This window comes from Streptomyces sp. NPDC048516 (assembly GCF_043199875.1).
In the GTDB taxonomy this organism is placed as follows: domain Bacteria; phylum Actinomycetota; class Actinomycetes; order Streptomycetales; family Streptomycetaceae; genus Streptomyces.
On sequence record NZ_JBICWS010000002.1, the window covers coordinates 683,767 to 740,277 of the forward strand.

The following is a 56,511-nucleotide window of genomic DNA, read 5'->3' on the forward strand; positions in this document are numbered from 1 at the left end:
CACGGTCAACGCCATGTACCGGCTGGGTGAGGGCATGGTCGTACGGCTGCCGCTGGTGAAGGGCGGAGCCCGGGACATATCGATGGAGCAGGAGTGGCTGCCCCGCCTCGCGTCCCGGCTGCCCACGGCCATCCCCGAAGTACTCGGCGCCGGGGAGCCCGCCGAGGGGTATCCGTGGCCCTGGTCGGTGTACCGGTGGCGGGCGGGCGAGAACCCCGAGGCGGGGGCGCTGAGCGAGCCCGTGCCGCTGGCCGGGGATCTGGCCGGGTTCGTGACGGCGATGCGGAACATCACCCTGCCGCAGGCGCCGAGGGCCCACCGCGGCGGGCCGCTCGCCTCACTCGACGCATCGACCCGCGCGGCGATCGAGGAACTGCGCGGGATTCCGCAGGAGGCTGTCGACTGCGATGCCGTGGCCGCCGTTTGGGAGGACGCGCTGCGGACGCCGGACCGGGAAGGGCCGCCGGTGTGGCTGCACGCCGATCTGATGCCCGGCAATCTGCTGGTGGACGGCGGCAGGCTGACCTCGGTGATCGACTTCGGGTGTATGGGTCTGGGCGATCCGGCCTGCGACCTGTTCCCGGCATGGAACCTGCTGCCGGCCGACGCCAGGGAGGCCTTCCGCGAGGCGCTTGGCGTGGACGACGCGACCTGGCATCGCGGCCGTGGGCGGGCGCTCTCACAGGCGTTGATCGCGCTGCCGTATTACCGGACGACGAACCCGGCGATGGCGCACAACGCCCGGCACGTGATCCGCGCGGTACTGGGAGAAGGCTGAGCCCGGCACCGGGCGGAGGGCTGTGATGTCAGCCCTCCCGGCATCACGGCTCGCAACGACGGGCTCGGTGACCGCCGTAACTGCGGCCGTCCGAAGGCGTTTCGGGAAATCCCCTGACACATCAGCGGCACCGATCGATGAGAAGCGACGCGGGTGGTCCGGCGGACGCAGGACTGCCTCGGGCGGCACACGCCCGCACATACGCGAAGACCCCGGCCTCAGTGTTTCCACTGGTGACGGGGTCTTTGGGCACCTCATGAAGGGTGCCCCCGGCAGGATTCGAACCTGCGCACACGGCTCCGGAGGCCGTTGCTCTATCCCCTGAGCTACGGGGGCGTTGCCGCCTGTGTTCCTGTGGCGACGGGTAGAACCCTACCAGCTCTGATGGGGTGTTCATGAACAGGTTTCGCGGGTGGCGGGGGAGGGGGTCGGGAGGGGCTGGGGGACCTCGTGCCGGAGCTTGTAGCGCATCGCGGGGAGGTGGCGGTGGCGGTCGGGGAAAGGTCCCTCGCACGGGGGCGGAAGTGGGGAAAACCGGGACGCAGTCTCAGGCGGGGTCCTAGTCTCATGGTGTGCCTGGCTTGTCCGGTCGGATCCTCGTTGTCGACGACAACAAGGTGATCCGGCAGTTGATCAGGGTCAATCTCGAGCTGGAGGGCTTCGAGGTCGTGACCGCGGCTGATGGTGCCGAGTGTCTGGACGTGGTGCACCACGTGAGACCTGATGTCGTGACCCTTGATGTGGTGATGCCGCGGCTCAACGGGCTGCACACCGCGGCGCGGTTGCGTTCCGATCCGCGGACGTGGGACATCCCGATCGCCATCGTCAGCGCATGTACCCAGGGCGAGGTGGACAACGGCGAGTCGGTGGGGGTGGACGCGTTTCTTGCGAAGCCGTTCGAGCCGGCGGAGCTGGTGCGGACCGTGGGGATGCTGGTGCGTGAGAGGCGCCAGCGGGAACGTGGGCTCGGGGGCGGGGTCGAGGACGGGGACGGGGACGGGGAGAGCGACGGGGGCGGACGTGTGGCGGAGCGTGGCGCTTCGTCCGGTGGAGCCGCTTCGTCCGGCGGAGGCGCGGCGCCCGGTGGGGTCACGGCGTCCGGTGGAGTGCCGGCGTCCGGTGGGGTCGGCATGGTGGATGCGGGTGGGGAGTAGCGCGCTCCGCGTGCTGTGAGCCCGGGGTGTGGTGCTCAGATGTGTGCCGGAACCTTCCTGGGGCGTCGCGCGGAGTGTCCACAGGGCGAAACCGGGTCGCAGACCTACCCCCGGTCTCCCATACGCTTGTCCTGTGACCCCCGCTGAGCTCTCCCGCACCGTCCTGCGCTCCGTGCGTGGTGCGGTGGAGGAGCAGGAGCTCTCCGTGCCGGTGCCGGCGCGGATCGTCGTCGGGCCGCCGCCGCGGCCCGGGTGCGGGGACTACGCCTCCAACGTCGCGTTGCAGCTCGCCGGGCCGGCGGGAAGGCCGGCCCGCGAGGTCGCCGAGATCCTGCGGAAGCGGCTGGCCGGCAGCGCCGGGATCGCCCGGGTCGAGATCGCCGGGCCGGGTTTTTTGAACTTCACCCTGGGGGACGGGGCGCTGACCGCGCTCGTACGTCAGGTGCTGGCGCAGGGGGACGGCTACGGCGGGACGTGGGCGGAGCAGAGCCCTGATGTCTTCGGTGAGGTCGTCGACGGAGCGTTCCGTGCGGTGGCCGGTTGTGCGGCGGGCGGTGCCCGTGAGGCCGTTGTCGGCGAGGTGCTGGCGCGGATCGACGCGGCGGCCGGGACCGGTGGCCGCCGGGACGGTGGCCGCCCCGCTCTCGTGCCCGTTGCGTACGACCTCGCCACGCTCACCGCCCGGCTCGGCTCCGACGAGGCCCGCTGGGCGCTGTTGCGGCCGGCCGCGCACGATCCGGTGCGGGTGCCCGAGCGGCCCGTGCAGCGCGAGAGCAATCCGCGCTTCCGGGTGCAGTATGCCCACGCGAGGGTGCGGGCGCTGGTGCGGAACGCGGGTGAGCTGGGGTTTGTGAGCGAGCCGGGGGACGTGGGGCGACCGGCGGGGGCCGGCGGGCCCGCGCCCGCGGCCCGGCGTGCGCCGGAGCAAGCGCCACAGCGGTCCGCCCCCGAATCCGCACCTGCCGCCGCGGGGCCCTTCCCCTGTCTCCAAGCTCTGCAGACCCTGCTGGCCACCTACCCCTCCGTCATCGATGCCGCCGCGCGGCTGCGGGCACCGGACCGTGTGCTGCGGCATCTGGAGGCGACCGCGGACGCGTTCTTCCGGTGGCATGACGACTTCCCGCCGCTGCCCGTCGGGGAGCAGAAACCCTTGGCCGTGCATCGTGCCCGGCTGGCCCTTGCCGAGGCCGGCGGGACGGTGCTCGCCAACGGCCTGCGTCTGCTCGGCATCTCCGCTCCCGCCCACCTCTGAACGACTTCGAGGGGATCTCCACAGCCATGAGCCGCTCCGCGCACCCTGCAGGGCCCCGGCATGCTGACGTACTGCCCGAGGGGCACTACGCCGGGCCGCCCGCCGATCTCAATACCCTCGACCCGCGGGTCTGGTCCCGTACGGTCTCCCGCAACGCCGACGGTGTGGTCACCGTCGGCGGGCTGGACGTCGCCGCGCTCGCCGCGGAATTCGGCACTCCGGCGTACTTCCTGGACGAGGACGACTTCCGGGCCCGCTGCCGGGCGTGGAAGGACGCCTTCGGGCCGGGGGCGGATGTGTTCTACGCCGGGAAGGCCTTCCTGTCGCGGGCCATCGTCCGCTGGCTGAACGAGGAAGGGCTCAATCTCGACGTCTGCTCCGCCGGCGAACTGGCCACGGCGCTGGCGGCCGGAATGCCGGCCGAGCGGATCGCCCTGCACGGGAACAACAAGAGCACCGAGGAAATCACCCGCGCCGTGGAGGCGGGGGTCGGACGGATCGTGCTCGACTCGTTCCAGGAAATTGTGCGGGTCGCACATATCGCGCAGCGGCTGGGCAAGCGGCAGCGGGTGCAGATCCGCGTCACGGTCGGTGTCGAGGCGCATACGCATGAGTTCATCGCGACCGCCCACGAGGACCAGAAGTTCGGTATCGCGCTGGCGGACGGGCAGGCCGCGGAGGCCGTACGCCGTGCGCTGAAGCTGGACGGGCTGGAACTCATCGGGATTCACAGTCATATCGGGTCGCAGATTTTCGACATGGCGGGATTCGAGGTGTCCGCGCGTCGCGTGGTGCAGCTGCTGACCGAAGTGCGTGACGAGCACGGAATCGAGCTGCCCGAGATCGATCTGGGGGGCGGGCTCGGCATCGCGTACACCTCGGACGACGATCCGCGGGAGCCGCACGAGATCGCGTCGGCGCTGGGCGACATCGTGAGCAAGGAGTGCGCGGCGGCGGGACTGGGCGTGCCGCGGCTGTCGGTCGAGCCGGGACGGGCGATCGTGGGCCCCACGGCCTTCACGTTGTACGAGGTCGGCACGGTCAAGGAGCTGGAAGGCCTGCGGACGTACGTGTCCGTGGACGGCGGGATGTCGGACAACATCCGCACGGCGCTCTACGACGCGGAGTACAGCGTGGCGCTGGTGTCGCGCACCTCCGATGCCGCGCCGATGCTCTCGCGCGTGGTGGGCAAGCACTGTGAAAGCGGCGACATCGTCGTACGCGATGCCTTCCTGCCGGCCGATGTGGCGCCGGGGGATCTGCTCGCGGTGCCGGCCACCGGTGCGTACTGCCGTTCCATGGCGAGCAACTACAACCACTCGCTGCGGCCGCCCGTTGTCGCGGTAAAGAATGGTCAGGCCAGGGTGATCGTCCGGCGGGAGACGGAGGAAGATCTCCTGCGGTTGGATGTCGGGTAGAACCGGATCGCCGGGTCCCGGACCCGGATGAAATAAATGTCTCGGCATCTGGACGTGGGGCGGAAACCACCGTCCGGTGCGTGAGACTTGTGCATGAGCAAGCTGGAATTCGCTGATCGATGAGAAGCAGAGGTCAAATGATGCGTACGCGTCCGCTGAAAGTGGCGCTCCTGGGCTGTGGTGTTGTCGGCTCAGAGGTAACGCGCATCATGACGACGCACGCCGATGACCTCGCCGCCCGTATCGGTGCGCCGGTGGAGCTCGCCGGGATCGCCGTCCGCCGCCCCGACAAGGTGCGCGACGGCGTCCCGGCCGAGCTGGTCACCACCGACGCGACCGCGCTGGTCAAGCGGGGCGATATTGATGTCGTGATCGAGGTCATCGGCGGTATCGAGCCGGCCCGTACGCTGATCACCACCGCCTTCGAGCACGGTGCGAGTGTGGTCTCCGCCAACAAGGCGCTGGTCGCGGCGGACGGTGCGGCGCTGCATGCGGCGGCCGAGGCCAATGGCGCGGACCTCTACTACGAGGCCGCCGTCGCGGGCGCGATTCCGCTGGTACGGCCGCTGCGCGAGTCCCTGGCCGGCGACACGGTCAACCGGGTGCTCGGCATCGTCAACGGCACCACCAACTTCATCCTCGACAAGATGGACTCGACCGGCGCCGGCTACAGCGAGGCGCTGGACGAGGCGACCGCGCTCGGCTACGCCGAGGCCGACCCGACCGCCGACGTCGAGGGCTTCGACGCCGCCGCCAAGGCCGCGATCCTGGCCGGTATCGCCTTCCACACCCGCGTGACCATCGACGATGTGCACCGCGAGGGCCTGACGGAGGTCACCGCGGCCGATATCGCCTCCGCCAAGCGGATGGGGTGCACGGTCAAGCTGCTGGCCATCTGCGAGCGGGCCGCGGACGGAGCGTCGGTGACCGCGCGGGTGCACCCCGCGATGATTCCGCTGACGCATCCGCTCGCCTCCGTCCGCGAGGCGTACAACGCGGTCTTCGTCGAGGCCGAGGCGGCCGGCCAGCTGATGTTCTACGGGCCGGGCGCGGGCGGCGCGCCGACCGCCTCCGCGGTCCTCGGCGACCTCGTCGCGGTCTGCCGCAACAAGCTCGCCGGTGCCACCGGACCGGGTGAGTCCGCCTACACCCGGCTGCCCGTCAGCCCCATGGGCGCGGTCGTCACGCGGTACCACATCAGCCTCGACGTGGCCGACAAGCCCGGTGTTCTCGCTCAGGTCGCCACGATCTTCGCGGAACACGGCGTATCGATCGATACGGTCCGTCAGTCGGGCAAGGACGGCGAGGCATCCCTCGTCATCGTCACCCACCGAGCGGCGGACGCGGCCCTGTCGTCGACCGTCGGGGCTCTGCGCGAGCTCGACACCGTCCGTGGTGTCGCCAGCATCATGCGGGTCGAAGGGGAGTAAAGGAACCCATGTCTGCCAATTCCACTGTGACCACGGCAAGCAGCCAGTGGCGCGGAATCATCGAGGAGTACCGCGACCGGCTTCCGGTCAGCGACACGACCGAGGCCGTCACCCTCCGGGAGGGCGGCACCCCTCTCGTCCCGGCCCAGGTGCTCTCCGAGCGCACCGGCTGCGAGGTGCACCTCAAGGTCGAGGGCGCCAACCCCACCGGCTCCTTCAAGGACCGTGGCATGACGATGGCCATCACCCGGGCCAAGGAGGAGGGTGCCAAGGCGGTCATCTGCGCCTCCACCGGCAACACCTCCGCCTCGGCCGCCGCCTACGCGGTCCGGGCCGGCATGGTCTGCGCGGTGCTCGTCCCGCAGGGCAAGATCGCGCTCGGCAAGATGGGCCAGGCGCTGGTCCACGGCGCGAAGATTCTCCAGGTCGAGGGAAATTTCGACGACTGTCTGACGCTGGCCCGGCGGCTGTCCGACAACTACCCGGTCGCACTTGTGAACTCCGTGAACCCGGTGCGGATCGAGGGCCAGAAGACCGCGGCCTTCGAAATCGTCGACATGCTCCGCGATGCGCCCGACATCCATGTGCTGCCCGTCGGCAACGCCGGCAACATCACGGCGTACTGGCGGGGCTACCAGGAGTACGCGGCCGACGGCATCGCCTCGCACACCCCGCGGATGTGGGGATTCCAGGCCGCCGGCAGCGCGCCGATCGTGCGCGGTGAGGTCGTCAAGGACCCGCAGACCATCGCCACCGCCATCCGTATCGGCAACCCCGCCTCGTGGTCCTTCGCGGAGCAGGCCCGGGACGAGTCCGGGGGCTTCATCGACTCTGTGACCGACCGTCAAATCCTGTCCGCCTACCGCCTGTTGGCCGCGCAGGAGGGGGTCTTCGTGGAGCCCGCCTCGGCCGCGTCCGTCGCCGGTCTGCTCAAGGCCGCGGAGGAGGGCAAGGTCGACCCCGGCCAGCGCATCGTCTGCACGGTGACCGGCAACGGCCTCAAGGACCCGGACTGGGCGGTGGCCGGAGCGCCGCAGCCGGTCACGGTCCCGATCGACGCGGACGCCGCGGCGGAGCGCCTCGGCCTCGTCTAGGCGGCCCGGCGCCCCCTGTGCGGGGGGCGCCGCCGTACGGCAGGACCTGCGCGTACGGCACCCGGTGACGGGACCGCCCCTGTCCCGTCACCCCCGCAGCAAAGTGTGCAAAGGCTGCAAAGCCCAGGGAAGGCGGCGTCGGGGCACAGGAAGGCGCGCGACACGCATCGTGCGCCTCCTGTGCGCCCTATGTCGCGACAGAACCTTCCTTCGATAGGCTGGAGCCAACTCCCCTCCCCACGGCATAACGCAGTGGCGTTCAGGGCAGGTCAGAACAGACCCCACGAGCCGGCCGGGCACTTCGGTGCCGCGGCGCTGTGTGGGCCAGTACCGCAGTATCAATCAAGGAGAGTCATCGAGCGATGGCCGGTCCCGCGTTCCGCGCCGCCGCCGTCCGGGTGCGCACCCCCGCTACCAGCGCCAATCTCGGTCCCGGCTTCGATGCCCTGGGTCTTTCCCTGGGCCTGTACGACGATGTCGTGGTGCGCGTCGCCGATACCGGCCTGCACATCGACATCGCAGGTGAGGGCGCCGACTCCCTGCCGCGCGACGAGAGTCATCTGCTCGTCCGGTCGATGCGCACCGCCTTCGAGCTGCTCGGCGGACAGCCGCGCGGCCTGGAAATCGTCTGCGCCAACCGCATTCCGCACGGCCGCGGCCTGGGGTCGTCCTCCGCCGCCATCTGCGCGGGCATCGTCGCCGCCCGCGCGGTGACGATAGGCGGTGAGCAAAAGCTCGACGACACCGCGCTGCTGGAGCTGGCCAACGAGATCGAGGGCCACCCCGACAATGTCGCCGCCTGTCTGCTGGGCGGTTTCACGCTCGCCTGGATGGACACCGGCACCGCCCGCGCGATCCGGATGGATCCCGCAGATTCCATCGTTCCGGTGGTCTTCGTCCCCGGAAAGCCGGTGCTGACCGAGACCGCCCGTGGACTGCTGCCGCGCACCGTCCCCCATGTGGACGCCGCGGCCAACGCCGGCCGCGCCGCACTGCTCGTCGAGGCCCTGACCAGGCGCCCCGAGCTGCTGCTCGCCGCGACCGAGGACCGACTCCACCAGGAATACCGGGCTCCCGCGATGCCGGAGAGCGTGGCCCTGGTGAACCGACTGCGTGCGGACGGCGTCCCTGCAGTCGTGTCCGGTGCGGGCCCGACGGTGCTCGCGCTGGTCGAGGACGCGGCGGCCGAGAAGGTCGCGGCGCTGGCGGGAGAGGGGTGGGCGGCCAACCGGCTGACCCTCGACGCGGCGGGCACCTGCGTGCTGCCGCTCGCCGGGTGATCACGCGGGTGATCGACGATTGCCGGTCTTGGAGAGGGGGAATGTTTGTTGGACCCGGTAGTGTTAACCTCAAGTCAGTACTCGACGCCTGAGCGGCGCGGTGCTTCGTGTCCCCCATAGGGACCACCTTCTTCCGGGAGCCTCCCAAACTGCTTGGAGCCATGGCCTGAGCAGGAGTGAGCACGCTCCGGAATCGGCGTGACGACATGGCCAGTCTGCATCTCTTCACGCCGGAGCCATGAACTGATTCTCTCCGCCACTTCCGGCGGGACCACCGCCCCGGCCCGGTCCACAAGACCAAGGACCCAGCCGGACAGCACAACCGGTCGCCGAGCCAGACAGGCCGACGCCCGCTCCAGGGAAGGACCCTTCGTGAGCGACACCACCGATCTGATGGGCGCGCGCACCGATGGCAGTGCCACCGAGCCCGCCGCGGACGCTCCCGCCGCTCCTGCTACCGCACGGCGCCGCCGTTCCGGCACCGGCCTTGACGGCATGGTCCTGGCGGAGCTGCAGCAGGTCGCCTCCGGCCTCGGTATCAAGGGCACCGCGCGGATGCGCAAGAGCCAGCTGATCGAGGTCATCAAGGAGAAGCAGGCCGGGGGCTCCTCCCAGGCCGTTTCAGGCTCTGGGGGAGGCTCGGGTTCCGCGGCCAAGGCCGATGCGCCCGCCGACACCGAGACCAAGCCCAAGCGCCGTACGACCTCCAAGGCCCGTACCGGCGAGGACGGCGCGGAGCAGACCGCCGGCAAGGCCGCCAAGGGCGGCAAGGCCGCGGACAAGTCCGCCGCCCAGCAGCAGATCGACATCCCCGGCCAGCCGGTCAGCGACGAGCAGCCGGCCGGCGAGCGCCGCCGGCGCCGTGCCACCGCCGCCGCGGGCAGCCCCGAGGGCGCCTCGGGCGACGTCAAGACCGAGACCAGGGTCGAGGCGAAGACCGAGGTCAAGGCGGATGCCAAGACCGACACCGCGACCACCCCGCAGGAGACCGGCGAGGGCCGGCCGAGCAAGGGCGGCGAGCGCCAGGACCGCGGCGACCGTCAGGACCGCGGCCAGAAGGGCGACCGCGGCGATCGCGGCCAGCGCCAGCGCGACCGCGGTGACCGCGGTGACCGCCGCAAGGGCGACGCCGGTGACGGCGGCGGCCAGGGCGGCCAGCGTCAGCGCGACCGCCGTACCGATGACGACGACGACTTCGAGGGCGGACGCCGGGGCCGTCGCGGCCGCTACCGCGACCGCCGGGGCCGCCGCGGGGGCCGTGAGGACTTCGGCAACGAGCCGCAGGTCTCCGAGGACGACGTCCTGATCCCCGTCGCGGGCATCCTCGACATCCTCGACAACTACGCGTTCATCCGGACCTCCGGCTACCTGCCCGGTCCGAACGACGTGTACGTCTCGCTCGCCCAGGTCCGCAAGAACGGCCTGCGCAAGGGCGACCACGTCACCGGCGCGGTCCGCCAGCCCAAGGACGGCGAGCGGCGCGAGAAGTTCAACGCGCTGGTCCGGCTCGACACCGTCAACAGTGTGGCGCCCGAACAGGGCCGCGGACGGCCGGAGTTCGGGAAGCTGACGCCCCTTTACCCGCAGGAGCGTCTGCGCCTGGAGGGCGAGTCGGGTGGCCTGACGACCCGGATCATCGACCTGGTCACGCCGATCGGCAAGGGCCAGCGTGGTCTGATCGTGGCCCCGCCGAAGACCGGCAAGACCATGATCATGCAGGCGGTCGCCAACTCGATCACCCGCAACAACCCCGAGTGCCACCTGATGGTCGTCCTGGTCGACGAGCGTCCGGAAGAGGTCACCGACATGCAGCGGTCGGTGAAGGGCGAGGTCATCTCCTCGACCTTCGACCGCCCGGCCGAGGACCACACCACCGTCGCCGAGCTGGCCATCGAGCGCGCCAAGCGCCTCGTCGAGCTGGGTCACGACGTGGTCGTCCTGCTGGACTCGATCACCCGTCTGGGCCGTGCGTACAACCTCGCCGCCCCGGCCTCAGGGCGCATCCTGTCCGGTGGTGTCGACTCGACCGCGCTCTACCCGCCGAAGCGCTTCTTCGGTGCGGCGCGCAACATCGAGGACGGCGGTTCGCTGACCATCCTGGCCACCGCGCTGGTCGAGACCGGCTCGCGGATGGACGAGGTGATCTTCGAGGAGTTCAAGGGCACCGGCAACCTGGAGCTCAAGCTCGACCGCAAGCTCTCGGACAAGCGCATCTTCCCGGCGGTGGACGTGGACGCGTCCAGCACCCGTAAGGAAGAGATCCTCATGGGCAGCGACGAGCTCGCCGTCGTGTGGAAGCTGCGCCGGGTGCTGCACGCACTGGACCAGCAGCAGGCCATCGAGCTGCTGCTGGACAAGATGAAGCAGACGAAGTCCAACGCGGAGTTCCTGCTGCAGATCCAGAAGACGACGCCGACCGCGGGCAACGGCAACGACTGACGCCCGCAGGGCGCACCGGCGCCGTACCGCACAGCCCCCCTCACCCGCAAAAGGGTGAGGGGGGCTGTGTGCTGCGGCGGCCGGGGCGGCGCGGGCCGCGGGGCGGCGTCGGGCAAGCCGCCCGGGCCCCGTGGGCCCTACACATGCCGCGCTTGAGACCTTCCGCACAGATCCGTGCAAGCCGCATGGTTTCAGCCAAGCCGGGAAAAGGGCCGAAAGCCCAGGTGGGAAGGACGAAGGTCCTGGGCCTGCGGAGCGGACCGCCGCGCGTTTCTAAGAAAGCGCTCATGACTCGCTGTGCAACCCTTCCCGTCGACCTCCCGTCTGACAAGGAGCAACGGGCCGTGTCAGCACACAGCACGGCGGCGGCGAGGGGCAGCCGAGCGAATGAGGACTGAGGAGCAGATGGCGGACAGCAACGGGACCGCGAAGACGGCCGAAAGCCGTGCCCGCGGCATACGTGCCACGGGCCGCCGGCGCAAGGGCCCGACCCGACGCCGCCGAGCGCTGACCATCACCCTGTGCACGCTGACCAGCGTCGTACTGCTGGGTGGGGCCGGACTCGGCTACGTCTACTTCAAGCTCAACGGCAATCTGAAGGGCGTCGACATCAACGCCGCCCTCGGACACGACCGGCCGAAGAACGTCGACGACGGCTCGATGGACATCCTCGTGATGGGGTCCGACTCCCGCGCCGGCAAGAACGGGGAGTACGGCAAGGACGAGGGCGGCGCCCGTTCCGACACGGCGATGATCGTGCACGTGTACAAGGGCCGTAAGAAGGCCAGCGTGGTCAGCATCCCCCGGGACACCATGATCAAGCGCCCCGACTGCAGCAAGGACGGCAAGGACGTCCCCGGCGCGCGGCGGGCGATGTTCAACACCGCGTTCGAGGTCGGCGGGCCGCCCTGCGCGGTCAAGACCGTGGAGTCGATCAGCGGGGTCCGGATGGACCACTTCATCGAGGTCGACTTCACCGGCTTCAAGAAGCTCATCGACGCGCTGGGCGGGGTGGACATCACCACCAGCAAGGCGATCGACGACGACCACAGCCATCTGCATCTGCAGCCCGGCAAGCACACCCTGGACGGCGAGCAGTCGCTCGGCCTGGTCCGCACCCGGCACGGTGTGCCCGGCGGCGACGGCAGCGACCTGGGCCGCATCCAGCTGCAGCAGACGTTCATCAAGGCCCTGATGAACCAGGTCAAGAGCGTCGGGGTGCTCACCAACCCCACCAAGCTCTACGACATCGCCGACACGGCCACCAAGGCCATCACCACCGACACCGACCTCAACTCGGTCAGCGAACTGACCGGGCTGGCCAAGAGCCTGGGCAACATCGGCTCCGACCGTATCGACATGGTGACGCTGCCGGTGACCTACGACCCCGACAACCCCGACCGAGTGATCCCGCTGATGAAGAAGAGCGAGCAGGTCTGGGACGCGCTGCGCCAGGACAAGGACATCCCCAAGTCCGCGATCAAGGGCTCGGCCGGTGACCAGGGCGGCACGGACAAGTACGTGAAGTAGCCGGAAGGCGGGGGTTCCGGGGCCCGGCGGCCCCGGAACCGGCCCGGGGAATAGCTGCGGCCGTACCCCGGTTTTGGGAGATACGGCTAGTCCTGGCAGACTGGACCGTCGGCCCCGGTTCACGTGACGCAACCCGCAGCACGACCCGGTGCACTCCCGAACCTAGGAGAATCCCTTGAAGCGCGACATCCACCCGGAGTACGTCGAGACCCAGGTCAGCTGCACCTGTGGCGCGTCCTTCACCACCCGTAGCACGGTCGCCGGCGGCGCCATCCGCGCCGACATCTGCTCCGAGTGCCACCCGTTCTACACGGGCAAGCAGAAGATCATGGACACGGGCGGCCGCGTGGCCCGCTTCGAGGCCCGCTTCGGCAAGGGCGCTGCAGCCGCCAAGAAGTAGCGACCCGCACGGCGCCGGTCTCCGGTCGCCCCTGCCCAGGGGTGACCGGACCGGCGTTTTGTCGTCCTGGCCCTTGGCTCCCGTACGGGGGCCGGGGCCCGCGGCGCAGCCGCAGATGTGCCAGCGCCCCGGTACCCGGGTCACCACAGCAGCCAGTAGAGGAACCCCACGATGTTCGAGGCGGTCGAGGAACTGATCGGCGAGCACGCCGATCTCGAGAAGCGGCTGGCCGACCCCGCGGTCCACGCCGACCAGCGCGAGGCCATGCGGCTCAACAAGCGCTACGCGGAGCTCACCCCGATCATCGCGACGTACCGCGACTGGAAGCAGACCGGTGACGACACGGAGACCGCGCGCGAACTCGCCGCGGACGACCCGGACTTCGCCGACGAGGTCAAGGAGCTCGACGCCCGGCGCGAGGAGCTGACCGAAAAGCTGCGGCTGCTGCTCGTCCCGCGTGATCCCAGCGACGACAAGGACGTCATCCTCGAGGTCAAGGCCGGCGAGGGCGGCGAGGAGTCCGCGCTGTTCGCCGGTGACCTGCTGCGGATGTACCTGCGCTACGCCGAGCGGGCCGGCTGGAAGACCGAGATCCTGGAGGCCAACGAGTCCGACCTCGGCGGCTACAAGGACGTCCAGGTCGCGGTGAAGACCAAGGGCGGTGGCGGCGCCACCGAGCCGGGGCAGGGCGTCTGGGCGCGGCTGAAGTACGAGGGCGGGGTGCACCGCGTCCAGCGCGTGCCCGCCACCGAATCGCAGGGCCGGATCCACACCTCCGCGGCCGGCGTGCTGGTCACGCCCGAGGCCGAGGAGGTCGAGGTCGAGATCGGCCCCAACGACCTGCGGATCGACGTCTACCGCTCCTCCGGGCCCGGCGGCCAGTCCGTCAACACCACCGACTCCGCGGTGCGCATCACCCACCTGCCCACCGGCATCGTCGTCTCCTGCCAGAACGAGAAGAGCCAGCTCCAGAACAAGGAGCAGGCGCTGCGCATCCTGCGCTCCCGGCTGCTGGCCGCCGCGCAGGAAGAGGCCGAGCGGGAGGCGTCGGACGCCCGGCGCAGCCAGGTCCGCACGGTTGACCGCTCCGAGCGCATCCGTACGTACAACTTCCCGGAAAACCGCATCTCGGACCACCGGGTCGGCTTCAAGGCGTACAACTTGGACCAGGTGCTCGACGGCGAACTCGACCCGGTCATCCAGGCGTGTGTCGACGCCGACTCGGCCGCCAAGCTCGCCGCCGCCCAGTAGGCCCGCAGGACCCGTACGCCCCGGCCCCGGCTCCGGCACCCCGTCACCGGGGCGCCGCAGGCCCCGGCACCGCACCATGAAGACGCAGCGCACTAGGAGGAAGGCCCCGTGAACCTTCTGCTCGCCGAGGTGGCCCAGGCCACCCAGCGGCTGGCCGACGCCGGTGTGCCCTCGCCGCGCTTCGACGCCGAGGAACTCGCCGCGTTCGTGCACGCCGTCAAGCGGGGGGAGCTGCACCACGTCAAGGACGCGGACTTCGACGCCCGCTACTGGGAGGCCGTCGCCCGCCGCGAGGCGCGTGAACCCCTCCAGCACATCACCGGCCGGGCGTTCTTCCGCTACCTCGAACTCGCCGTCGGGCCCGGGGTGTTCGTGCCCCGCCCGGAGACCGAGTCGGTGGTCGGCTGGGCGATAGACGCCGTGCGGGCCATGGACGTCGTCGAGCCGCTGATCGTCGACCTGTGCACCGGCTCGGGGGCCATCGCCCTCGCCCTGGCCCAGGAGGTGCCCCGCTCGCGGGTGCACGCCGTGGAGCTGTCCGAACAGGCGCTGGACTACGCCCGCAAGAACGTCGAGGGGTCCCGCGTCGTTCTCCATCAAGGCGACGCGCTGACCGCGCTTCCCGAACTGGACGGGCAGGTCGACCTGGTCGTCTCCAACCCGCCGTACATCCCGCTGACCGAGTGGGAGTACGTCGCGCCCGAGGCACGCGACCACGACCCCGAGCTCGCGCTGTTCTCGGGCCAGGACGGCCTGGACACCATCCGGGGCATCGAGCGGACCGCACACCGCCTGCTGCGCCCCGGCGGTGTGGTCGTCATCGAGCATGCCGACACCCAGGGCGGGCAGGTGCCGTGGATCTTCACCGAGGAGCGGGGCTGGGCCGATGCGGCCGACCACCCGGACCTCAACAACAGGCCCCGTTTCGCCACCGCGCGCCGGGCGACGCCATGACGCGTTCCGCTTCGGCGCCTGATGCAGCCGATGCATCCGAAGTATTCGTTTCGCACGAGGAGGTCCCGTAATGGCACGGCGATACGACTGCAGCGACGCGACCGACCGCACCACCGGTCTGCGCGAGGCCGCCTCGGCCGTCCGCCGCGGTGAGCTGGTCGTGCTGCCCACCGACACCGTCTACGGCATCGGCGCGGACGCCTTCAGCGCCGAGGCCGTCGGCGACCTGCTGGAGGCGAAGGGCCGCGGCCGCGGTATGCCCTCCCCGGTCCTCGTCGGGTCCCCCAACACCCTGCACGGCCTGGTCACCGACTTCTCCGAGCAGGCCTGGGAGCTGGTCGACGCCTTCTGGCCCGGGGCGCTCACCCTCGTCGCCAGGCACCAGCCGTCCCTGACCTGGGACCTGGGCGAGACCCGGGGCACGGTCGCGGTGCGGATGCCGCTGCACCCCGTCGCGATCGAGCTGCTGACCGAATTCGGCCCGATGGCCGTCTCCAGCGCCAACCTCACCGGCCACCCGTCCCCGCAGGACTGCGACGCCGCACAGGAAATGCTCGGCGACTCGGTCTCCGTCTACCTCGACGGCGGTCCGACGCCCGCCGCCGTGCCCTCCTCGATCGTCGATGTCACCGGCAAGATCCCGGTGCTGCTGCGCGAGGGCGCGCTCAGCGCGGAGGAGCTGCGCAAGGTGGTACCCGAGCTCGAGGTGGCCAATTGATGGCGCCCCTGGGGCGTGGCATAGCGGGACCAGGCACCGGCACCCACCCCCCTGTACCCCCCTCACCCCCCTTTCGGATCCTCCACGTCAGCACCGGAAACGTCTGCCGCTCACCGATCACCGAGCGGCTGCACCGCCGTGCCCTGGAACTGCGGCTGGGCGACGCCCGCAGCGGCGGGCTGCTCGTGGAGAGCGCCGGCACCTGGGGCCACGAAGGCGCGCCGATGGAGACCCACGCCGCGACGGTGCTCACCGACTACGGCGCCGACCCGGCCGGCTTCCTCGGCCGGGAACTGCTCGACGAGCACGTCATCCGCGCCGACCTGGTGCTCACTGCCACCCGTGACCACCGTGCCCAGGTCATCTCGATGGGGCACTCCGCGGGGCTGCGCACCTTCACGCTCAAGGAGTTCAACCGGCTGGTGCGGGCGATAGACCCCGCCACGCTGCCCGACCCCGACCCGGATCTGCCGGACGGCGGGCTGGTCGAGCGCGCCCGTGCGCTGGTCGGTGCCGCCGCGGCGCTGCGCGGCTGGCTGCTGGCGCCCAACCCGGAGTCCGACGAGGTCTACGACCCCTACGGGGCGCCCATCACCTTCTTCCGCTCCATCGGCGACGAGATCAACCAGGCGCTCGACCCGGTCGTCACCGCCCTCACCGGGGTCCCGGCGCGGGCCTGAGGCCTGTCCTCTCGCGGGACCGGGGAGAGTGCCGCCGGGGCCCTGTGCGGGCGGGTGGACCCGGTCGGCCCGCACACCGCGCCCGAACGCCCCGCCGCGCCTACATTGGGACTACGTCCCCGTACGAGGCCCGGAGCAAGCGATGCCTGCCACCACCGCGTCACCCCGTCACGAGACCCCGGCCGGCCCTTCCCGGGCCGCCGAGCCCGCCGCCGGGGCGGCCGAGACCGCCGAGGACCGCGCACGGGCCGCCGCCCGTGACGCCGCCGCCCGGCCGGCCGGCGCCCCGGACTTCGCCGCCCTGCTGCGCCAGGACCCCGAGATCGCCGGCGTACTGCTCGGTGAGAGCGCCCGGCAGAGCGACGGGCTGCAGCTGATCGCCGCGGAGAACTTCACCTCACCGGCCGTCCTCGCCGCCCTCGGCTCCCCGCTGGGCAACAAATACGCCGAGGGCTACCCGGGGGCCCGCCACCACGGCGGCTGCGAGATCGTCGACCTCGCCGAGCGGATCGCGGTGGAACGCGCCAAAGCCCTCTTCGGCGCCGAACACGCCAACGTCCAGGCACACTCCGGGTCTTCGGCCGTACTGGCGGCCTACGCCGCCCTGCTGCGCCCCGGTGACACCGTCCTGGCGATGTCCCTCCCGCACGGCGGGCACCTCACCCACGGCTCGCCCGCCAACTTCTCCGGCCGCTGGTTCGACTTCGCCGGCTACGGCGTCGACGAGGAGACCGGGCTGCTGGATTACGACGCGATCCGGGAGCTGGCCCGCGCCCACCGGCCCAAGGCCATCGTCTGCGGTTCGATCTCCTACCCCCGGCACATCGACTACGCGGCCTTCCGCGATATCGCCGACGAGACCGGCGCGTATCTGATCGCGGATGTCGCGCATCCGCTCGGGCTGATCGCCGGGGGAGCGGCGCCCAGCCCCGTCCCGTACGCGCATGTGGTGTGCGGAACCACACACAAGGTGCTGCGCGGGCCGCGCGGCGGGCTGATCCTGTGCGGCGAGAAGCTGGCCGAGCGCATCGACCGCGCGGTGTTCCCCTTCACCCAGGGCGGCGCCCAGATGAACGCGGTCGCGGCCAAGGCCGTCGCCTTCGGGGAGGCCGCCACGCCTGCCTTCGCCGCGTACGCCCATCAGGTCACCGCCAATGCCCGGGTACTCGCCGGGGCACTGGCCGGACGGGGCCTGTCGGTCACCACCGGTGGCACCGACACCCATCTGATCACCGCTGATACCGCTCCCCGCGGCCTCGACGCCCGCACCGCCCGGGGACGGCTGGCCGCCGCCGGGATCGTGCTGGACACCTGCGCGCTGCCGTGTGCCGAGGCCCCCGACGACCTGGCGGCCCGCCGCACCGGCCTGCGGCTGGGGACCGCCGCGGTGACCACACAGGGCATGGGCGAGGCGGAGATGACGGCGGTCGCCGAGCTGATCGTGGCGGCGCTGGAGGAGGACGGTACGGCCCGCGCCAGGACCGTCGCTTTGGTCCATGGCTTTCCGCCTTATCCCGATCACGGGTGAGGGCGGAACCATCCGCTGACGCCAGGCGTCTATTCCTGTATTCACGGCCAGGGGGCTGACACGCATAGGGTGTGGGGCTGTGATGGCCAGCTATACCAATGGGGCAGCCCGTGCGTGAATACCTGCTGACGCTGTGCGTCACGGCCGCGGTGACCTACCTGCTGACCGGGCCGGTACGGAAGTTCGCGATCGCGGCCGGTGCGATGCCGGAGATCCGTGCGCGTGATGTGCACCGAGAGCCGACACCGCGGCTCGGCGGTATCGCCATGTTCGGCGGACTGTGCGCCGGTCTGCTGGTGGCCTCGCACCTGACCAACCTCAAGAGCGTCTTCGAGAACTCCGACGAGCCCAGGGCGCTGCTCTCCGGCGCCGCCCTGATCTGGCTCCTCGGCGTCCTGGACGACAAGTGGGGCGTGGACGCGCTGGTCAAGCTCGGCGGCCAGATGATCGCCGCGGGCGTGATGGTCCTGCAGGGCCTGACGATCCTCTGGATCCCGATCCCCGGCGTCGGCACCGTCTCGCTGACCCCCATGCAGGGCACCCTGCTGACCGTCGCCCTCGTCGTGATCACCATCAACGCGGTGAACTTCGTCGACGGCCTGGACGGCCTCGCCTCCGGCATGGTGTGCATCGCCGCCGCGGCGTTCTTCATGTACGCGTACCGGATGTGGTTCGGCTACGGCATCGAGGCGGCCGCGCCGGCCACGCTGTTCTCGGTCGTCCTGATGGGCATGTGCCTGGGCTTCCTGCCGCACAACATGCACCCGGCGCGCATCTTCATGGGTGACTCGGGCTCGATGCTGATCGGCCTGGTGATGGCCGCGGGCGCGGTCTCGGTGACCGGCCAGGTCGACCCGGACCTGCTCAATGTGAAGGCGGGCGGTCTGCGTGAGGCGACCCACGCGATGGTGCCGGTCTACATCCCGCTGCTGCTGCCCCTGACGGTCATCGCGGTGCCGGTCGCCGACCTGATCCTGGCGATCGTGCGGCGTACGTGGAAGGGCCAGTCGCCGTTCGCGGCCGACCGCGGGCACCTGCACCACCGGCTGCTGGAGATCGGGCACTCGCACAGCCGGGCCGTGCTGATCATGTACTTCTGGTCGGCCCTGATCGCGTTCGGCGCGGTGGCCTACTCCGCGAACAACGCCAGCATGTGGATCGTGCTGGGCATCGTGCTGCTGAGCGCGGTCGGGCTGGTGCTCCTTCTGCTGCCGCGCTTCACCCCGCGTACGCCGCGCTGGGCGGAGTGGATGGTGCCGCCGCGCTACCGCCGGGTCTCCCGTGCAACGGGTCCGGAGGTGCCGGCCGCCGAGTGGGACGAGGAGGAGGGCGGCGTCGGGCCGCAGGAGGAGCGGGAACCGGTCCCCGCGGGCATCAACGGGGCCACCGCGATCGGCGACCGGTCACGTTTCGTGGAGCACCGCAGGGCGGACAGTCACCACTGATCCGCGGTGCCGATCGCCCGAACGTGCGACAGGAATCGGGTCGGTTGACCCCATACCAGACAAAAAGCTGGCTGTCAGTGCACCAACGCGCACGTTCACGCTCAGGTGTGACAGGGTCCACACGAACCAGGTAAAGACCTCATCAAATAGTTTGTGATACCGTTCACGAAACCCGGCGAGAGAGCCGAAGGGCCGTAGTGCGACTGCCCTTGGGCCGCAGGTTCCGCCTCAGGCCGGGTCTACGCTCGTCCATGACGACACACCCCACATCTTTTGCCGGAGCGCCGCCATGCAGTCGAATGACGCCCGACTACTCCTTCACGCCGTTGTACCCACCCTCGCCACCGGCGCTGTCGCCGTTGCCGTGAGCGCTGTGGTCGCCGGTGCGACGGGAGCGATCGGCGCTGTCGTCGGCACGGTGCTGGTGCTGCTCGTCATGGGGGCCGGCCTGGTCGTCCTGCAGAAGACGGCGAAGAACCACCCGCAGCTGTTCCAGATGATGGGACTGCTGCTGTACACGGTGCAGATCCTGTTCGTGGCGGTCTTCCTGATCGCGTTCAAGGACACCACGTTCTTCGATACCAAGGCCTTTGCGTTCACGTTGCTCGGCGCCACCCTCGTATGGATCGCGGCACAGACCCGCGGGCATATGAAGGCGAAGATTCTGTACGTGGAACCCGACTCCGCCGAAACGAAGAAGGCGGAGACGGCGGGGTCGCCGACGTGACACGTAGGGCCGAGATAAAAGCCCACTTGCGGGCCTGCTATCGTCCGGTTTCAACTGCGGCACAGTTGGCGCAGGCGGCTGAGCTCCCGGGTTCCACTCGATGGAACGGGAAGTTCTCGCGGCCGATGCCTGTGATGTGGCCGGGCCCAGCGCCCGCCAGCCGCCCCCTAATCCGTAAGACCAGTCCAGTGCCGCTCCGTGGCTCAACGCCGCGCCGACACAACGAGGTTGCCGTACCCATGCGCCACGCTGAAGGAGCTCGCGGTGAGTGCTGAAACGATGCTCGCCTTCGAGACCGACTGCCACATCTTTTCCGGGTGCGGCTTCCCTGCTCCCGGGCTTCATTCGTTCGTCTTCAAGCCGCTGTTCACCATCAACGGCTTCGAGTTCAACAAGATCATGCTGCTGGCGCTGCTCAGCACCGTCGTGGTCGTGTGGTTCTTCTGGGCGGCGTTCGGCAAGGCCAAGGTGGTCCCGGGCAAGCTGCAGATGATCGGCGAAGCGGGCTATGACTTCGTACGCCGCGGGATCGTCTATGACGCCCTCGGAAAGAAGGAGGGCGAGAAGTACGTCCCCTTCATCGTCTCGCTGTTCTTCTTCGTCTGGATCATGAACCTGTGGTCGATCGTTCCGGTCGCCCAGTTCCCGGTGACGTCGGTCATCGCCTTCCCGGCCGGTCTCGCCGCCGTCGTCTACATCACGTGGGTCTCCCTGACCTTCAAGAGGCACGGCTTCGTCGGTGCGCTGAAGAACTTCAGCGGCTACGACAAGTCGCTCGGCCCGGTCCTGCCGATGCTGATGGTCATCGAGCTCCTCTCGAACCTGATCATCCGGCCCTTCACTCACGCGGTCCGGCTCTTCGCGAACATGTTCGCCGGTCACCTGCTGCTCCTGATGTTCACCATCGGCACCTGGTACCTGCTGAACGGCATCGGCATCGTCTACGCCGGCGCCTCGTTCGTGATGACCATCCTGCTGACCGCGTTCGAGCTGTTCATCCAGGCCGTCCAGGCGTACGTCTTCGTGCTCCTGACCGCGAACTACCTCCAGGGCGCGCTCGCCGAGCACCACTGAGCCCCCGCTTTCCAGCCCCTATAGACGCCCGGTGGCCAACCCCCACCGGTCCGTGAAAGAGAAGGAAGTAACGGCATGTCCGCTGCTCTCGAGACTGTCAACCTCGCCGCCGGCGTCACCGGCAACCTCGGCTCGATCGGTTACGGCCTCGCCGCGATCGGCCCCGGCGTCGGCGTCGGCATCATCTTCGGTAACGGCACCCAGGCCCTGGCCCGTCAGCCCGAGGCCGCCGGCCTGATCCGCACCAACCAGATCATGGGTTTCGCCTTCTGTGAGGCGCTCGCCCTGATCGGCATCGTCATGGGCTTCCTCTTCAGGACCTGACGGACCGCTGCAAACCCCCTGACCGACGGAAGGCATTGATGTGAACGCCCTGGGCTTCAACATGGCGGTGGAGGTTCCTCAGAACCCCCTGATCCCGCCGATTCCAGAGCTGGTCATCGGCCTGATCGCTTTCTTCATCGTCTTCGGCTTCCTGGCCAAGAAGCTCCTCCCGAACATCAACAAGGTTCTGGAAGAGCGCCGGACGCTCATCGAAGGCCGCATGGAGGAAGCCGAGGCGAATCAGGCCGAGGCTCAGCAGGTGCTCGCGGACTACCGTGCACAGCTGGCCGACGCCCGCCACGAGGCCGCGCGACTGCGCCAGGAGGCGCAGGAGCAGGGCGCGACTCTCATTGCTGAGATGCGCGCCGAGGGCCAGCGGCAGCGCGAGGAGATCATCGCTGCCGGTCACGCCCAGATCGAGGCGGACCGGAAGCAGGCCGCGCAGGCGCTGCGCCAGGACGTGGGCAAGCTCGCGGTCGACCTGGCCGGCAAGCTCGTCGGGGAGTCCCTTGAGGACCACGCCCGGCAGAGCCGGACCATCGACCGCTTCCTCGACGACGTCGAGGCCAAGGCGGCGTCCGACGCGACGAAGGCTGAGGCCGGACGATGAACGGAGCGAGCCGCGAGGCACTTGCCTCCGCACGCGAGCAGTTCAACGCGCTGACGGATGACACCTCCGTCGACGCCGCGAAGCTCGCCGAGGAGCTGGCTGCCGTCACCGCTCTGCTCGACCGCGAGGTGTCGCTGCGTCGGGTCCTGACCGACCCGGCGCAGGCCGCCGAGGCGCGCGCCGAACTGGCCGGACGACTGCTGGGCAACCAGGTGGGCGGCCCGGCCGTCGACCTGGTGTCCGGCATGGTCCGTGCCCGCTGGTCGGGTTCGCGTGACCTGACCCACGCGCTCGAGGAGCTGGCCTACAGCGCCGACCTGGTCGCCGCGCAGCGGGCCGGCCAGCTCGACGACGTCGAGGACGAGCTCTTCCGGTTCGGCCGGATCGTCAGCTCCAACGGCGAGCTGCGCAGTGCGCTGACCGACCGGAACGCCACGGTCGCGGCCAAGACGGAACTGCTGAGTGCGCTGCTGGGCGGCCGGGCCAACCCGGTCACCGAGCGCATCGTGATCCGTCTTGTCGTACAGCCGCGGGGCCGTAGCCTGGAAGCGGGGCTCGACGCCCTCTCCAAGCTGGCGGCGAGCCGCCGGGACCGGATGGTCGCGGTGGTCACCTCCGCGGTGCCCCTCACTGAAGGGCAGCGGCAGCGCCTGGGTGCTTCCCTGACGCAGCTGTACGGACGGCAGGTCCACCTGAACCTCGACATCGACCCCGAGGTCGTTGGCGGAGTCCAGGTCCGGATCGGCGACGAGGTCATCAACGGAACCATCGCGGCGCGCCTCGAAGAGGCGGACCGGCGGATGGCCGGCTGACCCAGCCACACCAACTCAAGAGCTGCGCAACCGGCGGTCGGACGCCGGACCAGCCGGCCGGACCACGAGGTCCGGCTGCGGTCCGGACGAAGCCCCGGGGACCAGCACAAGCATGACGGCGGCCCGAGTTGGGCCGTAAGCGGAAACCCCCTGGGGGACAGACCCCCGGACACCCGCAAGTAACTTCGGGCCCAACAAGGAGAGCAGGGAACCCAGATGGCGGAGCTCACGATCCGGCCGGAGGAGATCCGGGACGCGCTGGAGAACTTCGTCCAGGCGTACAAGCCGGACGCGGCCTCGCGCGAGGAGGTCGGCACGGTAAGCGAGGCCGGAGACGGCATCGCGAAGGTCGAGGGCCTTCCCTCGGCGATGGCGAACGAGCTGCTGAAGTTCGAGGACGGCACGCTCGGTCTTGCGCTGAACCTGGAAGAGCGCGAGATCGGTGCGGTGGTCCTCGGAGAGTTCAGCGGCATCGAGGAGGGCCAGCCGGTGCAGCGCACCGGTGAGGTGCTCTCGGTCGCCGTGGGCGAGGGCTACCTCGGCCGCGTCGTCGACCCGCTGGGCAACCCGATCGACGGCCTCGGCGAGATCGAGTCCGAGGGCCGCCGCGCCCTGGAGCTGCAGGCTCCGGGCGTCATGGTCCGTAAGTCGGTCCACGAGCCCATGGAGACCGGCTACAAGGCCGTCGACTCGATGGTGCCGATCGGCCGTGGCCAGCGTCAGCTGATCATCGGTGACCGCCAGACCGGCAAGACCGCCCTGGCCGTCGACACGATCATCAACCAGCGCGACAACTGGCGCTCGGGCGACCCGAAGAAGCAGGTCCGCTGCATCTACGTCGCCATCGGCCAGAAGGGCTCCACCATCGCGTCCGTGCGCGGCGCGCTGGAGGAGGCCGGCGCCCTGGAGTACACCACCATCGTCGCCGCCCCGGCGTCCGACCCGGCGGGCTTCAAGTACCTGGCGCCCTACACCGGCTCGGCCATCGGCCAGCACTGGATGTACCAGGGCAAGCACGTCCTGATCATCTTCGATGACCTCTCGAAGCAGGCCGACGCCTACCGCGCCGTGTCCCTGCTGCTGCGCCGTCCGCCGGGCCGTGAGGCCTACCCGGGCGACGTCTTCTACCTGCACTCGCGTCTGCTGGAGCGCTGCGCCAAGCTCTCCGACGAGATGGGCGCCGGCTCGATGACCGGTCTGCCGATCGTCGAGACCAAGGCGAACGACGTGTCGGCGTTCATTCCGACCAACGTCATCTCCATCACCGACGGCCAGTGCTTCCTGGAGTCGGACCTCTTCAACGCGGGCCAGCGCCCGGCGCTGAACGTCGGTATCTCCGTCTCCCGTGTCGGTGGCTCGGCCCAGCACAAGGCCATGAAGCAGGTCTCCGGCCGGCTCCGCGTGGACCTCGCCCAGTACCGCGAGCTGGAGGCGTTCGCCGCCTTCGGTTCCGACCTGGACGCGGCCTCCAAGCAGCAGCTGGAGCGCGGTAAGCGGATGACCGAGCTGCTCAAGCAGGGTCAGTACGCCCCGTACCCCACCGAGGACCAGGTCGTCTCCGTCTGGGCCGGCACCAACGGCAAGATGGACGACGTCCCGGTCGAGGACATCCGCCGCTTCGAGCGGGAGCTCCTCGACCACCTGCACCGGGAGAAGAAGGACCTGCTGACCAGCATCGTCGAGGGCGGCAAGATGTCCGACGACACCATCGGCGCGATCTCCGAGGCCGTCGACGGCTTCAAGCGGCAGTTCGAGACCTCGGACGGCAAGCTGCTCGGCGAGGACGCCCCGGCCGGCACCAGCAAGTGACGACGGAAGGGACCTGATCCATGGGAGCCAAGCTCCGGGTCTACAAGCGTCGCATCCGCTCCGTCACCGCGACCAAGAAGATCACCAAGGCGATGGAGATGATCGCCGCCTCGCGCGTCGTCAAGGCGCAGCGCCAGGTGGCGGCGTCGACGCCGTACGCGAGTGAACTGACCCGCGCGGTGACAGCGGTTGCCACGGGCTCGAACACCCAGCACCCGCTGACGACCGAGGTGGAGCAGCCCACCCGGGCCGCGCTGCTGCTCATCACGAGCGACCGCGGTCTGGCCGGCGGCTACTCCTCCAACGTCCTCAAGGCCGGCGAGCAGCTCACCGAGCGTCTCAAGGCCGAGGGCAAGGAGGTCGACGCCTACATCGTCGGGCGCAAGGGTGTGTCGTACTACAGCTTCCGCGAGCGCAAGGTCGTGGAGTCGTGGACCGGCTTCACCGACAACCCGACGTACGCGGACGCCAAGGCGATCGCCGCACCGCTGATCGACGCTGTCCAGCAGGACACCGCCGAGGGCGGCGTGGACGAACTCCACATCGTCTTCACCGAGTTCATCTCGATGATGACGCAGACGGCGCTCGACGACCGGCTGCTGCCGCTCAGCCTCGACAAGGCGGTGGCGGAGTCGGAGGAGTCGGCCAAGGGCGAGATCCTTCCGCTGTTCGAATTCGAGCCGTCGGCCGAGGACGTCCTCGACGCCCTGCTTCCGCGGTACGTCGAGTCGCGGATCTACAACGCGCTTCTGCAGGCCGCCGCCTCCAAGCACGCCGCCACGCGGCGCGCGATGAAGTCGGCGACCGACAACGCGGAAGAGCTCATCAAGTCGCTCTCGCGGCTTGCCAATGAGGCCCGACAGGCCGAAATCACCCAGGAAATCAGCGAGATCGTCGGTGGCGCCAGTGCTCTGGCCGACGCGACCGCGGGGAGTGACTGACCACTATGACCACCACTGTTGAAACGGCCACGGCAACGGGCCGCGTCGCCCGGGTCATCGGCCCGGTCGTCGACGTGGAGTTCCCCGTCGACGCGATGCCGGAGATCTACAACGCGCTGACCGTCGAGGTCGCCGACCCGGCCGAGCAGGGCAAGCTCAAGACCCTGACCCTCGAGGTCGCCCAGCACCTGGGCGAGGGCCTGGTCCGTGCGATCTCCATGCAGCCCACCGACGGTCTGGTCCGCCAGGCCACGGTGACCAACACCGGCACCGGGATCACCGTCCCCGTCGGCGACGTCACCAAGGGCAAGGTGTTCAACACCCTCGGTGAGATCCTGAACAAGCCCGAGGCGGCCACCGAGGTCACCGAGCGCTGGGCGATCCACCGCAAGGCCCCGGCCTTCGACCAGCTCGAGTCCAAGACCGAGATGTTCGAGACCGGCATCAAGGTCATCGACCTGCTGACCCCGTACGTCAAGGGCGGCAAGATCGGTCTGTTCGGTGGTGCCGGTGTCGGCAAGACCGTTCTGATCCAGGAAATGATCTACCGCGTGGCCAACAACCACGACGGTGTGTCGGTGTTCGCCGGTGTCGGCGAGCGCACCCGTGAGGGCAACGACCTCATCGAGGAAATGACGGACTCCGGCGTCATCGACAAGACCGCACTGGTCTTCGGTCAGATGGACGAGCCCCCGGGCACCCGTCTGCGCGTCGCCCTGGCCGGTCTGACCATGGCGGAGTACTTCCGCGATGTGCAGAAGCAGGACGTGTTGTTCTTCATCGACAACATCTTCCGCTACACCCAGGCGGGTTCCGAGGTCTCCACGCTGCTCGGCCGTATGCCGTCCGCGGTGGGTTACCAGCCGAACCTGGCGGACGAGATGGGCCTCCTCCAGGAGCGCATCACCTCGACCCGTGGTCACTCGATCACCTCGATGCAGGCGATCTACGTTCCCGCGGACGACCTGACCGACCCGGCGCCGGCCACCACCTTCGCCCACCTGGACGCGACGACCGTTCTGTCGCGCCCGATCTCGGAGAAGGGCATCTACCCGGCGGTCGACCCGCTGGACTCGACGTCCCGGATCCTGGACCCCCGCTACATCACGCAGGAGCACTACGACTGCGCCTCGCGCGTCAAGACGATCCTGCAGAAGTACAAGGACCTCCAGGACATCATCTCGATTCTGGGTATGGACGAGCTCGGCGAGGAGGACCGTCTCACGGTCTACCGTGCGCGTCGTATCGAGCGCTTCCTGTCGCAGAACACCCACGTGGCGAAGCAGTTCACCGGTGTCGACGGCTCGGACGTCTCGCTCGACGAGTCGATCACCGCGTTCAACGCGATCGCGGACGGCGACTACGACCACTTCCCCGAGCAGGCCTTCTTCATGTGCGGTGGCATCGAGGACCTGGAGAAGAACGCCAAGGAGCTGGGCGTCTCCTGACCCCGGCACCGGTCCCGGGGGCGGCCCTGGCCGCCCCCGGCCCGTACGACCACTAGTATTTGACCCAACATCTGCCGAGCCAGGCAGGTGGAGACCCGAGGAGCCATCGTGGCTGAGCTGCACGTCGAGTTGGTCGCCGCGGACCGTCAGGTCTGGTCCGGCGAGGCCAGCCTGGTCGTCGCGCGCACCTCGTCGGGCGACATCGGCGTCATGCCCGGACACCAGCCGCTGCTCGGCGTGCTGCAGTCGGGCCCGGTGACGATTCGTACGACCGGCGAGAGCGGGGACGGCACCGTCGTCGCCGCGGTGCACGGCGGCTTCATTTCGTTCGCCGACAACAAGCTGTCTCTGCTCGCGGAGATCGCGGAACTGTCGGACGAGATCGATGTCCAGCGCGCGGAGCGGGCCCTGGAGCGAGCGAAGTCGGACGCTGACGCGGCCGCCGAGCGTCGCGCCGATGTCCGGCTGCGTTCGGTGACGGGCGTTCACTGAGCCCCGTCGCCGTCGAGATCGATCCTCAGCCGCGGGCTGCCCGGAGTTGTCCGGAGCGGCCCGCGGCTGAGGCAATGCAGATGCGTTACTGTCCTCCACGCCCGACCGGCGCGGGGGAACCCCCATCGAGGCGAGGAGGTCGGTCGAGATGGTCCTCGCTCTGCTTGTGAGCGGCGTGGTCGTGGTACTGGTGCTGCTGGGGCTGTTCGTCTTCGGACTGAGGCGGCGGCTCATCCAGCGGTCCGGTGGCACCTTCGACTGCAGTCTGCGCTGGCATGTGCCGGAGAACGAGACCGGTGGCAAGGGCTGGATCTACGGTGTGTCGCGCTACAACGGCGACCGGGTCGAATGGTTCCGGGTGTTCTCGTACGCGCCCCGGCCGCGCCGCCTCCTGGAGCGCTCCGCCATCGAGGTCCTGGAGCGCCGCACTCCGCAGGGTGAGGAAGAGCTGGCGCTGCTCTCCGACTCCATCGTGCTCGCCTGCCGGCACCGCGGCATCCGCCTGGAACTGGCGATGAGCGAGGACGCGCTCACCGGCTTCCTCGCCTGGCTGGAGGCGGCACCGCCCGGCCAGAGAGTGAATGTGGCGTAGAAAAACGCGTCTCGGTGGGGAAAACGCGTCTCGCTGGGTGGGGGTGCCCCCGGGCGGAGTCTGGGTGAAGGTGGCCTGAAACGAGGGCTACGGGCAGCGGCGCGGGAATTACTCCGACGCCGCCGCGTTGCGGCCCGCAAGGGGGCCGCGCGTCCCCTACGGGATGTGTGCGGCCGCCCCCTACGGCCCGTCCACCCCCAATTCCTGAGCCAGTACGGCCGCTTGCACCCGGCTGCGCAGATCCAGCTTCGCCAGCAGCCGGCTGACATGTGTCTTCACGGTGGCCTCCGCCATGGCCAGCCGCAGCGCGATATCGGCGTTCGACAGCCCCCGCCCCAGACACCCCAGCACTTCCCGCTCGCGTGGCGTCAGTGCGTCCAGGACCGCCGGATCCGGTGCCTCACCGTCCCGCGCGGGCCGCCGGAGGGCCGTACGCGGGCTGGCGAACTCCGCGATCAGCCGCCGGGTCACCGCCGGAGCGATCAGCCCCTCGCCGGACGCCACGGTGCGCACCGCGGTCAGCAGCGCGGCCGCGTCGCTGTCCTTGAGGAGAAAGCCCGCCGCCCCCGCACGTAGCGCCCCGAAGACATATTCGTCCAGGTCGAAGGTGGTCAGCACCAGTACGTCCGCCAGCTTTTCGGAGACCACCTGCCGGGTGGCGGAGACCCCGTCGAGGCGGGGCATCTGGATGTCCATGAGGACGAGGGCGGGGCGCAGCTCGCGGGCGAGCCGTACCGCCTCCTCGCCGTCCTGGGCCTCCCCGACCACCTCGATGTCGGGTGCGGAGCGCAGGATGAGGACCAGCCCGGCCCGTACGGCGGACTGGTCCTCGGCGACGAGAACCCGGATCGGCTGCGCGTCGGCGCCTGTCATCGTTGCTCTTCCTCCTCGGCGGCGGGCAGCGCTGCCCGCACCAGCCAGACTCTGCCGGCCGGCCCGCTCTCCGGGCCGGCCTCGAATGCTCCGCCCAGCAGGGCGGTCCGCTCGCGCATCCCGACCAGGCCGCTGCCGGAACCGGGCGCGCGGGGGCCGGGGCGGTCGGCGAACGGGCTGCGGACGGCGACGGTGAGCGCCCCGCCGCGGTCATGGGCGATGCGCACCCGCACCTCGCCGGGCGCCGCGTGCTTGAGCGCGTTGGTCAGCGATTCCTGGACGATGCGGTACGCCGCGAGTGCGACCGGCGCCGTCGGCTTCGGCCCGGCTCCGGGCCCGTCCGGGCTGCGGGCGTCCTCCAGCTCAAAGGTCAGTCCGCTGCTGCCGCCGCTCGTACGGGCCTGGTCGATCAGGGCGTCCAGCCCGTCGAGCGTGGGGGTCGCCGCGGGCTCCTCGTCCCCGTCGGCCGTCTTCGGGTCCCGCAACAGCCCGATGAGACGGCGCATTTCGGCCAGACCCTGCACGCTGTTCTCACGGATCACTCCGAGCGCTTCGCGGGTCGCCGACGGGTCGTCGATGGACTGCGCGGCGGTGGAGTGGATCGCGATGGCGGACAGGTGGTTGGCGACCATGTCGTGCAGCTCGCGTGCCATCCGGGCCCGCTCGCCGACCACGGCCTGGGTCCGGTCGATCTCGGCCAGCAGCGCGATCTGCTCGGCCCGCAGCTGTGCGGCCTGCGCGGCGTCGCGGTGATTACGGATGATGAAGCCGGTCCAGGCCGGGGCGATGGTGATCAGCGCGATGCTGATGATGACCATCACGACCTGCGGGTTCTGCCAGGCCGCGGTCAGGCCGATGGCCGTCAGGACGGTGACCAGGACGGAGTGCAGCGGGATCCGGCGGGCCGCGTTCGCCGGCCCGTAGAGCACCGCCGCATAGACCACGTCCGTGAACATCAAGACGGTGGCGACCAGGGTGCCGGCGCCGATGTCCAGCGCCAGGGCCGGCACCGCGAGGGCCAGCGCCGCCATCGGGGCCGTACGGCGCATCAGCGCCGCCACCGACATCACGGTGAGCGCGACCAGGGTGAGCGAGGGGGGCAGCCCCAGGCGCGAGGGCCCGCCGTGCAGATTCATCGCCCAGAGCAGCAGTCCGCCGAGCAGCCCGCCGCCCGCGATGAGCACATCGAGACGTTGCGGCCGGCCGGGGGCGCCGGGGGATCTGGCGGTCACTGCTCCATCAAACACGGCGCCGGGGCCCGCTGCCCCCATGTCCGGGGCATCCCCGTGAACCGCGCGCTACATCGAAAGATGCAGTCCGGATCATCGCGCGCGACGAGGTGGCGGGCGGCGGCCGCTGGAAGGCTTGAGGTGTTCGGTGGAGAGCCCTGAAAGGAGACAGCCGTGATCGTCGTGCTGATCATCGCCTGCGAGGTCGGCTTCTGGGTGCTGCTGGCCCTCGGCCTGGCGCTGCGTTACCTGGCCAAGATGCCGCGGACCGGAGCGGCGGTGCTTTTGATGGAGCCGCTGCTGGAGCTGATCTTGCTGATCGTCACGGCGATCGACCTGAAGAACGGCGCACCGGCGGACTGGAAGCACGGTCTGGCCGCCCTCTACATCGGCTTCACGGTCGCCTACGGCCACTACACGATCAAGTGGGTCGACGGGCACTTCGCGCACCGCTTCGCGGGCGGCCCGAAGCCGGCCAAGCCCGGCTACGGAATGGCCCGCTTCAAGCACGAAGGGAAGCTGTGGCTGCGCACGGTGGTGATGGCGGTGGTCGCGTGCGGGCTGCTGCAGGCCGCGATCTGGTACGTCGGTGACGGCGGTGACACCAGCTCGCTGCACGAATGGCAGGGCACCGCGCTGAAGGTCGTCAGCATTCACGGTGTGATCGCGCTGAGCTACCTCGTCTGGCAGAAGAAGGACCCCCGCGGCCGGACCGCGGCCCAGGGGGAAGCGGCCCGGCCGGAGCAGAAGACGCTGCGCTAGGACGCGTTCCCGCGGCGTTCGCGTCTGCCTGTCTGCCTGCCCGCCTGCCTGCCTGTCCGTCTGCCCGCTCGCCCGCCCGGCGCGACCGCGGCTCAGCGCTCTCCGCCGGGCACCCACAGCACGTCCCCGACCTCCTTGTTTGCCGTGCGGGCCAGGATGAACAGGAGGTCGGAGAGGCGGTTGAGGTAGGTGGCCGTGAGCGGGTTCATGGTCTCGCCGTGCTCCTCGAAGGCGGCCCAGGTCGCGCGCTCCGCGCGGCGGACGACCGTGCACGCCTGGTGCAGCAGCGCCGCGCCGGCCGTCCCGCCGGGAAGGATGAAGCTGCGCAGCTTCTCCAGCTCCGCCAGGAAGCGGTCGCAGTCCGCCTCCAGCTTGTCGATATAGCTCTGCTCGACGCGCAGCGGCGGGAATTGCGGGTTCTCCACCACCGGCGTCGACAGGTCCGCGCCGACGTCGAACAGGTCGTTCTGCACCCGCAGCAATACCGCCGCGACGTCCTCGGGGAGCGAGCCGAGCGCCAGGGCGACGCCGATCGCCGCGTTGGCCTCATTGGCGTCCGCGTACGCCGAGATCCGCGAATCGGTCTTGGCGGTACGGCTCATGTCGCCCAGGGCGGTGGTGCCCTTGTCGCCGGTGCGGGTGTAGATGCGCGTCAGATTCACCATGAGGCGAGCCTACGCCGCGGACCTGCGGAAGACCCGGGTGCAGTAGGTCACGGACAGGGTGGCGAAGGCGGCCGCCACCAGCACGCCGTAGAGCATGGCCGAGGAGGCGTACGAGCCGACGAAGGCCGCCCGCACCGCGTCCACGAGATAGCGGAACGGCATGAAGTGCGACAGCACATCGAGCCACTTGGGCCCCAGCGCCATCGGCAGCATCAGCCCGGACAGCAGCATCGCGGGCATGGTGACGGAGTTGATGACCGGTCCGAACTCCTGCGGTGTGCTGACCCTCAGCGCCAGCGCGTACGACAGCGAGGCCAGCGCCACGGTCAGCACGGCGACGAACGCAAAGCCGATGAGGATGCCGGGCAGCGGTGCCCGCAGCCCCATGGCCAGCGCGGCCAGCACCAGCAGCACCGCCTGGAGGACGAACAGCGCGGCGTCCCGCAGCACCCGCCCCAGCAGCAGCGCCGGCCGGCTCACCGGCGTCACCCGCATCCGCTCCACGACCCCGTGCTGTTTCTCGACGATGATGCCGAAACCGCAGAACGAGGCGCCGAACAGGGCGAGTTGGAGTAGCAGCCCGGGTACCAGCACCTGCCAGGAACTGCCGGACGAGGACAGCGGCAGATCGGTCAGCAGCGGCCCGAAGAAGAGCAGGTACAGCAGCGGCATCAGCACGCCGAAGAGCATCTGGAGCCTGGAGCGCAGGGTTTGGCGGGCGTATCGCCCGAAGATCAGCGCGGTGTCGGAGAGGAAGGAGGAGAAGGAGGAGAAGGGGGAGGAGAGGGAGGGCGAGGGGGAAGAGGAGGGCGAGGGGGAGGAGAGGGAGTGCGAGGGGGAAGAGTGCGGCGAGGTGGATGAGGCGGGCGAGGCGGGCAAGGGGGGCTCCTAGACGGCGACGGGGGCCGGGTCGCGGGGCGTGGCGCCGCGCCCGGTGAGGGCGAGGAAGGCGTCCTGCAAGGACGCGTCGGGGGAGCCTGCATGGGCGCGTTTGAGGGCGTCGGGGGTGCCCTCGGCGACCACCACGCCCTTGTCGACGATCACCAGCCGGTCGGCCAGCGCATCGGCCTCGTCGAGGTAGTGGGTGGTCAGGAAGACGGTGGTGCCGTGTTCGGTGCGGATCCGGCGGACCAGGTCCCACAGATCGGCGCGGCCGCCCGGGTCGAGGCCGGTGGTCGGCTCGTCGAGGAACAGCACCTGGGGGCGGTGGGTGAGGCCCATGGCGAGGTCGAGCCGGCGCCGCTGGCCGCCGGAGAGAGTGGCGGTCTTGCGGTCGAGCAGGTCGTCCAGGCCCAGGTCGGCGGCCAGCTCCTCGGCGCGGGACCGGGCTTCGGCCTTGCCGAGGCGGTAGAGGCGGGCCTGGGTGACCAGCTCCTCGCGCAGCGAGACATGGGGGTCGACGCCGCCGGACTGGGCGACGTAGCCGGTGGCGCGGCGTACGCCCGCCGCATCGCGCACGAGGTCGCAGCCGGCGACGGTCGCGGTGCCCGTGGTGGGCGCCAGCAGGGTCGTGAGCATCCGCAGGGTCGTGGTCTTCCCGGCGCCGTTGGGGCCGAGGAAGCCGAGGATCTCGCCGCGCTCGGCGGTGAGGTCGATGCCGCGTACCGCCTCGACGGTGCCGCGTGGGGTGGTGAAGGTCCGGGTGAGTCCGGACGCGTGGAGGACGGACATGCCCCCAGAAAAACAGAGGGACTGAAAAATTGCAATGCCCCCAAAATTTAATGGAGCCCAGAGAAAGGTAGGGTGAGGGCATGGCAGAAGGGCTCAGGGAGCGGAAGAAGCGGCAGACCCGCCAGTACATCTCGGACGTGGCCACCGGCCTGTTCCTTGCGCGGGGCTTCGACGCGGTGACCATCGCGGAGGTCGCCGAGGCCGCGGATGTCTCCGTGAACACCGTCTACAACTACTTCCCGGCCAAGGAAGACCTCTTCTTCGACCGGAGCAAGGGCGTCGTGGACCGGCTCTCGCGCTTTGTGCGCGGCCGGGCGGCCGGGGAGTCCGCCGCCGCCGCCGTGCTGCGGGAGCTGCGCGAGGAGGTCGAGGCGGTCTCGCCGCGGGTGGGCCTGATGGAGGGTTACGACCGGTTCATGCGGGTGGTGCACGGGGCGCCCACCCTCAAGGCCCGCCTCTGGTACATGCAGCAGGAGACCCACCTCAACCTGGAGGAAACACTCCGGGAGGAGACCGGTGCCGCGGCCGGCGATCCGCTGCCGGGCCTGATGGCAGGCCAGATCGGCTGGGTGCACCAGAGCCTGATGGGCTGGATCACGCACCAGATGCTCGCCGGCCGCAAGCCCGCCGAGGTCTCCCGGGAGGCTCTGGTCCTCCTCGACGAGATGGCGGAGCTGCTGGGGGAGAAGGTCCTCAACTACGCCGTACGGACGACCGGCTGACGGCGGGCTGTCCCCCTCCGCGCGCCGCCCGCGGGCCCCGTCGGTGTGACGTCCGTCATCTGAGACGTGACGCGCATCTCTTACCCTCCAAACGATCGCTCACGAGCGCTAACGTCACCCAGGACCGTCAAATGCACAGGGTGTGAGGGGACAGCAGTGGCAAAGAAGCTCGCCGTCATCGGGGCCGGACTCATGGGGTCCGGTATCGCGCAGGTCTCCGCCCAGGCGGGCTGGGACGTGGTTCTTCGCGATGTGACGGACGGGGCGCTGTCCCGGGGCAAGGGCGGTATCGAGGCCTCGTTCGAGAAGTTCGTCGCCAAGGGCAAGCTGCCGGCGGCCGACGCCGAGCAGGCGCTGGCCCGCATCACCACCACGACCGACCTGGAGGCCGTCGCCGACGCCGACATCGTCGTCGAGGCCGTCTTCGAGCGGATCGACGTCAAGCGCGAGATCTTCCAGTCGCTGGACAAGCTCGTCAAGGACGAGGCGGTGCTGGCCTCCAATACCTCGGCCATCCCGATCACCAAGATCGCCGCGGTCACCTCCCGTCCCGAGCGGGTCGTCGGTACGCACTTCTTCTCGCCGGTGCCGATGATGCAGCTGTGCGAGCTGGTCCGTGGTTACAAGACCAGCGACGAAGCCCTGGCCACCGCCCGGCAGTTCGCCGAGTCGGTCGGCAAGACCTGCGTGGTCGTCAACCGCGATGTGGCCGGATTTGTCACCACGCGCCTGATCTCGGCACTGGTCGTCGAGGCCGCCAAGCTCTACGAATCGGGCGTGGCCAGCGCCGAGGACATCGACACCGCCTGCAAGTTGGGCTTCGGCCATGCGATGGGACCGCTGGCCACCGCCGACCTGACGGGCGTCGACATCCTGCTGCACGCCACCGACAACATCTACACCGAGTCCCAGGACGAGAAGTTCGCACCGCCGGAGATCATGCGGCGAATGGTCGATGCGGGCGATATCGGTCGCAAGAGTGGGCAGGGCTTCTACGAGCACTGAGGCCGCGTCAGCCCCCTCGGGCCGGCGGTGTCGCCCCGAGGGGTGAATTCGGTATCGGTTCGCTTACAGGCGGCAACTTCGCCGCATGAGAGGCAGTCAGTTCTGTAGACGTTCAGGCGTCACCACCCATGACATCGGGGAGCGCATATGCACATCAGGGGCGACCACGCCGAGCTGGTTGTCGGGGGCCGCCTCGACGTCCGCAGCGCGGCGGACGCCCGTACGGCCCTGCACGCCGCCGTCGACTCCGGTCGGGGCGATCTCGTGCTGGACCTGACCGAGCTGGATTCCTGGGACGCCACCGGCCTCGGCGTGATCATGGGCGCGCACCGCCGTGCCGGCCGGGTGGGCCGCAGGCTGGTGCTGCGCGGAGTGCCGCCGCAGATGCAGCGCCTGCTCGTCGCCACCCGGCTGCACCGCATCCTCGCCATCGAGGGCGGCATCGAGGCGGAATCGCTCCCTCGGGTGTGAGGCGGGCGGGGCGGGCCGCCCGGCGTCTCGCACCCCGGTCCGGCCTCCCGTACGCGGGTCCGGCCGCCCGCACGCAGGTCCGGGGTGCCCCCGGGCGATCAGGATCGAGCCCGAAGCATGACGAAAACTGAAGAGCCGGGCCACGGAAATGTCGTAAACCGCGTGATACCGACCAATCCGGGAAGTTCCGGTCAGGACCGGCCCCCGGCGGTGCACCGGCCCGCCCTGCAGGTCTAAGGTTCGGTTCCCGCCCGTATGTCATCATCCGCGGCGGGCACCGGACCAGACGCGACGGCTGAGGACGACCTGCCGGAGCCGGGGGAGTGCGGACGGCCGGAAGCGCAGTCGGCACGCCAGATCTGGGAGCTTGCAGCATGGACCCGAACAGCCACCGGGGACCTGAGGAGTACGGCGAGCAGGGCAGCCCTGCCGAGCCGCCGGCCCCCGCGTTCGGCGGCGCGCGCAGCGGCTCCGGCGGACCCGCCCGCGTCGTCCGGCTCGTCTCCGGCGCCTACCTCGTCACCGTCAACCCCGTCGACGGCAGCGAAATAGAACCCTGCCCGCCCGGGGAGCGCCCCGAGGCCCCCAGCAGGCTCGACCCGCAGGAACGCGCCGCGGCCGCCCGCGCCGCCGCGCCCCCGGGCCCGCCCGGGGCCGCCGGTCACGAGGGTGTGCTCGAAGAGCGCACCGAGGACACCGAACGCCTGGTCCGGCTGCTCTCCCGCGGCCGCTCGGTACGCGTCACCGGCCCCTCCGGCTCGGGCCGCACCCGGCTGCTGGACGCCGCCGCCACCGCCTGCGCCGATCTCGCCCCCGACGGCGTCATCCGGCTCTCCGGCTACCACCGCACCGCCACCGACCTGCTGTACGCGCTGTACGCCGCCGTGTACCGGGCTCCGCGGCACCGCCCCGACCGGGCCGAACTGCTGCGCATGATCGCCGAGATCGGCGCCATCGTCGTCCTGGACGACCTGGAATTCGGCGGCGCCGCGCTCGACGAACTGCTCGACGCCACCCCCGAATGCGCCTTCCTGATCGCCGCCACGCCCGACGTCGCGGCCCCCAGCCCCGGCTCGCACCTCGAAGAGGTCTTCCTCGGCGGTCTCGGCCGGGCCGGCTGTGCCCGGCTGCTGGAGCGCGCCGTGGACCGGCCGCTCACCGACGACGAGGAGGCCTGGTCCGCCGACCTCTGGTTCGAGTCCGAGGGGCTGCCGCTGCGCTTCGTCCAGGCCGCAGCGCTGCTGCGGCAGCGTGACCGGATGCGGGGGGCACCGGGCGCCCTCGACGACGGCTACGGCCTCTTCCCCGAGGAGGGGGCGGCCGGCACCGGCACCGTGGCCGACACCGGTACCGCCGCCGACGAGCCGGGCGAGCAGGCCGAGGTGCCCTTGCCGTCCCTCGGCGAGGCCGCCGCGCCCGCCCCGCTGCTCGCGTCGCGGCTGGGCGCCGCCGCTCAGGAGACGCTGCGCTTCGCCGTCGCGCTCGGCGGCGAGCTGCCCCACCAGGCGCACCTGCCGGCCCTCACCCAGGACACCCACGCCGACGCCGCCCTCGGCGAGCTGCTGGCCTGCGGCCTGATCACCCCGGTCGGCAGCCACTACCGGCTCGCCGCCACCGTCCAGGAGCAATTGGAAGCGGCCGGCTACGCGGAGGGCGCGGCCGCACGGGCGCACACCGCCGCTCAGCACTACGCCTGGTGGGCCGGTCACCCCTCGGTCACGCCCGAGCGGGCCGCCGCCGAATCCGATGTGGTGCTGGCGGCCATGGGGGCGCTGACCGGAAGCCGGGAGAGCGGGCACGCCAGCGCGGCCGTGCTGCTCGCCCGTACGGCCGCCCCGGCGTTCGCCGCCGCCCTGCACTGGAACGCGTGGGAGCGCAGCCTGCGGCACGGCCAGGAGGCCGCGCGGCTGGCCGGGGAGGTCGCCGAAGAGGCCTACTTCCACCACGAGCTGGGCGTACTGGCGCTGTGCACCGGCAGCCTGGACCGGGCGCGCGCCGAGCTGGAGGCGTCCATCGGGCTGCGCGGGGTGCTCTCCGACCGCAATGGTGCGGTGGCCGGACGGCGGGCCCTGGCGCTGGTCACCGACCGTTCGCGGGCCGACGCGGCCGCGGCGGCCACCACGGCGCTCCCGCAAGCGGCGGCCGCGGCCTCGGTACCGTCACCTGACGCGTCGAAGAAGCCGGCCGCCACACCGCGCGACGGCGTCTCGACCGCCGAGCTGCGGGCGGCACGCGCCGAGGAGACCGCAGCCACGATCACCGCCCGGGGCGCCTCGGCGACCGCCGCCACCACGGCCGTGACCGGAAGCGGCGCCAAGACCGGCAAGGGCGCTGGGCGGGTGTTCGGCGGGGCACGCCGCAATGTCGTGGCCGCGGGCGCCGGCGCGCTGCTGGCGGCCGTCCTCGGCACCGTCGTCACCCTCGGGGCGACCGGTGGTGACCACCCGCACGACGACAAGGTCAGCACCGAGCAGACCACGGACGACGGCGACAGCAGCGAACTGCCGGCCGAACAGCCCGCCACGGGCTCCAGCCGGCCGCCCACCGGCCCCGGCACCTCCCCGCCCGGCACCCCCGCCCGCTCGCAGAGTCCGTCGCCGTCCGCCAGCGACCCCGCCACCAGTGACTCGCCCACCGATCCCAGCACCGGGCCCACGGGCCCGACGGCCGGCCCGACCGAGCCGACCGGGCGGCCCACCACGCCCACCGGCCGGCCGACCCACACCCGCCCGCCGACCGACGACCCGACGGATCCGACGCCGACGGACGACCCGACGGACACATCGCCGGATCCGACGCCCAGCGACGACCCCGGCACGGGCAAGCCGACGTCACAGAGCCCTTCGCAGTCGGCCGCCAACCCCTCCGGCAGCTCCTCCGGAGACCGTGGCGCCACCCCCTCCGACAGCGCCGCCACCACCCCCTCCGGCAGCGCCGCCACCACCCCGTCCGGCAGCTCGTCCGGCGGCAGTGGCTCCGCCCCGTCGAACGGAACGACTCCCTCCGACTCCGGTACGCAGAGCGCCCCGGCCGGCTGACGGCCCCGCGCCGTCCCGGCCGGCGGCCGGCTGACGGCGCACAGTACGAGGGCCCGGTACACGTACCGGGCCCTCGTACTGTGCGCGTACTGTGCGGCCGCCGTTCCCGGGGCCGCGGGGTCAGAACAGCCGCAGCTTGTCGTCCTCGATGCCACGCAGCGCGTCATAGTCCAGGACGACGCAGCCGATACCGCGGTCGGTGGCCAGCACCCGCGCCTGCGGCTTGATCTCCTGTGCCGCGAAGATGCCCTTCACCGGCGCCAAGTGCGGGTCACGGTTGAGGAGTTCGAGATAGCGGGTGAGCTGCTCGACTCCGTCGATCTCACCGCGCCGCTTGATCTCGACGGCGACGGTCTGGTTGTCGGCGTCCCGGCACAAGATATCCACCGGGCCGATGGCAGTGGGGTATTCACGCCGAATCAGCGAGTATCCCTCGCCCAAGGTTTCGATCCGGTCCGCCAGCAGCTCCTGGAGGTGCGCCTCCACCCCGTCCTTGATGAGTCCCGGGTCGACGCCGAGCTCGTGCGAGGAGTCGTGCATGACCTCCTCGAGGGTGATGATCAGCTTCTCGCCCCCCTTGTTCTCGACCGTCCACACCTCCCCGTCGCCCTCCTTGAGAGTGCAGGGCGGCGACATCCAGTTGAGGGGTTTGTAGGCCCGGTCGTCCGCGTGAATGGAGACGGAGCCGTCCGCTTTCACCAGGATGAGGCGAGGGGCCGAGGGGAGATGGGCGGTGAGCCGGCCCGCGTAGTCCACGGAGCAGCGGGCGATGACGAGACGCATGGGGCGAAACGCTACTCGACCGGAGGCCCCCCACGCGATTCGCCCTGGATCACCGGGCCTTTACGGGGGAAATCCCCGCACCCCCGGCGCTCACCAATGGCCGGTTGTATGTGCAATCTCCTGGTGCGGGCCACTTGTGCGGCATACCGTTACAGCGGGGGGTTGTGAATCGAACACGCTCCGTCGCAATGCCCCCAGCCCCGTCCCTAGGCCCCGTCCGTCCCGGCGGGGCCGCGAGAGGAGAACCTCATGTCGCTCGACGTCTCACCGGCCCTCCTCGAACAGGCCGAGCGAGGCGAGGTCGACGAAGCCGCATTTGTCGACTGCGTCCGGACCTCCCTGCCCTACGCATGGGGGATGATCAGCTCTCTGGTGGCCCAGCTGAAGGTGGACGGCGGAGAGTTCGCCGACAATCAGACGCCGCCGCCGGACGAGCAGGCGCGCGGCCAGCTGCTGCGCGCGCTGGCGAGTGACGCCATCCGTGGTTCCCTTGAGCGCCACTTCGGTGTGCGGCTCGCCTTTCAGAACTGCCACCGCGTCGCGGTTTTCCCGCTCGACCCGGTGGTGGACGACCGACTGGCCCGTTTCACGTCCATCCGGGGTCAGCTGCTGAACCAGTCGCCCGAACTCCGCGACTGCTGAACGGAGTTGCTGCCGCTGCGCACACGGTGATGACCAGCACCGTGCCGGTGCGCCAGCGGCAGCACCACTCACACCGGGACCACCGCTCCCACGTACGACGCCCTCGCACTCTCGCGCCACCGCATCGCGGGCGCCGTCACCGGTACCCGCGCGCGGCATCCACACCCGGCCTCCGCCTGCCGTCCGCCGTACCGGACCCGGTCACTCCAGCTGCGAGAGCACCTCGGTGCCCAGCCGTCGGACGTTCTCCTCCGTCGCCGCAAGATCGCCGGAGCCCTCGACGAGCAGCGCGAAGCGTGTGATGCCCGTTCGCTCCGAGGTCGCCGCCAGCCGGTCCGCACACAACTGCGGCGGACCGACGGGGTGCAGCCCGCACAGCAACTCCGTGTAGGCCAGCGGATCGCGCATCGCGCGATAGCGGCCGTCGACCGTCACATGGGCGCCCAGGCCCTGCCGCAACCAGCCGGGCATCGCCTTCGTCAGGGTCTCGCGCGCGGCCTCACGGTCGTCGGCGATCTGCACCACGCCGGCCGAGACATGCCCGGCCGCGGCCACCGCGTCGCCGTCCAGCCCGGCCTCCCGCGCGGCCGCCCGCCACAGCGCGACCATCTCCGCCTTCTCCTCGTCGCCGCAGTGCATACCCAGCAGCATCGGCAGCCCGCGCGCGGCAGCCGTGCGCACCGACGAGGGGGAGGTGCAGGCGACCACGACCGGCGGGCCCGGAGGACCGGCCCCCGGATCGTCCGGAAGGGTCAGTGCCTCGGCCGGACGCGGTACCACCGCCACTTCGCGGAACGTATAGCGCTCGCCCTGCGCGCCGACCCGGGGCTCTCGCAGCCAGCGCATCAGCAGATCGAGCGATTCCGGGAAGCCGTGGTCATACGCTTCGAGTCCGGAACCGAACACCTCCAGATCGACCCACGGACCGCCCCGGCCGACGCCGAGGGTGAACCGCCCGTCGGAGGTGAGATGCAGCAGCGCCGCCTGCTCACCCAGCGCCACCGGGTGCTGGGTCGGCAGCACGCTCACCGCCGTCCCGACGCCGATCCTGCGGGTCCGGCCCAGCAGCAGCCCGGCCAGCGTCGCCGCGTTCGGGCAGACGCCGTAGGGTACGAAGTGGTGTTCCGCCAGCCAGACATCGTCGAGTCCGGCCTCCTCCGCGACCTCCGCGGAGCGCACCGCGCGGTGCAGTGCCTCCCCCTGTCCCTGACCGGGGAATTGAGCGGCCAGGATGAAAGCCCCAACGCGCATCGCTCTCTGCCTCCTCGCAGCCGACGCGACTCCCCCTTACAGGCAACAACGTGTGACACGTGCCAAGGGCACGGTCTGACGCGAAATTTCCTGATGATCGCAGAATCCTGCCGCGCGGCGTCCGCCCCTGACCGCGCCGCGTACGCTGGTGACAGCCCGTGACTCCGTACATATCCGAGGTGTTCAGTGTCCCCGCGCCGAAACCGCCAGCACGGCGGTGCGAAGCCCATCGACCGCACGGGCGGTGACCCCTACGGCCGGATGGGAGCGCCTCCGGGCAGCGGAGGCTGGGAGACCACCGAGGACTGGCGCGGCGAGGACTGGGTCGTGCGGCACGTCGGGGGCGGCGGCGCGGCCAAGCGCTACCGCTGCCCCGGTTGCGACCAGGAGATCCCGCCCGGGGTCCCGCATGTGGTCGCCTGGCCGCAGCACGGCGACGTCGAGGACCGCCGGCACTGGCACAAGGCGTGCTGGAACGCACGGGACCGCCGGAGCGCGCGGCTCCAGCGGTCCCGTAACGCGCCCCGGTACTAGGGCCTGTTCACCCAGGGTGGCGGCCCGGGGCGGAGGGCAACGTCCGGCCGCTCCCCGGCGCCCGAAGGCGCCGGTGCGGCCGGACCGTCTCAGACGTCGCGCTTGTTGATGACCGCGTAGGCGGCACCGAGGGTGACGGCCGTCAGGCCCGTGACGATCCACAGGGGATCCCAGCCGGACGGGCCGGCGTTGGCGAGGGCGCTGCTGTACATCACGCCGAGCTGGCTGGGGAACGCGTACTCCATGAGCCAGAGCTGGATGTCCTCAAGGCTCTTCGACCGCATGAAGATCGCCAGCACCAACGGCAGCAGATAGACGCCGATCATGAGGGTGATCGCGCCCGCGGAGTGCCGCAGCAGGGCGCCGACGGCCAGCGAGAGCAGCCCGACCATGGCGACGAAGAGGCCCACTCCCACCGTGGCCTTGAACCAGTCCGCGCCGGTCGGTTCGTTCGTGATCTTCAGGCCACTGACCATGGAGTACTGCGCGAGGGCCACCACGGTCGAGGTCACCAGGGCGAGGACGAAGCTCAGGACGAAGAAGACGATCGCCTTGGCGGTCAGGATCCGGGCGCGGGCCGGGCACGCCGTAAGGGTGGTGCGGACCATTCCGGTGCTGTACTCGGAGGAGATCACCAGCACCCCCAGGGTGATCACGGGGATCAGGCCCATCATCATTCCGAAGGTGCCATAACTCAGGGGTGAGTCGGGGCCGATCGAGTCGCTGTGCCCGGCGATGACCGAGCCCGCCAGCAGGCCGATGCCCACCGTCAGGAGGATCATCACGCCGACCGTCCAGAGCGTCGAGCGGACGGAGCGGATCTTTGTCCACTCGGAGAGCAGCGCATGGCCGAGGTGGGTGGGGCGCACCGGGATGGGCGAGACATAGCCGGCCGGTCCGCCGGCGTAGGCCTGCTGGGGGTGCGGCTGGGCGGGAGGCTGCGGGGCCTGGCCCTGGCCCTGGCCCTGGGCCGGTGCCGGTGCCTGGGCCTGGGCCTGGAGCATCATCGTGCCCGCGTCCTTGCCCGGTCCGTGCGCGGCGAGCGGCTGCGGTACGGGCGCCTGCTGGGCCTGCTGGGGCTGGGGAGCCTGTTGGGCCTGGAGCGTCATGGTGCCGGCTTCCCGGGCGGGTGCGGGCTGCCCGGGTGCCTGCTGGGCCTGGAGCGTCATCGTGCCCGCTTCCTTGGCGGGTGCGGGCTGCCCGGGTGCCTGCTGGGCCTGGAGCATCATCGTGCCGGCCTCCTTGGCGGGCGCGTGCTGCTGCGGCGCGGGCTGCTCCGGACCTGCGGGCTGCGCCTGGGGCGGCGGGGTGCCCTGCTGCTGAGGTGCGGCGCCCTGCGGGGCGGCGGGCGGCATCGGGGGCGCGGCCGGCATCGGCTGCTGCTGTGCGCCGGTGTCGTGGGGTCCGCGCTCAGGCTGCGGCTGGGGCTGCGGCTGCTGAGGGCTGGTCATCGGGCGTCCTCGTGGTGGTCGGCGGGGGCGGCGGGCGGCATCGGCGCGGCGGGCTGCTGCCCGTACGGGTGAGGTGCGCCGTAGGACTCGGGTGACCCGTACGGGTGACCTTGAGCCTGCGCGGGCGGCGGATAGCCCGGCCCCGGGGCCGCCCCGGCCGCCCGCTGTCCGTACGGATCCTGCTGCGCGTACGGATCCTGCTGGGCGTACGGGTTCGGCTGCCCCTGGCCGGGAACACCGGCCGTGGCCTGGCCCGGCCGGCCGGCCGGGTATCCGGGTCCGCCCGCAAACCCCTGCGGCGCGGCACCCTGCGGCGCGGCACCCTGCGGGGCGTACCCGGCGGGGGCACCCTGCAGACCGGCCCGCTGGTCGTGTGTCGAGCGGTAGTCCACGGCGCCCTGCGTCAGCTGCATGTACGCCTCTTCCAGCGACGCCTGGTGCGGAGAGAGCTCCCACAGCCTGACGTCGGCCTGGTGCGCGAGATCGCTGATGCGGGGGAGCGGCAGCCCGGTGACCCGCAGCGAGCCGTCCGGCTCGGGCGCGACCTGCCCGCCGGCCTCACCGAGCGCGGCGGTCAGCTTCTCCCGCTGCTCCGGCTCGGTGTCCGGCGTACGCACCCGGGCGAAATCAGCGGAGTTGGCCGAGATGAAGTCCTTGACCGGCATGTCCGCCATCAGCTGTCCACGGCCGATCACGATCAAGTGCTCGGCGGTCAGCGCCATTTCGCTCATCAGATGCGAGGAGACGAAGACCGTACGGCCCTCGGCCGCCAGCTGCTTCATCAGATTGCGCACCCACAGGATGCCTTCGGGGTCGAGGCCGTTGACCGGCTCGTCGAAGAGCAGCACCTGCGGATCGCCGAGCAGTGCCGCGGCGATGCCCAGCCGCTGGCCCATCCCGAGCGAGAAGCCCTTGGAGCGCCGCCCGGCGACGTCCTGGAGACCGACAACCCCCAGCACCTCGTCGACCCGGCGGGCGGGAATACCGGACAGCTGGGCGAGCGAGAGCAGATGCTGGCGCGCGCTGCGGCCGCCGTGCACGGCCTTGGCGTCGAGCAGCGCGCCCACCTGGCGCGGAGCGTTGGGGAGGCTGCGGAAGGGCCGGCCGGCGATGGTGGCCCGCCCCGAGGTCGGTGCGTCCAGGCCCAGAATCATGCGCATGGTGGTCGACTTACCGGAGCCGTTGGGCCCCAGGAAGCCGGTCACCGTGCCCGGCCTTACCTGGAACGACAGGTCGTACACGGCCGTCTTGGCGCCGTAGCGCTTCGTCAGGCCGACTGCCTCGATCAATTCTCCGCCCCTCGCGAGATCGTCGGGGCAGAGGCGCCCTCGTACCCCCGTGAGGGTTAGGAGGCTATCCGGCCGTTGACGGTTCCCGTCAATTCCTCATGCTCCCGACTGCCCCGCCGGGCTCCGGATGTGCCGTCTCGCGGCTTGGCGGCGGTGCGGCCGCGTGGCTTGGCGACTCCGCTACCCGCTACCCGCGAACCGCGACCCGCTTGGCGCTCCCCACCGGGCGCGATCCGTCATGCGTCGCGCTTTTTCAGGAGTACGAAGCCGCCGACGAGCGCCGCGGCCGTCCAAGCGATCATGATTGCCAGTCCGCCCCACGGGCCGTACGGCACATCACTGTTGGCGGGCGTCACCACTTGCATGATCTTTGAACCCGCCTGGTCCGGCAGAAAGCGGCCGATTTTCCGGGTCGCCGTGACATTTCCGAGAATGTTGGAAATGAGGAAGAAGAACGGCATCAGAATGCCCAGCGAAAGCATCGGGCTGCGCAGCATGGTGGCCACCGCCATCGAGAACAGCGCGATCAGCGTCATATAGAGCCCGCCGCCGATCACCGCGCGCAGCACGCCCGGATCCCCGATATGCGCCCGGAGATCGCCCAGCGCCGACTGCCCGGCGAAGAACGTCACGAAGCTGGTCGCCAGACCGACGACGAAGACCAGCGCCGTGGCCACCAGCAGCTTGCAGAACAGGAAGGTGCCGCGCTGCGGTACGGCCGCCAGCGAGGCGCGGATCATGCCGGTGCTGTACTCGTTCGACACCACCAGCACCCCGAAGACGATCATTGCCAGCTGGCCCAGCCCCATCCCGGCGAAGCTGATGTTGGTGGCGTCGAACGCCAGCCGGGCCCTGGCCGGCATCGAGTTGAAGTCGCTGCTGGTCAGGCTGCAGATCACCACACCCAGCCCCACGGTGACCACGACAGCGATGCCCAGCGTCCACACCGTGGACCGCACCGATCTGATCTTGGTCCACTCCGACCGAATGACCTGCCCGACCGCCGCCATCCGTCAGCTCCTCTTCTTCTTCTGCCAGTTTGTGCCCCAGCCGGTCGGCTGCGGTTCGCCCGGCCGTGCCCCGGCCGTCTGCGGCTCTGCCGGGGGCCGTGCCGCCGGCGACCACCCGCCGGCCTGCGCCGGCACCGGTTCGCCGCCGTGCGCGTGGTACTCCACCGACTCCGCCGTCAGCTGCATGAAGGCCTCCTCCAGGGACGCCTGCTGGGGGCTCAGCTCATGGAGCACCAGCTGTTGTGCGGCGGCCAGTTCGCCCAGCCGCTCCGCGGGCACCCCGTCGACCTCCAGTGAGCCGTTGCCGGCCACCACCGCCTGCATGCCCTCGGCGTGCAGCAGATCCAGCAGCTTCTCCTGCTCCGGGGACCGCATCCGGACGTAGGACCGGGAGTTCTGGTGGATGAAGTCCTTCATCGAGGTGTCGGCCATCAGTCGGCCCTGCCCGATCACGATCAGGTGCTCGGCGGTCAGCGCCATCTCGCTCATCAGGTGCGAGGAGACGAACACGGTGCGGCCCTGGGCCGCGAGGTTCTGCATGAGCGTGCGGATCCAGTGGATGCCTTCGGGGTCGAGCCCGTTGACCGGCTCGTCGAAGAGCAGCACCTGCGGATCGCCGAGCAGCGCCGCGGCGATGCCGAGCCGCTGGCTCATTCCGAGCGAGAACCCCTTCGTCCGCTTCTTGGCGACCGGGCTCAGCCCCACGGTGTCCAGCACCTCGCCGACCCGTCTGCGGGGAATGCCGTTGCTCTGCGCCAGACACAGCAGATGGTTGGTGGCGCTCCGGCCGCCGTGCACCGACTTCGCCTCCAGCAGGGCCCCGATGTACGTCAGCGGGTCCTGCAACTGGCGGTAGTGCCTGCCGTTGATCCGGACCGTGCCCGACGTCGGGTTGTCCAGGTCGAGCATCATCCGCATGGTCGTCGACTTGCCCGCGCCGTTGGGGCCGAGGAAGCCGGTGACGATACCGGGCCGCACCGTGAAGGTGAGGTCGTTCACGGCGACCGTGTTGCCGTAATGCTTGGTCAGCCCCTCAAGCTCGATCATGTACAGCACGCTAGGCCCGCTCCGTGGCCCCTGCCACCGGTGCGGGGCCGCCCGGCTGACCCCCCGTACGCACCGCGCCCCCGCACCACCACGGAGGCGGTACGGGGGCGCGGTCGGGACCGGAGCGAAACCTGCCCGGGGGCACCACCCGGCGTTGGCCGGGGGAGGGGCAGCGGGTCAGTGGTCCGTCGGGTCAGCGGGTCTGCTGGGCGGGGACGCCGTGCGAGGCGGTCTCGTCCTCGCCGGGGGCGCCGGCCGCGGCCACCGCCGCGCCGGTCAGCGTCGCCAGCATCTCGCGGACGTTGGTCAGCTGGGCGTTGATCGAGTCGCGGCGGTTGGTCAGCGCCGCCAGCTCGCGCTCGGATTCGCTGCGGATACGATCCGCCTTGGCGTTGGCGTCCGCCACGATGTCCTCGGCCTGGCGCTGCGCGGTCTCCACCGTCTGGCGCGCCCGGCGCTCCGCGTCCGTCCGCAGCTTCTCGGCCTCCAGGCGGAGCTGCTCGGCGCGGTGCTCGATCTCCGCGAGCCGCTTCTCGGCCTTGGCCTGACGCGAGGCCAGGTCGCGCTCGGACTGCTCACGGCGCTTGGCGAGGTTGGTCTCGAAGTCCGCCGCGGCCTGCGCGGCCTTGGCGCGGGTCTCCTCGAAGAGGGAGTCCGCCTCCTCGCGCTTGGACTGCGCGTCCTTCTGCGCCTCGGCGCGCAGGGTGGACGCCTCGCCCTTGGCCTTCTCGACGATCCGGGCGCCCTCGTCCTCCGCCTTCGCCTTCCGGTCGGTGGCGAACTGCTCGGCGTCGTTACGGACCTGCTGGGCGGCCGACTCGGCCAGCTCACGGTGCTGCTCGGCGGCCCGGCGGGCCTCTTCGCGCAGATCCTTCGCCTCCTCTTCGGCGAGGCGGAGGATCTTCTCCACGCGCGCACCGAGGCCCGCGTAAGACGGTTCGGCGTCATTGACCTGCGCCTGGGCGTTCTGCGTTTCGAGGTGCAGCTCCTCGATCCGCTTTTCCAGCGACGTGATGCGGGCCAGCGCGCTGTCGCGGTCGGCGACGAGCTTCGTAATGCGGTCATCCACCTGACCGCGGTCGTACCCACGCCGCACGAGCTCGAAGCCGAAGGGGGAGGAAGTGTCGCTCATGGGGTTCCTGTCGAAGAGACCGGTGAGGTGATAAGGAGAATCCTAGGGGTCATCACGGCGTGTCATCGAGTCGTTGCCGGTTTGATCCGGAGAATGACCCCTCATTTGAGTGGCTACCCTTCAGACTGCTTGCCACTCGAACGAGTTGCCCCCGCGCCCGCGGCCGCCTTCACTCCGCCGCCTTTGCCTTCCCCGTTTCCGCCGGGTGCCTCGAACGACTCCAGCGCCTCCAGAACGTCCTGAACGCGGCTGATTTCGGCGTTGATGTCCTCGCGCCGGCGCACCAAAACCTCCAGCTCCCGCTTGCCCTCGTCCACGATCCGGGTGGCCTCCGCCTCGGCCTCGCTGCGCATCCGCTCCGCGTCGCGCACCGCCGCGGCCTTCTTGTTCTCGGCCTCCTTGATCAGGCCCTCGGCCTTCTTCACTGCCGAGATCCGGACCTTGCTCGCCTCGCTGTTGGCGTCCGCCACCATCCGGTCGGCCTTCTCCTCGGCCTCCACCTGCTGGGCGGTGGCCTGCGCGATGAGCTTGTCGACCCGTTCGCCGGCGTTCTTCATCGTCTCCGCGGACTCCCGGCGGGCCCGCTCGTGCAGCTCCTCGACCTCGGACTCGATCCGCTGGCGCAGCTCCTCGGCGCGCTCCCGGATGCCCGTGGCGTCGCCGCGGGCCTCTTCCAGCAGCGTGTTCGCGTCCGTACGGGCCTTCTCCACCCGGGCGTTGCCGTCGGACGTCGCCTCCGCCAGGAGCCGGTCGGCCTCCTTGCGGGCCGCGCCGACCATCGTATCGGCCTGCTCCTCGGCGGCGGTGGCGGCCTTCAGGGCCTCCTCCTGGGCCTTGGCGACGAGCTGGTCCGCCTGCTCGGCCGCGTCCCCGCGGCGCTTGGCGGCGTCCTTGCGCGCCTCGTCGATCAGCCGGTCCGCCTCCTGCTGCGCTTCCTCCCTGGTCCGCTCGGCCGCCGCCTCGGCGTCCTCCTTGACCTTCGCGGACTCGCTGCGGGTGCGGTTGGAGTGCTCCTGGGCGGCGGTGACCGTCTCGGCCGCGTCCGTGCGCAGCCGGTCCGCCTCCGCGGTGGCCGTCGCGACCATGCGGTCCGCCTGCTCACGGGCATCGGCCCGGGTACGGTCCGCGTCCCGTTCGGCCTCCGCGGTCGTCTCCGCGGCGTCCGCGCGCAGCCGCTCCGCCTCGGTCGCGGCCTCCGACATCAGCTGGTCGGCCTGCTCTGCGGCGTCCGAGCGGGTCTTGTTGGCCGCCTCGCGCGCCTGGTCGCCGGTGTGCTCGGCGTCGAGACGGGCCTTCTCCAGCGCCTCGGCGGCCTCCGCCCGCAGCCGCTCGGCCGCCTCGGTCGCCTCCGCCACCAGGGACTGCGCCTGCTGCTCGCCCTCGGCCCGCAGCCGCTCGGCGTTCTGCTGGGCCTCCTGGACCGTACGGTCCGCGTCGTCCTGCGCCGACGAGGTCAGCTCGGTCGCCTCGGTGACGATCCGTTCGGCCTCCGCACGGGCCTCGGTGACCAAGCGGTCGGCCTGCTCGGCGGCGTCCGAGCGCATCCGGTTCGCGTCGTTGCGCGCCTCCGCACGGGCCCGCGCCGCGTCCTGCTCGCCCGCGGCCAGCGCGTCCGAGGCGTCGGTGCGCAGCTGCTGGGCCTTCGCCGTGGCGTCCGCGACCAGCTTCTCGGCCTGCGCGGTCGCCTCCGACACCAGCCGGTCGGCCTGCTCGGCGGCCTCGGACCGCGCCGTATCGGCGTCCCGGCGCGCCGCGTCCAGGACACCGGCCGCCTCCGTACGGAGCGCGTCGGCCTCCTCGATGGCCTCGGAAACCGCCCGCTCCGCCAGGGCCTTCGCGGCCTCCTGGGCCTCCTGGGCCTCCTGCCGGGCCCGTGCGGCGTCCTGCGAGGCGCGCTCCCGCTCCTCGTAGGCGTCCTTGCGGACCCGGTCCGCCTCGTCCTGCGCCTCGGCCTTGGTGCGCTCCGCGGCGTGCTCGGCCGCCGAACGCAGTCCGGCGATCTCTTCACCGGCCTGCTCGTGCAGCCCCGCGACCGCGTCCCGCACCTGCTGTGCGGTCTGCTCGGCCGCCGCCACCAACTCGCCCGCGCGCCGGTCCGCTTCCTCGACCAGCCGCTCGGCTTCCTCCTGTGCCTCGCCCACCCGCGTACGGGCAGCGGCCAGCAGCTCGTCGCTCTGTTCGCGCGCCGCGGTCCGCTCCTGGTGGGCCTCCTCGCGGGCCTCGCCCAGCAGCTGCTCGGCCTCCCGGCGCCGCCGCGCGGCCTCCTCCTGGGCCGCGGCCAGCGCCTGCGCGGCTTCCGCGCCGGTGCGCTCCGCGGCCGTCGCGGCCTCGGCCCGCACCCGGTCCGCGGTCTCCTGCGCCTCCGCCTTCAGCCGCTCCGCCTCGGCCGACGCCTCGCTGCGCAGCCGCGTCGCCACCGACTCGGCCTCGGAACGTGCCGTCGAGGCATCGGACGCGGCCTCCGTGCGCAGCCGTTCGGCCTCCTCCTCGGCCTGCTGCGTCAGCATCCGGCGCCGCTCGGCCGACTCCGCCTTGAGGCGGGCCGCCTCCTCCTGCGTCTCCCGGCGCAGCCGCTCCGCCTCCGCGCGGGCGCCGCGCAGCGACTCCTCTGCGGCGGTGACCTTCTCCTGCGCCTCGCCGTGCAGCCGGTCCAGCTCGGCCTGCGCCTCGGTCCGCAGCTCCTCCGCGGCCTCCTCGGCCGCCACGCGCAGCCGTGCGGCGGACTCCTCGGCCTCGGTGGTCACCATCTCCGCGGCCTGGGCGCCCTCGGTCAGCAGCTCCTCGGCCTCCGAACGGGCCCGCTCCAGCGCCTCCTCGGCCTGCCGGCGCAGCGCCGTGGCGCGTTCGATGGCCTCCGTCCGCACCCGCTCGCTCTCCGCGACGGCGCCCGAACGGGTCTCCTCGGCATCGGCCTTGGCCTTGCCCAGCAGCTCCTCGGCGGACCCGGCCGCCTCCTCGATCTGCTGGACCGCCTCCCGGCGGGCCTCGCTGCGGATCCGCTCGCCCTCGGCGACGGCGTCCGCGCGCAGCTGCTCGGCCTCGCCGCGCAGCCGCCGTGCCTCCTCCTGGAGTTCGGCGGTCTTGGCGCGGTATTCCTTGGTGTCGTCCTTCGCCGCGCCCTTGAGCTGGGCCGCGGTGTCATGCGCCTCTTCGCGCAGCCGGTCCGCCTCGGCCTCGGCCTCGCTGCGCAGCCGTTCGGCCTCCTCCGCGGCCGCCTTGGTGGTGGCCTTGGCGTCCTCGGAGGCCTTGGTCAGCACCTCCTCGGCGGTGCGTGCGGCCTTCGCCAGCTGTGCCGCGGCGTCCTCCGACGCCTGGGACCGGGCGGCCTCCTGCGCCTCGGCGATCAGCCGGTCGGCCTCCGTGCGGGCGTCCTCGCGCAGTTGCTCGGCCTCGGCCTTGAGCGCTTCGGCGTCCTTGGTGGCCTCGCCGACCAGCCGGGCGATCTCCGCCTTGGCCGTACGGGTGCGCTGCTCGTTGTCCGACTCGGCCGCCGTCAGCCGCTTGGTGGCGCTCTGCTGCGCCTCCTCGACCAGCTTCTCGGCCTCGGCGCGTGCCTCGCGCAGCGCCTTGTCCGCCTCCTGGAGGCGGGTCTCGGCGGTACGGGTCAGCTCCGCGGCCTGCCGGCGGGCCTCCTCCGACTCGGTGCCGGCGCTGGTCCGCAGCTGCTCGGCCTGATCGGTGGCCTCCTGGGCCTGGTTGGAGGCGGCGTTCAGCAGCCGCTCGGCGTCGGTGCGGGCGCGGCGCAGGATGCTTTCCGCTTCGGTACGGGCCTCCTCGGCCTCGGTACCGAGCCGTTCACGGGCGCGTTCGGCAAGCCGCTGGGCCTCGGCCCGGGCGGCCGACAGCGCCTGCTCGGCCTCCCGGCGGGACTCCTCCATCAGCCGGCGGGCCTGCGACTCCGTCCGGGCACGCAGCTGTTCGGCCCAGGCGACGTTCTCGTTGACGTGCGATTCGACGGTCTGCCGGCGCTCGTTGAGCTCCTCGTCGAGCCGCTGGCGGCGGGTGACCGCCTCGGCGTGCAGCTCGGCCTCCAGCCGGGACTGCCGCTCGGCCTGCTCCTGCAGCAGCCGCTGGGTCTGCGCCCGGGCCTCGCGCAGCTCGCGCTCGGCGTCCGTACGCAGTTGGTCCGCCTGGATCTGCGCATTGCGCAGCAGCTGCTCGGCCTGATGACTGACGTTGTCGTAGGCAGGACGGGTCGCGAGGTTGCGGCGCGCCTCATGGAGCTTGGCGCGCAGCACCTCGACCTGGTAGCCGAGGTCGTCGGCGTGCTGGACGGCCTTGTCCCGCTCGCCCTTCAGCCGCTCCATCTCGGCCTCGAACTGCGAGAGGTGGTCGTCAGCCTCGTAGCGGTCGTTGCCCCGCACTGCGCGGTCCCATCCGTCCCCTGGTCATGGTGGCGGCCGTCTCCGGTCCTGCGGTGCTCGTCCCGTACACGTCACGTCGTACCGGACTCGCGCCCATCGGAGCTGACCCTTCCGAAGAAATGGTGTCAGATCATCGGCAGAGTATGGACCGAGCCCCACTCCCTTACCCCGGCCGAAGCTGCACTCTACCGGCCGGGGAAGGTGATGGTCAGTGGTCTTCGGAGGTGGCGGGCGCCGCGGTGACGAGTTCGGTGAGCACTCCGTGACAATCCTTGGGGTGCAGGAAGGTGATCCGGGACCCCATCGAACCGGTCCTGGGCTCGTCGTAGAGGACCCGGACGCCCTTGCCGCGGATGGCCTCGGAGTCGCCGTCCACGTCCGCGGTGCCGAAGGCGATGTGATGGACGCCCTCGCCGTTCTTGGCAAGCCACTTGCCCACCGCGGAGTCCTCGCGGGTGGGCTCCAGGAGCTGCAGGTACGAGGCGCCGCCGTCCGACGTCCCATTGATTTTGATCATGGCTTCCCGGACTCCCTGCTCCTCGTTGACCTCGGTGTGGAACACCTCGAAGCCGTACGTGGCACGGTAGAACTCGACAGTCTTGTCGAGGTCGAAACAGGCGATCCCGATGTGGTCGATTCGCGTCAGCATGGCTCCAGTGCACCCCTCGCATGGCTGGTTACGCAACGTGCGCGCGATCACACCTCCTTGCCGGTGACCCGGCGCGTACCGCTCAGTACATTGACGGGTAACCCTCGTTAACTTCCCTGTAAAGGAAGGCCGCACCGCATGTCTGCAACGAACGGCACGAACGGCAGCACCTCAGTGATCGTGGCGGGAGCGCGCACCCCCATGGGGCGGCTCCTGGGATCCCTGCGGACCTTCTCCGGCGCTGACCTGGGCGCCGTCGCCATCAAGGCGGCACTGGACCGGGCGGGCATCGGCGGCGACCAGGTGCAGTACGTGATCATGGGCCAGGTGCTCCAGGCCGGGGCGGGGCAGATCCCGGCGCGCCAGGCGGCCGTGAAGGCCGGCATCCCCATGAACGTCCCCGCGCTGACCGTCAACAAGGTCTGCCTCTCCGGTCTCGACGCCATCGCGCTGGCCGACCAGCTCATCCGCGCGGGTGAGTTCGACGTCATCGTCGCCGGTGGCCAGGAGTCCATGACCAACGCCCCGCACCTGCTTCCGAAGTCCCGTGAGGGCTTCAAGTACGGCGCCGTCGAGATGCTCGACGCGATGGCCCACGACGGCCTCACCGACGCCTACGAAGGCATCGCGATGGGCGAGTCGACGGAGAAGCACAACACCCGTTTGGGCATCGCCCGACCGGAGCAGGACGAGGTCGCCGCGCGCTCCCACCAGCGGGCCGCCGCCGCCCAGAAGAACGGGCTCTTCGAGGCCGAGATCACCCCCGTGGAGATCCCGCAGCGCAAGGGCGAGCCGGTCGTCTTCAGCAAGGACGAGGGCATCCGGGGCGAAACCACCGCGGAATCGCTCGGCAAGCTCCGTCCGGCCTTCGCCAAGGACGGCACGATCACCGCCGGCACCTCCTCGCAGATCTCCGACGGTGCGGCCGCCGTCGTCGTCATGAGCAAGGCCAAGGCCGAGGAGCTCGGTCTCGAATGGATCGCGGAGATCGGCGCCCACGGCAATGTCGCCGGCCCCGACAACTCGCTCCAGTCGCAGCCCTCCAACGCGATCAACCACGCGCTGGGCAAGGACGGACTGGCCGTCTCCGATCTTGACCTGATCGAAATCAACGAGGCGTTCGCGGCCGTCGCCGTGCAGTCGATGAAGGACCTCGGGGTGTCCCCGGAAAAGGTGAATGTCAACGGCGGCGCCATTGCGCTGGGTCACCCGATCGGGATGTCCGGAGCCCGCATCGTGCTGCACCTCGCGCTGGAGCTGCGCCGGCGGGGCGGTGGCGTGGGCGCCGCCGCGCTCTGTGGTGGCGGCGGTCAGGGCGACGCGCTGATCATTCGCGTACCGGGTAAGTAACCGAGTGCCCGTACGCGCACGCGTACGGGCGGGCCGATTCGCGGACCAGCGAACCGAAGGAGCCGAGCGGCGATGGTGGACGTCTCACAGCTGGTGGAGCAGGCACGGCAGGGCCGGCCGAGGGCCGTGGCCCGGCTGATCTCCCTCGTGGAGGGGGCGTCACCTCAGCTGCGTGAGGTGATGGCGGCCCTGGCCCCGCTCACCGGCAACGCCTATGTGGTCGGGCTGACCGGCTCGCCCGGCGTCGGCAAGTCCACCACCACCTCGGCGCTGGTGACGGCGTACCGCAAGACGGGCAAACGGGTCGGCGTCCTTGCCGTGGACCCGTCCTCGCCGTTCTCCGGGGGCGCGCTGCTCGGCGACCGGGTACGGATGAGCGAGCACGCCTCGGACCCCGGCGTCTACATCCGTTCGATGGCCACCCGCGGCCATCTGGGCGGCCTGGCGTGGGCCGCGCCACAGGCGATCCGGGTCCTGGACGCGGCGGGCTGCGACGTGGTCCTCGTCGAGACGGTCGGCGTCGGCCAGTCCGAGGTGGAAATCGCCTCGCAGGCCGACACGAGCGTGGTGCTGCTCGCGCCCGGAATGGGCGACGGCATCCAGGCGGCCAAGGCCGGAATCCTGGAGATCGGCGACGTCTACGTCGTCAACAAGGCGGACCGGGACGGCGCCGACGCCACGGCCCGCGAGCTCAACCACATGCTGGGGCTGGGCGAATCCCGTGTGCCCGGCGACTGGCGGCCGCCGATCGTCAAGACGGTCGCGGCGCGGGGCGAGGGTGTCGACGAGGTCGTCGAGGCGCTGGAGAAGCACCGGGCCTGGATGGAGGAGCGCGGCGTCCTGGCCGAGCGGCGCCGCTCCCGGGCGGCGCACGAGGTCGAGACGATCGCGGTCACGGCGCTGCGGGAGCGGATCGGTGACCTGCGGGGGGACCGGCGCCTGGATGCGTTGGCGGAGCGGATCGTTTCCGGTCAGACGGATCCGTATCGGGCGGCGGACGAGTTGGTCGACGGGCTGACGAACGGGGACTGAGGCCGGCGCTCTCGTTCGTCTGCGGGTGCGCTGCGGCGGGTCGCGCAGTTCCCCGCGCCCCTTCGGGGCAACGCGCACCAGGCCCGAGCAGCGAAGCGACCACGCGCCCGGCCCAGCCACCGGCAAGGCGCCGGTGGTCCAGCCGCGCAGCGACCGCGTGTCAGGGCTGAGCCTCGAACGACCGCGGCGCCACGACAACGGCCCCCGCCCACAACAGGGTGGGCGAGGGCCGGGGTGAGCGGGGCGGGTCTCAGTCGTCCGCGCCGTCGTCGTTGTCGTCGTCGTCCGTGTCATGCGCCGGAACGGCGCTCAGCTTGCCGGACTGCGGGTCGACCAGGAGCTTGTGCTCCTTGCCGTCCTTGGTGATCGTCTCGACCTCCCAGACGGCCTTGCCCCGGTGGTCGTCGTCCAGCTCGACGGAGGTCACCTTGCCGTGCGAGGCGGCGCTACGGGCGGCGCCCGCGGCGTCGGTCCCGGCGTTCTTGGCGGCGGCGCGCTCCTGGGCGTCGTCGTCATCGTCCTGGTCGATGTGCTGGTTCAGCACCCGCGCGTTGCCCGCGTCGAGGGTGATCTCGTGCCACTTGCCGTCCTTGCCCAGCACATCCGTGTCCCAGACCAGGCCGGGGCGGTCCGCGTCCAGGTCGAGGCCGGTCACGGTGCCGGGGACGGCCTTCAGCGCGGCGGCCGCGGCGTCCGGTGCGCTCACCTTGGCGGCCTTGGCCTCGCGGATCCCCTCCTGGCCGTTCGCGTCGTCTTCCTGCATCGGGATGCTGGAGCGGCCGTCCTGCACCTGGGCCGTGCCCGAGGCCTGCGAACCCGCGTGCTGGGCGACCGTCCGGGCCGGGAGCTGCCCGCCGGAGGCGGCGTTCGCCGAGCCGGCGCCGTTGCCCACCGCGACGGCGGTGACCGTACCGCCCGCGACGAGTGCGGCGGCCGCGGCGGTGGCGATGATCAGATGGCGCTTCATGTGTGTTCTCCCCTTGCGATCGGCTGTGTCCACACACTCGCCGAACGAAGCTGAAGGAGACCTGAAGGTGCCTGAAGGGGGCTTCAGGAAAGGGATGGCAGGGTGTGCGCATGCACCCGCCTGTCACCCGCCACCGTCCGCCCGGAGGCGCGCGCCGCCCGTTCCGTCTTCTGATCGTGGAGGACGAGAAGCGGCTGGCCCTGTCGCTGGCCAAGGGCCTGATGGCCGAGGGGTACGCGGTGGACGTGGTGCACGACGGCCGGGAGGGGCTGCGCCGGGCGACGGAGGACGGCTATGACCTGGTCGTGCTCGACATCATGCTGCCGGGGATGAACGGCTACCGCGTGTGCGGGGCGCTGCGGGCCGCAGGCCACGACGTGCCGGTGCTGATGCT

At 70.9% G+C, this 56,511-nt stretch carries 51 protein-coding genes and 1 tRNA gene (2 of these 52 cut by a window edge); 36 read left to right on the forward strand and 16 right to left on the reverse strand.

The annotated features are described in order from the left end of the window. Positions 1-778, forward strand: the 3' portion of a protein-coding gene (locus tag ACGFR7_RS06900) for an aminoglycoside phosphotransferase family protein (RefSeq protein ID WP_393313973.1). Its footprint begins 122 nt before the window's first position; the window shows 778 of its 900 coding nt (coding positions 123-900); its start codon lies off the left edge, out of view; its stop codon occupies positions 776-778. 264 nt (positions 779-1,042) lie between these two features. Here ACGFR7_RS06900 and ACGFR7_RS06905 read toward each other — a convergent pair. Beyond that, positions 1,043-1,114 (reverse strand) — tRNA-Arg (locus ACGFR7_RS06905). 236 nt (positions 1,115-1,350) lie between these two features. On the opposite strand from ACGFR7_RS06905, the gene ACGFR7_RS06910 reads away from it, so the two are divergent. From ACGFR7_RS06910 to ACGFR7_RS07030, 25 genes are all read left to right on the forward strand, one after another. Then, on the forward strand, positions 1,351-1,932 hold the full coding sequence (locus ACGFR7_RS06910; RefSeq protein WP_393313976.1) for a response regulator: 582 nt from the start codon (positions 1,351-1,353) through the stop codon (positions 1,930-1,932). 133 nt (positions 1,933-2,065) lie between these two features. Next, positions 2,066-3,184 carry an ArgS-related anticodon-binding protein NrtL gene (gene nrtL, locus ACGFR7_RS06915; protein ID WP_393313979.1) on the forward strand — a complete coding sequence of 373 codons (1,119 nt, stop codon included), beginning with the start codon at positions 2,066-2,068 and terminating at the stop codon, positions 3,182-3,184. A 26-nt stretch (positions 3,185-3,210) separates the two neighbouring features. After that, positions 3,211-4,602 carry a diaminopimelate decarboxylase gene (lysA, locus tag ACGFR7_RS06920; protein ID WP_393313982.1) on the forward strand — a complete coding sequence of 464 codons (1,392 nt, stop codon included), beginning with the start codon at positions 3,211-3,213 and terminating at the stop codon, positions 4,600-4,602. A gap of 137 nt (positions 4,603-4,739) precedes the next feature. Further along, a complete protein-coding gene (locus ACGFR7_RS06925) occupies positions 4,740-6,032 on the forward strand; it encodes a homoserine dehydrogenase (RefSeq protein WP_393313985.1) in 1,293 nt (430 codons plus the stop codon). Between the two features lie 8 nt (positions 6,033-6,040). Further along, positions 6,041-7,126 carry a threonine synthase gene (gene thrC / locus ACGFR7_RS06930; RefSeq protein ID WP_393313988.1) on the forward strand — a complete coding sequence of 362 codons (1,086 nt, stop codon included), beginning with the start codon at positions 6,041-6,043 and terminating at the stop codon, positions 7,124-7,126. Positions 7,127-7,488: 362 nt separating this feature from the next. Beyond that, positions 7,489-8,406, forward strand: a complete 918-nt coding sequence (gene thrB / locus ACGFR7_RS06935; RefSeq protein WP_393313991.1) for a homoserine kinase — start codon at positions 7,489-7,491, stop codon at positions 8,404-8,406. 372 nt (positions 8,407-8,778) lie between these two features. Further along, positions 8,779-10,845, forward strand: a complete 2,067-nt coding sequence (rho, locus tag ACGFR7_RS06940; RefSeq protein ID WP_393313993.1) for a transcription termination factor Rho — start codon at positions 8,779-8,781, stop codon at positions 10,843-10,845. Positions 10,846-11,250: 405 nt separating this feature from the next. Beyond that, a complete protein-coding gene (locus ACGFR7_RS06945; RefSeq protein WP_393313996.1) occupies positions 11,251-12,375 on the forward strand; it encodes an LCP family protein in 1,125 nt (374 codons plus the stop codon). A 175-nt stretch (positions 12,376-12,550) separates the two neighbouring features. Then, on the forward strand, positions 12,551-12,775 hold the full coding sequence (gene rpmE, locus ACGFR7_RS06950) for a 50S ribosomal protein L31 (RefSeq protein WP_393313998.1): 225 nt from the start codon (positions 12,551-12,553) through the stop codon (positions 12,773-12,775). A 171-nt stretch (positions 12,776-12,946) separates the two neighbouring features. Next, a complete protein-coding gene (gene prfA / locus ACGFR7_RS06955; protein ID WP_088800040.1) occupies positions 12,947-14,026 on the forward strand; it encodes a peptide chain release factor 1 in 1,080 nt (359 codons plus the stop codon). Between the two features lie 108 nt (positions 14,027-14,134). Continuing rightward, on the forward strand, positions 14,135-14,980 hold the full coding sequence (prmC, locus tag ACGFR7_RS06960; RefSeq protein WP_159470113.1) for a peptide chain release factor N(5)-glutamine methyltransferase: 846 nt from the start codon (positions 14,135-14,137) through the stop codon (positions 14,978-14,980). 70 nt (positions 14,981-15,050) lie between these two features. Further along, positions 15,051-15,698, forward strand: coding sequence for an L-threonylcarbamoyladenylate synthase (locus ACGFR7_RS06965; protein ID WP_393314001.1), 648 nt, complete (start codon positions 15,051-15,053; stop codon positions 15,696-15,698). Further along, positions 15,698-16,378, forward strand: coding sequence for a protein-tyrosine-phosphatase (locus tag ACGFR7_RS06970; RefSeq protein ID WP_350253984.1), 681 nt, complete (start codon positions 15,698-15,700; stop codon positions 16,376-16,378). Before ACGFR7_RS06965 ends, ACGFR7_RS06970 begins: the two co-directional genes overlap by 1 nt. A gap of 142 nt (positions 16,379-16,520) precedes the next feature. Then, positions 16,521-17,906 (forward strand): serine hydroxymethyltransferase, encoded by a 1,386-nt coding sequence (gene glyA, locus ACGFR7_RS06975; RefSeq protein ID WP_393314005.1) that lies wholly within the window; start codon positions 16,521-16,523, stop codon positions 17,904-17,906. Between the two features lie 98 nt (positions 17,907-18,004). Further along, positions 18,005-19,351: an MraY family glycosyltransferase gene (locus ACGFR7_RS06980; RefSeq protein ID WP_393314008.1), complete on the forward strand. Its 1,347-nt coding sequence runs from the start codon at positions 18,005-18,007 to the stop codon at positions 19,349-19,351. A 289-nt stretch (positions 19,352-19,640) separates the two neighbouring features. Continuing rightward, the gene (locus tag ACGFR7_RS06985; protein WP_393314011.1) at positions 19,641-20,078 is read left to right on the forward strand and encodes a hypothetical protein; all 438 of its coding nucleotides are present in this window, start codon (positions 19,641-19,643) and stop codon (positions 20,076-20,078) included. A 279-nt stretch (positions 20,079-20,357) separates the two neighbouring features. Continuing rightward, positions 20,358-21,152 carry a F0F1 ATP synthase subunit A gene (gene atpB, locus ACGFR7_RS06990; protein ID WP_393314246.1) on the forward strand — a complete coding sequence of 265 codons (795 nt, stop codon included), beginning with the start codon at positions 20,358-20,360 and terminating at the stop codon, positions 21,150-21,152. Between the two features lie 75 nt (positions 21,153-21,227). Further along, positions 21,228-21,476 (forward strand): ATP synthase F0 subunit C, encoded by a 249-nt coding sequence (gene atpE, locus ACGFR7_RS06995; RefSeq protein WP_190839367.1) that lies wholly within the window; start codon positions 21,228-21,230, stop codon positions 21,474-21,476. A 61-nt stretch (positions 21,477-21,537) separates the two neighbouring features. Further along, positions 21,538-22,086: a F0F1 ATP synthase subunit B gene (locus tag ACGFR7_RS07000; protein ID WP_393314249.1), complete on the forward strand. Its 549-nt coding sequence runs from the start codon at positions 21,538-21,540 to the stop codon at positions 22,084-22,086. After that, positions 22,083-22,898 carry a F0F1 ATP synthase subunit delta gene (locus tag ACGFR7_RS07005; protein ID WP_393314014.1) on the forward strand — a complete coding sequence of 272 codons (816 nt, stop codon included), beginning with the start codon at positions 22,083-22,085 and terminating at the stop codon, positions 22,896-22,898. The genes ACGFR7_RS07000 and ACGFR7_RS07005 overlap by 4 nt, the downstream gene beginning before the upstream one ends. A gap of 216 nt (positions 22,899-23,114) precedes the next feature. Then, positions 23,115-24,707 (forward strand): F0F1 ATP synthase subunit alpha, encoded by a 1,593-nt coding sequence (gene atpA / locus ACGFR7_RS07010; RefSeq protein ID WP_393314016.1) that lies wholly within the window; start codon positions 23,115-23,117, stop codon positions 24,705-24,707. A 20-nt stretch (positions 24,708-24,727) separates the two neighbouring features. Then, entirely contained in the window at positions 24,728-25,648 is a 921-nt protein-coding gene (locus ACGFR7_RS07015; RefSeq protein WP_393314019.1) for a F0F1 ATP synthase subunit gamma, read from the forward strand. A gap of 5 nt (positions 25,649-25,653) precedes the next feature. Next, on the forward strand, positions 25,654-27,096 hold the full coding sequence (gene atpD / locus ACGFR7_RS07020) for a F0F1 ATP synthase subunit beta (RefSeq protein ID WP_393314022.1): 1,443 nt from the start codon (positions 25,654-25,656) through the stop codon (positions 27,094-27,096). 108 nt (positions 27,097-27,204) lie between these two features. Further along, positions 27,205-27,588, forward strand: coding sequence for a F0F1 ATP synthase subunit epsilon (locus ACGFR7_RS07025; protein WP_085922935.1), 384 nt, complete (start codon positions 27,205-27,207; stop codon positions 27,586-27,588). A gap of 148 nt (positions 27,589-27,736) precedes the next feature. Then, positions 27,737-28,180 (forward strand): DUF2550 domain-containing protein, encoded by a 444-nt coding sequence (locus ACGFR7_RS07030; RefSeq protein ID WP_393314025.1) that lies wholly within the window; start codon positions 27,737-27,739, stop codon positions 28,178-28,180. Positions 28,181-28,360: 180 nt separating this feature from the next. On the opposite strand, the gene ACGFR7_RS07035 is transcribed toward ACGFR7_RS07030, so the two are convergent. Together ACGFR7_RS07035 and ACGFR7_RS07040 are read right to left on the reverse strand one after the other, a co-directional pair. After that, positions 28,361-29,053: a response regulator gene (locus tag ACGFR7_RS07035; RefSeq protein ID WP_393314028.1), complete on the reverse strand. Its 693-nt coding sequence runs from the start codon at positions 29,051-29,053 to the stop codon at positions 28,361-28,363. Continuing rightward, the gene (locus tag ACGFR7_RS07040; protein WP_393314031.1) at positions 29,050-30,324 is read right to left on the reverse strand and encodes a sensor histidine kinase; all 1,275 of its coding nucleotides are present in this window, start codon (positions 30,322-30,324) and stop codon (positions 29,050-29,052) included. Before ACGFR7_RS07040 ends, ACGFR7_RS07035 begins: the two co-directional genes overlap by 4 nt. 132 nt (positions 30,325-30,456) lie before the next feature. On the opposite strand from ACGFR7_RS07040, the gene ACGFR7_RS07045 reads away from it, so the two are divergent. Further along, on the forward strand, positions 30,457-31,044 hold the full coding sequence (locus ACGFR7_RS07045) for a hypothetical protein (protein ID WP_393314034.1): 588 nt from the start codon (positions 30,457-30,459) through the stop codon (positions 31,042-31,044). 92 nt (positions 31,045-31,136) lie between these two features. Here the strand turns inward: ACGFR7_RS07045 and ACGFR7_RS07050 are convergent, their stop codons facing one another. The 3 genes from ACGFR7_RS07050 to ACGFR7_RS07060 all read right to left on the reverse strand — a co-directional run bounded on the left by ACGFR7_RS07050 (position 31,137) and on the right by ACGFR7_RS07060 (position 33,380). Next, complete coding sequence (locus ACGFR7_RS07050) at positions 31,137-31,709, reverse strand: cob(I)yrinic acid a,c-diamide adenosyltransferase (RefSeq protein ID WP_393314037.1); 573 nt, start codon at positions 31,707-31,709, stop codon at positions 31,137-31,139. A 9-nt stretch (positions 31,710-31,718) separates the two neighbouring features. Beyond that, positions 31,719-32,447 (reverse strand): ABC transporter permease, encoded by a 729-nt coding sequence (locus tag ACGFR7_RS07055; protein WP_393314252.1) that lies wholly within the window; start codon positions 32,445-32,447, stop codon positions 31,719-31,721. Between the two features lie 150 nt (positions 32,448-32,597). Next, positions 32,598-33,380, reverse strand: a complete 783-nt coding sequence (locus tag ACGFR7_RS07060; RefSeq protein ID WP_393314039.1) for an ABC transporter ATP-binding protein — start codon at positions 33,378-33,380, stop codon at positions 32,598-32,600. A gap of 80 nt (positions 33,381-33,460) precedes the next feature. On the opposite strand from ACGFR7_RS07060, the gene ACGFR7_RS07065 reads away from it, so the two are divergent. From ACGFR7_RS07065 to ACGFR7_RS07080, 4 genes are all read left to right on the forward strand, one after another. Further along, the gene (locus ACGFR7_RS07065; RefSeq protein WP_393314042.1) at positions 33,461-34,102 is read left to right on the forward strand and encodes a TetR/AcrR family transcriptional regulator; all 642 of its coding nucleotides are present in this window, start codon (positions 33,461-33,463) and stop codon (positions 34,100-34,102) included. 156 nt (positions 34,103-34,258) lie between these two features. Beyond that, on the forward strand, positions 34,259-35,107 hold the full coding sequence (locus tag ACGFR7_RS07070; RefSeq protein WP_393314045.1) for a 3-hydroxyacyl-CoA dehydrogenase family protein: 849 nt from the start codon (positions 34,259-34,261) through the stop codon (positions 35,105-35,107). 147 nt (positions 35,108-35,254) lie between these two features. Further along, positions 35,255-35,578: an STAS domain-containing protein gene (locus tag ACGFR7_RS07075; protein WP_086718276.1), complete on the forward strand. Its 324-nt coding sequence runs from the start codon at positions 35,255-35,257 to the stop codon at positions 35,576-35,578. Positions 35,579-35,952: 374 nt separating this feature from the next. Beyond that, complete coding sequence (locus tag ACGFR7_RS07080; RefSeq protein ID WP_393314048.1) at positions 35,953-38,616, forward strand: ATP-binding protein; 2,664 nt, start codon at positions 35,953-35,955, stop codon at positions 38,614-38,616. A gap of 120 nt (positions 38,617-38,736) precedes the next feature. Here the strand turns inward: ACGFR7_RS07080 and nucS are convergent, their stop codons facing one another. Continuing rightward, positions 38,737-39,399, reverse strand: a complete 663-nt coding sequence (nucS, locus tag ACGFR7_RS07085) for an endonuclease NucS (protein ID WP_042148800.1) — start codon at positions 39,397-39,399, stop codon at positions 38,737-38,739. Between the two features lie 249 nt (positions 39,400-39,648). On the opposite strand from nucS, the gene ACGFR7_RS07090 reads away from it, so the two are divergent. Then, positions 39,649-40,041 (forward strand): SCO5389 family protein, encoded by a 393-nt coding sequence (locus tag ACGFR7_RS07090; RefSeq protein ID WP_030080104.1) that lies wholly within the window; start codon positions 39,649-39,651, stop codon positions 40,039-40,041. Positions 40,042-40,242: 201 nt separating this feature from the next. Here ACGFR7_RS07090 and ACGFR7_RS07095 read toward each other — a convergent pair whose 3' ends face one another. Next, positions 40,243-41,292 (reverse strand): LLM class flavin-dependent oxidoreductase, encoded by a 1,050-nt coding sequence (locus tag ACGFR7_RS07095; protein WP_393314053.1) that lies wholly within the window; start codon positions 41,290-41,292, stop codon positions 40,243-40,245. Positions 41,293-41,478: 186 nt separating this feature from the next. On the opposite strand from ACGFR7_RS07095, the gene ACGFR7_RS07100 reads away from it, so the two are divergent. After that, positions 41,479-41,826, forward strand: a complete 348-nt coding sequence (locus tag ACGFR7_RS07100; RefSeq protein WP_393314056.1) for an ATP/GTP-binding protein — start codon at positions 41,479-41,481, stop codon at positions 41,824-41,826. An 89-nt stretch (positions 41,827-41,915) separates the two neighbouring features. On the opposite strand, the gene ACGFR7_RS07105 is transcribed toward ACGFR7_RS07100, so the two are convergent. The 7 genes from ACGFR7_RS07105 to mce all read right to left on the reverse strand — a co-directional run bounded on the left by ACGFR7_RS07105 (position 41,916) and on the right by mce (position 52,768). Next, complete coding sequence (locus ACGFR7_RS07105) at positions 41,916-43,277, reverse strand: ABC transporter permease subunit (RefSeq protein WP_393314059.1); 1,362 nt, start codon at positions 43,275-43,277, stop codon at positions 41,916-41,918. Further along, positions 43,274-44,566, reverse strand: coding sequence for an ABC transporter ATP-binding protein (locus tag ACGFR7_RS07110; protein WP_393314062.1), 1,293 nt, complete (start codon positions 44,564-44,566; stop codon positions 43,274-43,276). The genes ACGFR7_RS07105 and ACGFR7_RS07110 overlap by 4 nt, the downstream gene beginning before the upstream one ends. Positions 44,567-44,802: 236 nt before the next feature. After that, positions 44,803-45,576 (reverse strand): ABC transporter permease, encoded by a 774-nt coding sequence (locus ACGFR7_RS07115; protein ID WP_393314065.1) that lies wholly within the window; start codon positions 45,574-45,576, stop codon positions 44,803-44,805. A 3-nt stretch (positions 45,577-45,579) separates the two neighbouring features. Beyond that, complete coding sequence (locus ACGFR7_RS07120) at positions 45,580-46,623, reverse strand: ABC transporter ATP-binding protein (protein WP_393314067.1); 1,044 nt, start codon at positions 46,621-46,623, stop codon at positions 45,580-45,582. A gap of 193 nt (positions 46,624-46,816) precedes the next feature. Further along, on the reverse strand, positions 46,817-47,755 hold the full coding sequence (locus ACGFR7_RS07125; protein ID WP_393314069.1) for a cellulose-binding protein: 939 nt from the start codon (positions 47,753-47,755) through the stop codon (positions 46,817-46,819). Positions 47,756-47,868: 113 nt separating this feature from the next. Further along, positions 47,869-52,119 (reverse strand): polarized growth protein Scy, encoded by a 4,251-nt coding sequence (gene scy, locus ACGFR7_RS07130; protein ID WP_393314072.1) that lies wholly within the window; start codon positions 52,117-52,119, stop codon positions 47,869-47,871. A 208-nt stretch (positions 52,120-52,327) separates the two neighbouring features. Next, positions 52,328-52,768: a methylmalonyl-CoA epimerase gene (mce, locus tag ACGFR7_RS07135; RefSeq protein ID WP_088800090.1), complete on the reverse strand. Its 441-nt coding sequence runs from the start codon at positions 52,766-52,768 to the stop codon at positions 52,328-52,330. A 174-nt stretch (positions 52,769-52,942) separates the two neighbouring features. Here mce and ACGFR7_RS07140 point away from each other — a divergent pair, with 174 nt between their 5' ends. Next, positions 52,943-54,118 (forward strand): acetyl-CoA C-acetyltransferase, encoded by a 1,176-nt coding sequence (locus tag ACGFR7_RS07140; protein ID WP_393314254.1) that lies wholly within the window; start codon positions 52,943-52,945, stop codon positions 54,116-54,118. Positions 54,119-54,190: 72 nt separating this feature from the next. Next, the gene (gene meaB, locus ACGFR7_RS07145) at positions 54,191-55,150 is read left to right on the forward strand and encodes a methylmalonyl Co-A mutase-associated GTPase MeaB (RefSeq protein ID WP_393314076.1); all 960 of its coding nucleotides are present in this window, start codon (positions 54,191-54,193) and stop codon (positions 55,148-55,150) included. A gap of 250 nt (positions 55,151-55,400) precedes the next feature. Here the strand turns inward: meaB and ACGFR7_RS07150 are convergent, their stop codons facing one another. Beyond that, on the reverse strand, positions 55,401-56,117 hold the full coding sequence (locus tag ACGFR7_RS07150; RefSeq protein WP_393314079.1) for a PepSY domain-containing protein: 717 nt from the start codon (positions 56,115-56,117) through the stop codon (positions 55,401-55,403). Positions 56,118-56,227: 110 nt separating this feature from the next. Here ACGFR7_RS07150 and ACGFR7_RS07155 point away from each other — a divergent pair, with 110 nt between their 5' ends. Then, positions 56,228-56,511 carry the beginning of a response regulator transcription factor gene (locus tag ACGFR7_RS07155; RefSeq protein ID WP_393314081.1) on the forward strand. The gene runs 430 nt beyond the window's last position, so 284 of the gene's 714 nt are visible here — the first part of the coding sequence; the start codon lies at positions 56,228-56,230; its stop codon lies off the right edge, out of view.

What these genes read in the sequence shown, in the direction of transcription:
- lysA (WP_393313982.1), top strand. Translation starts at nt 3,211, where the DNA reads ATGAGCCGCTCCGCGCACCCTGCAGGGCCCCGGCATGCTGACGTACTG.
- ACGFR7_RS06925 (WP_393313985.1), top strand. Translation starts at nt 4,740, where the DNA reads ATGATGCGTACGCGTCCGCTGAAAGTGGCGCTCCTGGGCTGTGGTGTT.
- thrC (WP_393313988.1), top strand. Translation starts at nt 6,041, where the DNA reads ATGTCTGCCAATTCCACTGTGACCACGGCAAGCAGCCAGTGGCGCGGA.
- thrB (WP_393313991.1), top strand. Translation starts at nt 7,489, where the DNA reads ATGGCCGGTCCCGCGTTCCGCGCCGCCGCCGTCCGGGTGCGCACCCCC.
- ACGFR7_RS06945 (WP_393313996.1), top strand. Translation starts at nt 11,251, where the DNA reads ATGGCGGACAGCAACGGGACCGCGAAGACGGCCGAAAGCCGTGCCCGC.
- prfA (WP_088800040.1), top strand. Translation starts at nt 12,947, where the DNA reads ATGTTCGAGGCGGTCGAGGAACTGATCGGCGAGCACGCCGATCTCGAG.
- ACGFR7_RS06965 (WP_393314001.1), top strand. Translation starts at nt 15,051, where the DNA reads ATGGCACGGCGATACGACTGCAGCGACGCGACCGACCGCACCACCGGT.
- ACGFR7_RS06970 (WP_350253984.1), top strand. Translation starts at nt 15,698, where the DNA reads ATGGCGCCCCTGGGGCGTGGCATAGCGGGACCAGGCACCGGCACCCAC.
- glyA (WP_393314005.1), top strand. Translation starts at nt 16,521, where the DNA reads ATGCCTGCCACCACCGCGTCACCCCGTCACGAGACCCCGGCCGGCCCT.
- ACGFR7_RS06980 (WP_393314008.1), top strand. Translation starts at nt 18,005, where the DNA reads ATGGGGCAGCCCGTGCGTGAATACCTGCTGACGCTGTGCGTCACGGCC.
- ACGFR7_RS06985 (WP_393314011.1), top strand. Translation starts at nt 19,641, where the DNA reads ATGCAGTCGAATGACGCCCGACTACTCCTTCACGCCGTTGTACCCACC.
- atpB (WP_393314246.1), top strand. Translation starts at nt 20,358, where the DNA reads ATGCTCGCCTTCGAGACCGACTGCCACATCTTTTCCGGGTGCGGCTTC.
- atpE (WP_190839367.1), top strand. Translation starts at nt 21,228, where the DNA reads ATGTCCGCTGCTCTCGAGACTGTCAACCTCGCCGCCGGCGTCACCGGC.
- ACGFR7_RS07000 (WP_393314249.1), top strand. Translation starts at nt 21,538, where the DNA reads ATGGCGGTGGAGGTTCCTCAGAACCCCCTGATCCCGCCGATTCCAGAG.
- ACGFR7_RS07005 (WP_393314014.1), top strand. Translation starts at nt 22,083, where the DNA reads ATGAACGGAGCGAGCCGCGAGGCACTTGCCTCCGCACGCGAGCAGTTC.
- atpA (WP_393314016.1), top strand. Translation starts at nt 23,115, where the DNA reads ATGGCGGAGCTCACGATCCGGCCGGAGGAGATCCGGGACGCGCTGGAG.
- ACGFR7_RS07015 (WP_393314019.1), top strand. Translation starts at nt 24,728, where the DNA reads ATGGGAGCCAAGCTCCGGGTCTACAAGCGTCGCATCCGCTCCGTCACC.
- atpD (WP_393314022.1), top strand. Translation starts at nt 25,654, where the DNA reads ATGACCACCACTGTTGAAACGGCCACGGCAACGGGCCGCGTCGCCCGG.
- ACGFR7_RS07030 (WP_393314025.1), top strand. Translation starts at nt 27,737, where the DNA reads ATGGTCCTCGCTCTGCTTGTGAGCGGCGTGGTCGTGGTACTGGTGCTG.
- ACGFR7_RS07035 (WP_393314028.1), bottom strand. Translation starts at nt 29,053, where the DNA reads ATGACAGGCGCCGACGCGCAGCCGATCCGGGTTCTCGTCGCCGAGGAC.
- ACGFR7_RS07040 (WP_393314031.1), bottom strand. Translation starts at nt 30,324, where the DNA reads ATGGGGGCAGCGGGCCCCGGCGCCGTGTTTGATGGAGCAGTGACCGCC.
- ACGFR7_RS07050 (WP_393314037.1), bottom strand. Translation starts at nt 31,709, where the DNA reads ATGGTGAATCTGACGCGCATCTACACCCGCACCGGCGACAAGGGCACC.
- ACGFR7_RS07060 (WP_393314039.1), bottom strand. Translation starts at nt 33,380, where the DNA reads ATGTCCGTCCTCCACGCGTCCGGACTCACCCGGACCTTCACCACCCCA.
- ACGFR7_RS07065 (WP_393314042.1), top strand. Translation starts at nt 33,461, where the DNA reads ATGGCAGAAGGGCTCAGGGAGCGGAAGAAGCGGCAGACCCGCCAGTAC.
- ACGFR7_RS07075 (WP_086718276.1), top strand. Translation starts at nt 35,255, where the DNA reads ATGCACATCAGGGGCGACCACGCCGAGCTGGTTGTCGGGGGCCGCCTC.
- ACGFR7_RS07080 (WP_393314048.1), top strand. Translation starts at nt 35,953, where the DNA reads ATGGACCCGAACAGCCACCGGGGACCTGAGGAGTACGGCGAGCAGGGC.
- nucS (WP_042148800.1), bottom strand. Translation starts at nt 39,399, where the DNA reads ATGCGTCTCGTCATCGCCCGCTGCTCCGTGGACTACGCGGGCCGGCTC.
- ACGFR7_RS07090 (WP_030080104.1), top strand. Translation starts at nt 39,649, where the DNA reads ATGTCGCTCGACGTCTCACCGGCCCTCCTCGAACAGGCCGAGCGAGGC.
- ACGFR7_RS07095 (WP_393314053.1), bottom strand. Translation starts at nt 41,292, where the DNA reads ATGCGCGTTGGGGCTTTCATCCTGGCCGCTCAATTCCCCGGTCAGGGA.
- ACGFR7_RS07105 (WP_393314059.1), bottom strand. Translation starts at nt 43,277, where the DNA reads ATGACCAGCCCTCAGCAGCCGCAGCCCCAGCCGCAGCCTGAGCGCGGA.
- ACGFR7_RS07115 (WP_393314065.1), bottom strand. Translation starts at nt 45,576, where the DNA reads ATGGCGGCGGTCGGGCAGGTCATTCGGTCGGAGTGGACCAAGATCAGA.
- ACGFR7_RS07120 (WP_393314067.1), bottom strand. Translation starts at nt 46,623, where the DNA reads ATGATCGAGCTTGAGGGGCTGACCAAGCATTACGGCAACACGGTCGCC.
- ACGFR7_RS07125 (WP_393314069.1), bottom strand. Translation starts at nt 47,755, where the DNA reads ATGAGCGACACTTCCTCCCCCTTCGGCTTCGAGCTCGTGCGGCGTGGG.
- mce (WP_088800090.1), bottom strand. Translation starts at nt 52,768, where the DNA reads ATGCTGACGCGAATCGACCACATCGGGATCGCCTGTTTCGACCTCGAC.
- meaB (WP_393314076.1), top strand. Translation starts at nt 54,191, where the DNA reads ATGGTGGACGTCTCACAGCTGGTGGAGCAGGCACGGCAGGGCCGGCCG.
- ACGFR7_RS07150 (WP_393314079.1), bottom strand. Translation starts at nt 56,117, where the DNA reads ATGAAGCGCCATCTGATCATCGCCACCGCCGCGGCCGCCGCACTCGTC.